Genomic DNA, 55412 nt, shown 5'->3' on the forward strand with positions numbered 1-55412 from the left:
GCCAGACTTGAAGACGAAAATTCCGGCCTTGTCTTCCTCAAGCAGAACCGCAGACTGGTGGTCCCCGGTATCAAGGGCCTTGAGCGCCGTGACCGTTGTCGGAAAGGCGCTTGGCACGGCAGCAAGTGCCAGCGCTGCTGAAGCCGCGGCAGCATCGCGCGCCGCCTCAGCCTGCGCCACGAGCGCCGCGCTGGATTGATCGGAAATCAGCCTGAACGTGTTGTCGTCCGTGCGAATCCGTCCCCAAACCTCTTGGTCCGCCGCCAGCGCAGAAGCGTTTCCGCCCGTCGAAGTCTTGATCGTGAGAAGCGACCCGCCATTAAACGAAACTGTAACTGGAGAAGACGTGGTGGCTTCAAAAAGCGCAAATGCTACCAGAACGTCGTCCGCAACCGGTACGTCCGTGTCGACCTGAATCGCGTTGGCACTGCCGGCGCCGCTATCGGTTCCGATGACGAATTTGAACGGCAACGGAAGTATCTTCGACCACGAGCCGGTGCCAGTCGCACCGTTCTTCCGGTAAATGCCGTTGTATTCAGGATCTGTAGTATCGCCGTAAACGATCGCAGTCGTGTTTACGGGGTGGTCAAGGTTGGCAAACAGCGAGGACCGCTGCGAATAGGCAATCTGGCCAACGCCGTTAAATGTCGCCGTGATTGTTGACTCAATCCACGCCGACCACTGACGCGCGTCGCGCTTGTTCATCTTGTTGGGGCCTGACGACGGGACACCGTCGGTTACGAAGTCGCGCCAAACAACGGCGCCGGTAGGTGCGGGCAAGGGTGCCTCCAAAATGAAAAGGCCCGCCGAAAGGCAGGCCAGGAGGTTGCTGTGTGGGGGGTGTTATGGGCTGGCTCTATTCGTAGCCGGTGCCGTCGCTAAAGAAGCTGCCGTCGTCGTGCGGAATGCCGGAATTAGGATCGATCTTGGCCCCAATGACGTCAGGCCACTCGTGGAGTCGCCGTTGTTCGTAACCGTCGGCGCGGATCACAGTCAGATCGATGTGTGCGCCAACCGAATAGAAAGGCTCACGATCAGGTGCGGCGGGGTTGGTCATCTTCTGGCGCCGCATGCTTTCGAAAAGAAAGACCGCGTCACGCTCCAGGCCACTGGCGATCGACAAGTCGCCGTAGGCTAAAAGCTCCTCGCCTGTCGGGCTCGCGCCTTGGGCGAAGATACGCGGCATTCTGCGAAGCTGAAAAGCCGGACTGCCCTCTTCCTCGAATGTCGAGAAGACATAGCAAACCGGCCCATTCGTTTCCGATATGGCACCGATCGCCATCCGCAGCGCGTTTTCAAACCGTTTCGTGTCAGCTGATAATTGAACGATAAGTCTTTCGAGGTCTTGCGCCATTAGCCAGCCCTCCGCACGCAACGTCGCGCCGCGGCGGTTGCAACGTCGAAATTATCCATCTTGCTTTCCCTTTGGGTCAGATGCTAGGCGTCGCGCTTCCGGGCACACCAAAAGACCAACGATTCCTCACGCGCGCGTTGCGCGCACGCGAGGCAAAATCCTGTATTAGCATACGCGTTGAGGGGCGACACGGGTACGGGGCTTGAGGCGCCCGAACATTTCGGGGGAGGGGTGGGCTATGCCGCCACCCACGCAACCTTGTCGCCCGGCTCCACGAACAGATCGTAGTCCTGGCCGGCTCGGCATAGGGTACGCACCCCGCTGGAGGCGTTAGGGCTGACACCGATCGAGACCCAAGAGTCCGCTGCCGCTTGGATCCGAAAGACAGGTGCGCCCATGGAGTCGTGGTGTCCAGGAGCTGTTAATGTCGTGGTGCCTGCCTCTGTCAGCGTCTGGCTATTGACGATGTTCGATAACAGCGTCGCGTTCTGTGTGCGGCCACGATTGTAGAGCGGCCCGACGTAGCCGGCCGTAACGTGAAGTCCTGTAAATGCCATGTGTGCTATTCCCTTCTAAGTCAGTTGCATTATCGCTTGTTCAAATCGAATTGCTGCGCCGTCCCACAATATCCGCTTCATTTCTGATGCTGTCTTGAGTGAGCAGATTTTCGGGTCCACTAGGTCAACGAAGGCTTCCCGAACGGCGCCATGCTTCACGAGGCTTATTTCCCTAAGATCGGCTTCATGGATAAAGGTCACGGGAACACCATCGACCGTTTTTTGCTCTTGCCGAACCACCAGGTAACCGACAGACATTCCCACCGCATGCCGTTGCTTGACGCCGTTGACGACCGAAGCCGGTGGCCGCACCAGTCGGAAGGCAAGGCCGTCGCTGTCCGTGAGGAGCTCAAGGTTATCGTTAGTGGTTGCCACTTCGGCCGACGCTTTGTGATCGATCCAAAAGCCGATTTTCTGTCTCGAAGCCAAGGATTTGTCGAAGCACCCTTTGACGAATACCTCAATGCGCCCCTTGTACTCGTGTGCGCGATTGAACCTGCACGCATACCCCTGCAGCGCATTTTCCGTAGGATCCGATAATCCTTTCTCCTCGGTTGAGGGGCTGGTCGTCAGCCGTCCACCGACCGACGTGATATAGCCACCTACAGAATAGTGAACTGGCTCAGAGGCTCTTGTCTCATAGTCGCGCATCACCGAAAAACCTCCGGCAAATCCTTCTTATCGAGAAGGCCGTCGCGAACCGCGTGGCGCAGCGAGATACCGACGTCTGAATTTCTCTGCATCGGTGATCCGAACAGATCACGGCCAAAGTCGGAGAGTCCGGCTGGCTCCAGCCCTGCACGCAGGAATTCCCGATGCAGCTCTCCTAGTTTGTTGTGCGCCTCCGCGGCCTTTGCGAGGTGGCCGAAAAACTCGCGCGCCATGGAAGAGTATTCCGGCTTGAAGTCGGCTGCGACGTCGGCGGATACTTTCAGTCGTTCGATGCGTATATCGGACGCTATGTGCTCGATCGCCGAGTCGAGGTCGTACACTTCGCGCGCTAGTGCCGAAACAGTGTCGCGGAGGTCGGCTGGCGGTTCCGCTGTGACGCCCTGCAAAAGGGCACGAATCCGGTCTTCGCGCTGTACTGTCACAGGGCCGGATTCCGCGATCTTCTGGTGTGTTTCTGAAAGCTCGCGCCGCTTCCGTTCCCTCTGTGCCATTAGATCGGCCTGGCGCTTCTCTAGCGCCGCAAAGGCTGCAGATGCATCGCCTGGCAGTGGTACTTTTTTCATATCAAATCCTTAAAGGAGTTCGCACGCAATGCGCCGCAGCGCTGGGAGCTTGATGAGGCACGTGCGCGCCATTCCAGTTTCCACGCGGGCGCGCCGATAGACGCGCGAAAGAGCTGGCCTATCAAAGCGGCGCCCGTATATGGCGAGGAACTGGCCAGGATCAGCGGACAGCAAAATCTCGCCGGAACGAAAGTCAATGTTACCGCCTATATTGCCAGCGGCTTCGTCGAGAAGATCGGCGAGCTCGACTTCGGCATCAGGCGCGCCGTCACCGGAGGTGCGCGGCAGACCACCCAATGCAATCTCAATGTCAGCCGCACGCGACGGAAGAGGAGAGCAGCAGCCGAGGATACAGCGAGCCAGGTCAATTGAAGTTAGGGGCGGCGGCACTGGTCGACCAGCGGCAATTCGATTGCGCTGCTTGAGATGCTTTAACACGCCGTGGACGTGCGCGAGAGGTAGGCCGAGCTCGCGCGCGATCACCTCCTCGCGCTCTGCTGCGCTTGGATTGTTTTTCGGCATTTGGTGCCTTTCGCTTTTTATGGGTGTGATTGTTGCCGGCGCTCGCCCCATCTAAAAACGAGCGCCGGCGTCGCTTCCGGCTGTGAGGTGGACCGGTGGCGAACTGGAAAAAAAGAGCCGCACAGGGCGGCTAGCGGTCTGCGATGACCTTCATGGTTACAGGGTGGCGACTTCGCAGAAACCGACGTTAAGCTGCTATTTTTCTCAGTCTTGACGACAAATTGTCATTGGCGGCCTCTAGTGCCAAACGGCCAGCGCGTTCTGCGAAACTGTCGGATGCGCCAACTGCGTCGCGGCCGATTTCGGCGAGCGACTTGGCTGACATTGCGCACTCAAGGACTCGCACATCAGCCTCAGGTAGTGATTTGACGACCGCATCCCATGCAGTCGCGAAATCCGAAAGCGTCGCGAAGTCCTGCCAGTCTGTAGCACCTGGCTTGCCGGAGGGGTGCTTCACGATACCCATGAAAATTGAGCCAAGGTCTTCCGTCGCCATCGGCATACCGTCCGGTATTTTTTTGACTTCAGGTGCTGGCTTAGCATACGCCTCGGCCAGCAAGCGCCGTGCTTCAGAGCGTGACAGCCTGGCGCCCTTTTTCTTTTTCCGTCCGCCCTTAGGTGGCTCGTGTAGCTCGTCAATCCCGAACAGCGACGCGATCCGCAGATTTGCCCTGATCTGATGTTCACGCGCCACTGCAGCCCGCTTGACGACTGTTTCCTTCTCTGTCGTGAAGCGCATCGCGCCGGCCGCCAAGCGCCAGTCGAAATCCTCTACTCCACCCCCAGGAGCAATGCGCTGTGCTTTCTCGACGTGCGTTCCGTCACTGAAGCACAACCCCGCGAGCCGATGAATAAACCGAGCTCCATTGATTTCGCGGATCTCGAAATCTCCCGCGACAGGCCAGCTAATGACGCCGGCCTCAACGTGGGTGAAGCGTCCATCCGCCAGCCTCGCCTCCCGAACGTGACGAAACGTGACGACAGGCACCTCTCCATCCCTTGCAGGTACGAATACCCGCTCAATTTCTGGAAGTGATGGTGTCACCTCTAAACGGCGCTCAACAAAAAAATCTTCTGGCTTCTGGTTATCGTTGGCCGGCGTCGTTCGCCAGTTCGATTGCACAGGTTCGGAGAGGGGTGGATCGCGATACATCAGCAATAGGCGCATCCGGGCAGCCTTTTCGGCGTGGCGCGGATTCGTCTTTCGAGGCTGTGCGAAAATTTCAGAGTCGTGCTTAGGAGCGGTTTCACGCCACGCGTCGAGTGCGCGGCGGTAATCGGCTGGGGCCCAGCCATCTGTGTTCTGCATGTTGATGGTCTCGCAGGTTCGCCCGCGCGTGCGGGTGAAGTTCAGGCCGTTGTTCGGCTCTTGCTTTTGGGGTGATGCGGGCGAGCTGTATCGCCAAAGCCAGATAGGTAAAACGGGCCGAAACGTCAATGAACCGGGCCGCTTTGATTAAAAAATCAAAACTGGGAAAAACTTTCCGCATGAGTCTGACGTGGGTTTGGCGTCGGCGCCGATCGCCAAAGATGTCTATGGCCCCGGCCCAATTCCGAATTTTGGGGGTGAGAAAAATCGTTTACCGAGCCGGTCCAGTGTCCGAAAGCGCCAAGGAACACGACGGCCCCCGCCTTGACGTGGTTGCTGGTCGTGTCACTGTGCAATCAAAGGGGGAAGAACATGATCAGTCAACGCCTTGTAGCACTACACATTTGGATCGCCATCCTGTCGCTGTCATCGTGCGTTTCCTCCGAGACCGCAAACCGCGACCTGTCGTACGGCACTGGCGTCGTTAAGGTCGCCATTTCAGAAAGCTGCGGTGCGGTCATTTTTGCTCCTTCTCTCTAGTGCTGACAGGATCCAGCCGCCGCACCTCATCTTCAAAAGACAAGTAGCTGGACCCACCGTCGTTCACCTCGACGACGAACACCGGGTCGCCATCGACGTCTCTGGCGATGCCGACGACCAGGCAACGCTGCCAAATCTCACCCGCTGGTGCGTCAGGGTTCTTTCCAAAAACTATGCGCTCGGCGAGGTATGGGGTGACTGCAAACATTTCTCATTTCTCGTTTCTCTCCTCTTGTTGATTGGCATGAAGTGTCCGAAGTGTCCCTTACGCGGGCGAGACGAACATAAAATCAGAGAGAAAAAGCCTCTAATTTGGGTTACATCTCATGCGCGCAAGGGACAGTCTGGACACTTGCGTTTCTAGTATCTATGCAACTTTGAGTGCGTCTCTGATGATTTCTCTGGTTTTTTTGCGCCGCTCTTTCTCTTCTTCTGCGCGTTCCGAGTAGATCTCAAAAACGCGCGTGTCGACGGACCACTCTCTGCTGTCCCTTCGGAGCGAGGGAACTGGGGTGAGCCAGCCGAGGGCATCGAGTTGCACCATGACTGCTTCTGCCTGCGTGACATCCAAGGCCCGCATGATGCTGTCACCGCGCGCCATGTCGCGCAGCGTGATGCGGTGAAGGCCCTTAGCTAGAATGTAGCCAGCGGTGGCGAGAACCGCGTCCTGGCGCTCGGCAAGGCCGACTACGTCGGTGTAGAAGGCGATGGCATGCGGGTAGAGGAACTCATAAAGGAAGTCCCTGACGCGCGTTGCAACATCCTCATTGATGACCGACGCAGGCCGTGCACTCTTGCTTTCGATGCAGTGCCAAACAAGACAAAGGCGGGCGAACATTCCGTTGAACTTGCCGCAATGGGCGGCCAGCTTCACATTCACGGATTCCCACGCCGTCGCTAAGTCGTGGTTCCTCTCAGCAACCTCCTGCCAAACTCGTTGCGCGGCTGGAGAGAAGCGAAGGGGAACCTCTTGCATGCCACCGCGAAGCGGCTTGCGAAGGACGTGAAGTCGATCGACAAGTGCGCCATACTCTCCGACCACGTCAGGCATCGGCACGTCTTTGCCAAGCTTTCCTGCCCGAAGGATGATCGGGAATAGCCGCTGCAGAAGTCCATCGTCCTGCATTTCCTTCGCAATGGCGCGGATGGGTTCTGGCTGAATGCCACCGAGCAGCGAGCATGACAGGTTGGGTATCATGGATGCGCCACGGCCGACACGGTTGATGGTATACGGCCCGCCGTTGAAAGCCTGAAGCCAGAACCCGCGATCTTTTGCAGAACCTCGTCCGCCGCCGCTGTACTTCTCCATTGAGCCGAACCAGCCGGACAGTTCGTCCTGCAACAAGAGGACGCCGTCGGGACTGTCTTTTAGTACCTCCTGAGCGGCTTCGATCGTCGTATCCTCAAGGCGCAATCGCGTATGCCGCGGGACACTTGCAGACTTTTTAGCATCCTTGTCGAGATCGTCGTAAGCTGCCTTTGCCTCGGCGAACTGCTGATACAGAGTCTTGTCCAGCGCCTTCAGCGGTCGCGTAGCGGCATTGATGATGGGGCTCTTCATCGTCGACGGCAGGCCAACAAGAGCAACCCACAATCGCGCCGATTCCCGCCAGGATGGATCGTGCTCTTTCGGCTGAATTTCGATACTGTCGGGAATGGCGGCGGCGCAGGTGGCGAGCGCGGCCATAGCAAGGCCAGCCGGATCCGCACCCATCAAGTCGGCCTGTATGCTGGCAAACTCGCCGATGACTTCAGGCAGGTATTCCACGGTGAGCGGCGGGCATTTGGCTCGTTGCCAAAGGTCGATCGGTGGTGGCCTGTTGTCGTTCGCGTGAGGGTCTGCGGCGCGCTTCGCGAATGTCGCAAGCGGCAAGTCAAAGTCAATGCCGAGATAGAGTGAAAGCTCCTTGGTGTTGTAATTTCCTTCCGTCTTGCTGACGACGATCTCGCCGCCTTCTTTCCCTGTGACGTAAAGATCAGTCAGTTGACCTTTGATCGTCGCGGCCTTCAGCCACAGCCCATCCACTTCGCCGCCATAGCGTGCATGAAGGGTCTCGATCAGGGGGTAATGTTTATGCTGCTTGATGGGCAATGTTGTCATTCTGGGTAATTCCTCCCATAGCCGCGACCGCGGCGCTTGCCATTTCGGCAGCTAGCTCGTGCGAAAATGTAGCGACGTTTCCACCAAATGCAGACGGTGCGAACACTCGCCATCCGGACGGAGATCGCTTTAACGCGATGTTGTAGAAGCGCACGCCGAATTGTGTCTGAACGTCAAAGCGCGCAACAACGTTTCCGCCCCCCGGCGAGGGGCGGATCGATAAAATTTCCATACTTTTTTCCTTTTTCGAGCTACTGCGATGTGCTTGCGATCCACTGCAGCACGATCACGGCGCCAGCACCAAAAGCGACGCAACCAAGCATCGCGGCCAGCACTTCACAGTCGCGCGAGTTACGCGGCATATGCCGCCTCATGTCGAGCAAGAGCGCACAAATGGTACAGCGCTTCGTCGCGCATCGACAGGACTGTCCGTGTCTCCTTTGCAGAACCTTTGCACGCGTTGAGCTTACAGACGTCAAGCGCCAGTAGCGGGCGCAGTTGCTCCGCGAGTTCAATAAATGTTGTGCCGTCTGGTGGAAAGTTCTCGCTTGCGATGGCGTCCATAATCGGCTGGATCGGCGCGAGGATTGCAGAAGCTTCCATTGTCTTGCTCATGCCGCCACCTTCGACCGGCTAGCGATTTTTGACCTGATCCAGTCAAAAACCTCGGCGCGCACGAATGCGACACGTCGATCGCCGAGCTCAACGGCGATTGGAAAACGACCTTCCGAACGGTATCGGTTGATCATGGTCCTGCTCATGCTGGTCAGGCGACAAGCATCTTTCAGAGAGATGAGGGTAGGGGTGTTGTCATTGTCGTGCTGCATGGAATCTCCTCTTCAAGCGTCGGACAGAAGTCTGGCGCATTTGAACACGGTTGGTGTTTGAAGTTGTGCAGTTTGACCGACGCTATGCGCCGCGCCGACACGGACGGCGCTTCTTCCGGCGGCTTGGAGCCGCTAGCTGTCAAACGGGGAGTTCCCGCACAAAAGGATGATTGGATAAATCAACGCGCGCCTTATAAATCAGAATGTTCGAAATGTCAAGTAAAATCTACCCAATGCAGTGCTGCGCCCACGTATCCATTAGTGTCCTTCTGCGGTCCAGTGCATCTGATCTAGCATAAGACCGCTCAACAACATCCCCCACAGCATGAGCCAGCGCCGCTTCTGCTATTTCGCGTGGTGCATGTGCAGCTTCTGTTGCCCAGTCGCGGAATGTCGAACGGAACCCGTGGACAGTAACAGCAGTGCCGCCAGCACTCCGAAGCGCCTTGGCGAGTGATGCGTCGCTAAGCGGTCGCTTGTCCCTCACACCTGGAAATACGTACTCGTTCACAGACTGCTCTTTCATTTCCTTTAGAAGCGCGATGGCGGGAGGAGACAGCGGTACGCGGTGCTGTTTGCCACCCTTCATACGGACTGCCGGAATCGTCCAAACCTTCGACTTGAAGTCTACCTCCGTCCACACCGCGCCGCGTGCTTCGCCGCTGCGCGAACATGTTAGGATTGCGAACTCCAGGGCGCGAGCGCTGACACCGCTGACACCGGACAACTTCTTCATGAACGCTGGCACGTTTGAATAAGGCATTGCTGGGTGATGGTTCTTTCCGACAGCGTTCGGCTTGTGCATCACATGCTCTAGATTGCCTCGCCATGCCGCGGGATTGTCGCCCATCCGCAGCTTCTCGACCTTCGCAGCATCAAGCACACGCTCTATGCACTCTCGCAATTTTTCAGCCGACTCCTGCTTTGTGCCCCAGAGTGGTTTTAAGACGCGCTTGACGTCTTCCAGGTCGACCTCAGCGATAGGCCTGTCTCGTATCGGTGCGGCGTGTTTTTGAATCATGTTCCGCCACCGCGCTTCCGTTTTACCACCCCGCCAGCGGCCTGCGGCGACAGCGGCGTCAATAAAGCTATCCGCATACTCGCCAAACGTCTTTGCCTTCGGCTGCTCGGCAAGTGCCTGGCGCTTTTCGTGGATAGGGTCGACGCCGCACCGAACCATTTCTCGCGCCTTAGCGGCTCGCTCCCTCGCGTCGGCAAGCGTCACGGAATGAAGAGGGCCTATACCCATTTCACGGCGCCGGCCTCCGAAAGTGTAGCTTAGGATCCAGTAGCGCGCTTTTCCCTTTGTCACGAGCCACAGTCCGCCACCATCGCGAAGCTTTGCCGCTTTGCTGCTCGATATGCCCTTTACCGTCAGAACGTTTCTAGTGTGAGCGCCCATAGCTTCCCCTCTTTTTCCCCGCAATTGTACTGCGGCTTTAGATAGGCAAACGGGACAATATGGACAAGCTATGTATCTAAAAAGATTGCGAAAAAGCCAGTCCGGTTTTCGAAATGGTCATAATGTTTGATGTTTTTTATCCGGCCCGGGGAGCCAGATTTATGAAGGCCTGTGCCATTGCGGCGCGGGCCTTTTTTTCTTTTGGCGCACAGTGCTTTGCGGCGTTCAGGTTCCTGTCAGCATCTGCTGCGATCTTCCCGCCAGGATGGGCGCCCGCTTGCGGCACCGTATGCCATGATACCGGACATCATGCCGGCCCTGCCGGCGCTCCTCCCGCATGATCGTGAGGAAGCCTGCTTGTCGTTTCATTTTTCGCCGTTTCGTCGCCCAGCCATCGGCAGCGTGCCGCTCAGCCTGGCAACCGCGACCTACCTGTTATTCGTTCCCAACCGGACGTTTTGGGAGAAGGGGCTGACCTATCTCGGTGATCAGAAGCTCGCCCTTCTGGTGCTCGCCATCGGCCTTGCTGCCGCGTTCGCCGCCCTGTGTGTCGCCGTTTCGGTCAAGTACCTCACAAAGCCGCTCTTCATCGCCATCATTTTGGTCAGCGCAGCAGCCTCATGGTTTACCGACCGCTTCGGCGTCATTATCGACCTCGAAATGATCCGCAACGCCGCCGAGACCACATCGGCCGAAGCCGGAAACCTCATCACGCCGGCCTTCCTGCTGCACATGGTGCTCTATGGCCTCCTGCCATCCCTCCTCATCGTCTGGGTGCGGATCGCGCATCACGACTTTCCGCGCAAGTTCGTCCGCAATGTCGCCGTGATCGTGCCGATGCTGGCGGTCTTCGCGATGGCGGGCCTGTCCCATGCCAGCATCTATGCCTCGGTCACGCGCGAGCACCGTGACTGGTTCGATACGCTGAACCCGATCATTCCGCTGGTCAACGCGGCGCTCTATGTCTCCGCCAGCCAGAACGAGCGCGATATCGTCGCCGCTCCGCTCGGAACCGATGCCCGGGTCGCCGAGACCTCGACCACCTCCCGCAAGCCCAGAGTGACGATCCTCGTTGTGGGCGAAACCGCGCGCGCCGCCAATTTCTCGCTCGGAGGATACGCCCGCGAGACCACGCCGGAACTTCAGGCGCGCGATATCGTCTATTTCTCCGACACGTCGAGCTGCGGCACCGCGACCGCCGTTTCCCTGCCGTGCATGTTCTCGGATCTGACCCGCGCCACCTACAGCCACGCAAAGGGGCTCGCGCGCGAAAATCTGGTAGACGTGCTCGGCCATGCGGGCGTGAAGGTCGAGTGGTGGGACAACGACACCGGCAGCAAGCGAGTCGCGAGCCGGATCGGCGAGCGCAAGTTCTTCGGCCTGAACGATCCCGAGCACTGCGAGGACGGCGAGTGTCGGGACACCGTGATGCTCAACGAACTGGACGGCTGGCTGGACAGTGTGAAAGGCGATTCCGTGCTTGTACTGCATCAGATCGGCAGCCACGGACCGGCGTATTACAAACGATATCCCGAGGCCTATCGCCGCTTCGTGCCAGATTGCCGCAGCGCCGAGTTTTCCCAGTGCAGCCGTGAGGAGATCGTCAATGCCTACGACAACACGATCGCCTACACCGACCATGTCGTCGCGACCGTCATAGACCAGCTCGCCGCCCGCCAGGACCGCATCGATCCGGCGATGATCTATGTGTCCGACCACGGCGAGTCGCTCGGCGAATACGGGCTCTACCTGCACGGCGCGCCTTACATGATCGCGCCCCCGGAGCAGACTCACGTTCCCTTCTTGCTCTGGCTCGGCGACGAGGCCAAGGCGTCGCTCGACCCGGCCTGTCTCGCCGCGGAGGCCGCCCGGCCGCAATCGCACGATAACTTCTTCCACACCGTACTCGGACTGATGCAGGTGGAAACAAAAGAACTGCGATCCGACCTCGATCTCGTCGGCGCCTGCCGCCGCATGGCCGGCGCCTGACGGCCCACGGTCGCACGCCGTTCCCCAAGCCGCTCCCGAAAGCTCCCTCCTATGCGCATGGCCCAAGGCTTGGTAGGTTCGCCGGATGATGCGGATGCGGAGGACGAGGTTCGGGTGCGGGTGCTGTTGATCGAAGACGACGAAGTCCTCGGCGATGCGGTGCGGGACCATGTCACGCATGACGGTCACGCGGTGGACCATGTCCGCACGCTCGCCGAAGCGGCTGCGGCCGTCTCGGCGGTCGATTACGGTCTCGTTCTTCTCGACCTCAGGCTGCCGGACGGGCGGGGAATCGATTTCCTGACGAGCCTGCGCGACTCCGGTGCCGCGGTGCCTGTCATCATTCTGACAGCCCACGACCAGATATCCGACCGCATCGAGGGACTGAACAGCGGCGCCGACGACTACCTCGTGAAGCCCTTCGATCTCGGCGAACTGTCGGCCCGCATCCTGGCGGTGACGCGCCGTCACGCCGGTCGTCCGGCATCCGTGCTCGCGATCGGTCGGCTTCGTGTCGACGGCACCGCCCGGCTGGTGTCGGTCGATGGTGTCGACATCCAGCTCTCCGGACGCGAATGGGCGGTCCTTGACGTCCTGACGTCGCGACCCGACGCGGTGGTGTCGAAGGATCGGATCGAGGATGCGCTCTATGCCTTCGGCACGGAGGTCGAAAGCAATACCGTTGAGGTCTATGTCAGTCGCTTGCGCAAGAAGCTTGGCAAGGATGCCGTGGAGACGGTGCGAGGTGTCGGCTATCGCCTGGGGCGGGCCCCATGAGAACGGGGCCCACGAGAAAGAGTGGCATCGCCCTTCGGCTGATCGGCTGGCTGAGCGCGCTTCTGATCGTCTTCTGGCTCGCTGCGGCCGGGCTGGGACTGATCGTCATGCGCGGCGAGTTCGACGAAATATTCGACAGCGGCCTCCAACAGGCCGCGGCGCGTCTGGCCCCGGTGGTCGCCGCCAATCTCGGCGGCATAAAGATCAGTCCGCCCGCACCGCTTCCAGACGAGGCGGACGACTATCTCGTCTACCAGGTCCGCGATCACGCCGGCGCCGTGCTGATGCAGTCGCATGCGGAGCATTCCGCCGCGTTCGACATTCCGCTTGTGGCGGGTTTCTTCGAGGACCGCGATTACCGTTACTACACGATCGCCATCGGCGACACCTTCGTCCAGGTCGCCGACTCGTTGGCGCACCGGCGCGAGGCCACGCTGGAAAGCGCGGCTACGCTGCTATTGCCGATCGTGCTTCTTCTTCCTCTCGGGATTCTCGTGGTTTTCGGCGTGGTCCGCCGGTCGATGGTACCGGTCGAGATCCTGAGGGCGGAAATATCGGCCAAGGACGGCGGCAATCTCGATCCCGTCGGTGTCAGCGATCTGCCCAGCGAACTGCAGCCGATCGGCGCATCCGTCAACCTGATGCTCTCGCGATTGCGGGCTGCGCTCGATGCCGAGCGGGAATTTACCGCAAACAGCGCGCATGAACTGCGAACGCCTCTGGCCGGAGCGCTGGCGCAGACCCAGCTGTTGCTGCGCGAGCTTCAGGCAACACCGCAGGAGGCAAGGGTCGTCCAGATCCAGCAGTCGCTGACACGTCTCGCAACGCTGACTGAAAAGCTTCTCCAGCTGTCCCGGGCAGAAGCCGGGATCGGCGCGGCAGATAGGGTGACCGACCTCGTTCCCGCGCTTGACATGGTGGTCGGCGATTTCGAGCGCACGGCGCGCTGGCGCGGTTTGGTTCGCTACGAACGCTCTGCCGGGGCTGAGTTGATGCGCGCCGTCGATCCGGACGCCTTTGCGATTGTCATCCGCAACCTGATCGAGAATGCCCTAATCCATGGTGAGCGGGCGGGCGAGGTGGGCGTCGTGCTTGAGCGGGACGCCATACGCATTACCAATGGCGGCCCGGTTGTATCGCGTGACACCCTAGTCGCGGTCAGGCGCCGGTTTGCCCGGGGAAACACCGGCGGCCAGGGCACCGGTCTGGGCCTCGCGATCGTGGACCGTCTTCTCGAACATATGGGCGGCAAGCTAACCCTGTCCTCGCCCGCGCCCGGTCGCGCCGACGGCGTCGAGGCGAGGGTGACCCTTTGACGCTCTGATGCGATGCGAAAAAAGATCGCATTGCCACCGAAGGGGCTTGCACGCTTTTTGGTTTCGTTCTAAACGCCCGTCACCGCTCGCTTTTATGTGACTGGTTGGCCTCGTGGCGGAGTGGTGACGCAGAGGACTGCAAATCCTTGTACCCCGGTTCAATTCCGGGCGAGGCCTCCAACCTTTCAAAAGACATGCAGTAATTCTTGCTTTATTGCAGCTTTGAGAAAGGCTAATAATCTGCTTGGTTTAACGGCGTCCGCCGCATCGGTGCTTTATCTCATGTTTTCGGGTCAGGCGAAGTCGTCAGCACCAACTTTGATAAGTTGCACTTTGTGGCGGAGATCATCTACTAGCTCAGTCTGTCGTTCTTGCAATCAAAGAAGTGTTTACGTGGGGGGGACCCTTATCTGCGCGGTGTTTTGTGTAACAAGCGGCACAGAAGCCGAGATCGATCACCGGCACGAGACTGTCATACATGTCGAGACTACGACGTTATCCAAACGACTTCAGGAAACTTGGTGGAGACGCCGGATTCACGATGAATGACATTCCGTGCCAACCGAACTGATGGTACGGATCTAGCCGGAATTTCTTGCCCGACTTTTTTCGCCATTCATTGAACGCTCGTTGCTCACCGCGTCGGGGATCTGCGTTTTCGCAATACCAGTCGTCGAACGAAAGGACGGTACCGGGTTGCAGGAGCGGCGTGATGAACTCCAGCACAGGCACAGTCGAGCTATAGAGGTCGCAATCGACATGTACGAATGCCGCAGCGTTCAGTCCGTATTCCTCCGGTTTGTGGCCAACGAGTGTCTTGTCAAAAAAACCCTGAACGGTATGGAAGTCGCGTCCCTCTTTGGCGTCATAATGGCCAAGAACCTCCCTGAATTGGTCCACGCTGACCGCCATTGATCCTGTTTTCCACTGTTCATGGTCCGATGAGCTGACCTCGGGGAGGCCGGCGAAGCTATCGAAGGCAAAAAGGCGTCGATTTTCGAACGGCTCTAAGCGAGAGTATTTCAACGCAAAACGGAACGAGCGAATTGTGCTTCCGCATCCAAACTCAAGATAATCGCCTGGCACTCTGTTATATCTAATGAGCGAGAACGCTTTATAGTAAAAATCGTCCATTCGCCGTTGAAGCTCATACTCTCTATGCACTTTGGCATTGTGTGGGTCGTGGGCGTGTAGATCGGTGAACGGGAAATTCTTTTCGCCGATTTTGCGATAGTAAAACATGACCCCTCTCCTCATGCGTTCAGCTATTCCTTCCGATTAGCTGGTTATGTTGCACCAGTCTACAGTCAATCGAATAGTGATGTTCTCAGGATGGGGCTCCGCGCTCTGTTGCATGCCCAAAGTGGGGGGGCCTATTTGCTGGAGGGGGGTAGATCTGTTTTGGCCTACAGTGCCGTCAGCCATTTCTCGGTCTCGCTCAAACCGGTGACTATCACGGGCAGTGCCTTCGGTTGGATAGCCTTAGTGACCGCGTTGACTTCACAGTCAGAAGCCGAACAGCCGGTGCTTTCGCTAGCGGGTTGTTCATTTTGTTGCGAATACCGCGCCAGTCCTCATCGATTGTGGCGAAACGCTGAGTCGCCGACTATCGTCGATTGAAATCTAGAGATTAATCTTCATCCGGTCCGTATCTTCGCGTCGGCGGACCGTGGTCCACGATGCGACACAGCGACCACGCGAGCGGTACTTATGAGGCTGGGCGATGCCACAAATATTCGGGATGGTATCGGGTTTGGTGGATGATGGCGGCTGGATGGCTCATTTCACCTTGGGAAATTAGCGGCCCTCACCTGGGTTGCGCACCTCGTTGCGGGTGCCGAAATTGCCGCGGAGATCGTATATCTCCCGAATGAGAGAGATCGAGTCCGATCGCCGCGGCTGCTGCCTCGCCTTTTTGACATGAAACAGCCTTGCCAAGTTCAATTCCGGGCGAGGCCTCCAACCTTTTCCAAGATAATAGTTCTCGACACGCCGTCTTGTGGCGTCGCCTCCTGACGGCTGCGCTGACCGGATGCCGCCAACATGGTCGGCTCGGCAGCGTGTGAATCAGCCCAGGACAGGCACGCCGGCGGCGCGGGCGGCTTCGACGACGGCAAGACGCGCCTTGGCGGCGGCGAGGCGACCTTCCATCGCGGCGGCACAGGCCGCGAGCGCTGCGCGGAAGCGTTGGCAGCCGACATCGGGCCAGCAATCGGCCAGCAGCCAGGCGGCTTCCCGGACGGAGCGCACGACATGTCGCGCGCCGGCGATGATGATGATGATGGGTGCGTGAAAGTCTCTGTCGAATGGCATGATCTGTTCTCCGGCGGCAAGAACTCCGCAGGAGGCAAGAGGTTCCAGACAGCCGGCATCGAAAATCCTCGCCGACCGCCCCGGTCGGCAGTGCGTCATTCGTAGAGTTCGATGGTGATGTTTCCGAAGATATCGGTGCTCTTCAACGTCCTGATGCCGCCGAGCGTGGTCCGGATGATATCGGTGGGATCGTAGAGGGTCTCGCCGCGATAAACGAGCCAGACCCGGCCGTGACGCGCGGCGACAGCGCGAACCGTCTCGGCATCGGTGGGTTCCAGACGCGGCGCGCCGAGATTGCCGATGAAGACCCTGTTGGCGTCGCGGTAAGGGAACGGTCCCGGCAGATAGGTGACCGTCGTCCCGGCGGGAACGCGGTCCCTGTAGAAGTCGAAGACGGTCAGCAACTCGTTCGGGAAGGCGATCACGACATCGCCGGGCTCTGCGCGTTCGGAGAGCGCGGATGTTGCATCAATCCACGGTTCTTTTTCGGAGGCGTAATAGCGGGGCAGGGCGGCACCCGTCAGGCCGACGGTGACGGCGACGAGCGCCATGCGGAGCAGCCGGTGGGGCACCAGAATGAGGCAGGTCGCGGCCAGCATCAGGCAAGCCGGGGTTATCCACTGCAGGAGCCGCGGCAGGAAGACGGGCCGTGAGAGGAGGCTCAGCAGCACCATGGCCGCCACCGGCACGGCGATCACCACGACGAGATGGACGGCGAAGCTGCGGTAAGGACCAAGCAGAAGCGCGCCCGTTCCGGCCGCCGCCAGGAGAATGGTCGCCATGACCGCATATTTTCCGCCGCCGACCATGATCGCGAGTTCGACGAGGCGCCACCATTCGAAGGTGAGCCAGAACGACATCTTTGACATCGCCGCGCTCTGGGCTGCGAGCGTGGGGATGAATGGCCCCCAGATCGCCAGCGCGCCCACGCCGGTGATCAGCAGGACGACGAAGACGTGGCCGATTTGCCGTCGCATGAACAGCAGTGTGCAGACGAACAGGCTGCCCCAGATCGCGAGCGTGATGAAGACGGAGGTGTTGTGCAGCCAGAGTGTAAGGCCGCCGGACACAGCCATCGCCACAGCCGCCATCCACTCCACCGATCGTGACCGGGCGCCGTAGATCTCCGAGCTCCAGAGGCGGAGCAGAACGAGTGAAGCCATGAGCGTGATACTGGCGGTCAGCGTCTGGATGCCGTAGGGCCGGGCGGTCTGCGACAGGTCGATGTGACCGGCATTGATGGCGAGCAGCAGCCCTCCGACCAGCGACAGCGCATCGCCTTTCGGGCCTAGACGCAAAAGCCTGCCGGAGAAAAGCACGAGGAGAACGGTCAGCACGCCGGCGATGACGGAGGGTGCCCGCAGCGCCCAGTCGCTCGACCCTGCCACCATGCGCCAGAGATGGACGATGGTGTAGTACATCGGCGGATGCGTCTCGTAGGACGGTACATCCCCCCAGAGTTCCCGCAGCGGCAGGGCCGAGAACCACGACGTGTAGGCTTCGTCGAGCCAGAAGGACCGGGAAAGCCCGATTAGCCGAAGCACCAGGGCGACGAGCAGTATGACTGCGGCGGCGGCGAGGAATGTAGATCGCTTGAGGGGCCGCTCGGAAGTCATGGCGTCTTTCCTTTTGTGACAGGGAGCGATCCGCCGACAGCGACGCGCGGTCCGAACGACCAGGCTGCGTTGACGACATAGGTAAAGATCAGGATGGCGAGCGTTGCGACCACCTGCGCCGCAAGATAGCCGACGCCGAGAATGGTGTTCAGCAGATACATCGCCAGCCAGTTCAGCCCCGCGCCGGCCGCCGCAACCGTCAGGAAGCGGAGCGCGACGGACAGGGAGGGCCTGACGCCGAAGGTGACGATCGAATTGAGGATGAAGTTGACGAGCGCTCCGGCCAGAGCGCCAGCCAGCGTCGCGCTGGTCGGGCGGACGCCGAATCCGGACACGAGCAGGATGAGCAAGACGTAGTGCACCGCCGTGCCCATGGCCCCCACCACTGCATAGGTCCCGAACGAAATGAGCTTACGAAAGGGAAGGCGGGGCGTTTTCATATCTTTTTCTCACGATGTACACCGGCCGGTCCTTTGATTCCATGTAAATCCGGCCGATATACTCGCCGAGCACGCCGATCCCGATCAGTTGGACACCGCCGAGCATGAAGACGGCGACGGCGATCGAGGCGTAGCCGGGGACGTCGATGCCGAAGATCAGCGTACGCACCAAAAGCATCACCGCCCAGAGAATGGCGAACAGCGCCAGCAGGCCGCCGAGATAGGTCCATATCCGCAACGGTACGGTGCTGAAGCTCGTCAGCCCCTCGAGCGCGAAGTTCCAGAGCTTCCATCCGGAAAACTTCGTCTGCCCGGCGGCCCTCGGCTCCCGTGTGTAGTCGATCGTGATCGTCCTGTAGCCGACCCAGGCGAACAGACCCTTCATGAAGCGCCGATTCTCCGGCAAGGCCGCGATCGCGTCGGCGACCTCGCGCGAGATAAGCCTGAAATCGCCGACGTTCTCGGGGATTTTCACATCCGAGAGCCGGTTGTGGACCCAGTAGAACATCGAGGCGGTCTTCCGCTTCAGGAACGAGTCGGATGACCGGTCCACCCTGCGGGCCAGCACGACGTCATAGCCTTCCGCGAAATGCCGCAGCATCTCCGCTATCACCGATGGCGGGTCCTGCAGATCGGCATCGAATGGAATAAGGACGTCGCCGCGCGCCTCCTTCAGCCCCGCCGAAAGGGCGGCTTCCTTGCCGAAGTTGCGGCTGAGGTCGACAACCCGGATCCTGTGGTCCTTGCTTGCCGCGAAAACCAGTTTCGGCAGTGTATCGTCGCGGCTTCCGTCATTGACGCAGACGATCTCGAAGCCGGACAGCTGCAGTTTGCTGAGTTCGGCGACGACCGTCGGGAAGAATATGTCGATAACTTCTTCTTCGTTGTAGAACGGAACCACCAGGGAGAGAAACGGGGTCTTTGTTATCACTTCGCTCATAAACGATTCTCTGATCGATACCTGGCCGTCTTTTTTCGGTCCGGATAGTCATCAATATCTGGCAAATATCAATGCTGTGGTCTCTGTCTCGTTGCTTTATGGTTACTTTCGGACCGGCGAATAGCTTGAATGGGGCGCCCTGAAATTCCGGCGGGGGAGAATTGCCACATCAGGGCCGCTGCGACTTGAAACGCCTGCCGCGTCGAACTAAGACACGAACGGATGAAACCGGGCTTCAGGACGGGCGAAGACATGATCGATTACCAGGCAGCACGCATCAAGATGGTGGACAACCAGATCCGGACCACCGATGTCACGGCGCATTCGGTGCTGGAGGCCTTCCTGTCGGTGCCGCGCGAGGCCTTCGTGTCCGACGCGATGAAGCCGCTCGCCTATATCGACGAGGACATGCAGATCGCGCCCGGCCGCTACATCATGGAGCCGTCGCCGCTCGCCAAGCTGCTGCAACTCGCACAGATCGGTGAGCACGATGTGGTTCTGGAGATCGGTTGCGGCGCAGGTTATGCGGCAGCGGTTCTGTCGCAGCTTGCAGGTTCGGTGGTCGCGATCGAAAGCGATGAGGCCCTGGCTGCCGGCGCCACGGAAACCCTGACAAAGCTCGGCTGCGACAATGTCGCCGTCGTCACCGGTCCGCTCGAAGCCGGCTACCCCGCAGAAGCGCCCTATGACATCATCTTCGTCAACGGTGCGGTCGAGATTGTGCCCGAGGCACTGATCTCGCAGCTGCGCGAAGGCGGCCGTCTGGTCGCTGTGGTCGGCTACGGCAATGCCGCCCGCGCGACCGTTCTGGTCCGCGCCGGGGAAAGCTATTCCAAGAGCGAGCACTTCAATACCTCGGTGAAGCCGCTTCCGGGCTTTCGCCGCGCCGCCGAGTTCGTCTTCTGAACGACTGACCTGTTCATTGTGAACTTTGTCGAGGCAGTCCCTTGCGGGCTGCCTTTTGTTTTCCGCTTTGTCCGGGATGTGGCGTTTGCGCAACGTCGTGTTGATTTACACTGGGACAACCTGTTCCCGATGTTGCAGGCGCACCCGCACCGTTTAAGCTAAGGCAATGCGCGAGCTGGGCGAGCTTGCGCGGACAAGGCTGCCCGCTGTCGGTGCCTTGGGGGAGTCCGGGTTTCGGACGCATTGGCTCGTGAATGATGTCGCGAGCGGGAGTTGGAGTTCAGCCTGTGTCGATTCTTCGCCGCACCATGTTCGCTGCCATGGCGTCCTGCATGATCCTTGCGCCCGGATTGGCGTCGGCCGAAACGATCTTCGACGCGATGGCCAAGGCCTATCGGAACAATCCTGATCTCAATTCCGTCCGAGCTCAGCTTCGCGCCACGGACGAGAACGTGACGATCGCCAAGGCGGCCATGCGGCCGCAGATCGGTGCCAGTGCCACTGCCAATTCCGTTGGAGGCTATATCAAGGGTGGCGACGGCTTCGATTACCAGACAGAGAGTATCGGTATCACCATCACCCAGCAGATATTCGACGGCTTTCAAACGCTTTACAACGTGAAGGCGGCCGAATCGGGTGTTGCGTCGAGCCGCGAGCAATTGCGCGCCGAGGAAATCTCCATCCTGCTCGCCGCCGCCCAGGCCTATGCCGACGTCGCGCGCGAACAGCAGATCGTTGCCATCCGCCGCAAGAACCTGAGCTTCCTTCAGGAACAGTTGAATGCCGCCAATGCGCGCCTCCAGGTGGGCGAGGGAACCCGCACCGATGTCAGCCAGGCCCAGGCCCAGCTGGCCGCTGCCCAGGCGCTCCTGACCGGCGCCGTGGCATCGCTCAAGCAGAGCGAAGCCGTCTACGTTCAGGTCGTCGGCACGGCGCCAACGGGCGTCAAGCAGCCTGCGCCGGCCTCCCGCGCGCTGCCGCCGACGCTGGACGTCGCTGTGCAGACCGGCATTCGCGAACATCCGGCCGTGCTTTCAGCTCTCTACGCCGTCGATGCCGCCGGCTATCAGGTCAAGTCGGCCGAAGGCAGCCTGCTGCCCGGCGTCGTCATCCAGGGCAATGTGTCGCGCAACTGGACCAACGAAACGACCAACAACGGCTTCTTCAGCACGCCGAGCCCGGACACCGATGTCGCGACCATCACCGCGCGGTTGAACGTGCCGATCTACCAGGGCGGCGCGGAATACGGCAACATCCGCAAGGCCAAGGAGACGCTGGGCGCCCAGCGCATGCAGGTCGATTCCGTCAGGGCCGCCATCCAGCAGCAGGTCACCGGGGCCTATGCGCAGATGGAAGCGGCCGAGGCCGGCATTCGCGCTGCGCGCCAGCAGATTTCCGCCTCCAACCAGGCGCTTCAGGGCGTGATCGAGGAGCGCAATGTCGGGCAGAAGACGACGCTCGATGTGCTGAACGCGCAGCAGGCTGTTCTCGAGGCCCAGGAAAGCCTGGTCGCCTATCAGCGCAACGCCGTCGTCGCCAGCTACTCGCTTCTCGCCGCTACTGGCAAGTTGACGGTGAAAAGCCAGGATCTGCAGGTGGCCGAGTATCGGGCGGAAGCGCATTACGAGGCCGTCAAGGACATGTGGTTCGGCCTTCGCACCGTCGACGTACCCTGATCATTGGCGGAGAAAACTGTTGATCACGCCCGGGAAAACGTGTGGGCGTGATTTTTTTCGCGGTCGCGGTATCCTACGGTGAACCGATTCGTGAGCCGGTCGTAGCCGGTCGAGTGCCTTCGGACTAGAACGGGGATAGGAATGGCCCAGCCAGGTGTAGCGCGTGAACCGTCGATGGAAGAAATTCTCGCATCGATCCGCAAGATCATCGAGAGCAATGATCCCGGCGCCGAAAAGAGCCTCGGCGTGTCCGTGCCGCCGCTCTACGACGAGCAGTATGACGACGAGATCAGCCTGACCATTGACGAGGACAACGCCCCGGCCGAACTCTATGCCGCCAACGACCGGCCGATAGCCGCGCCGATGCAGGCGCCGGCCGTCGCTGCCGAAACGCCGGCCCGCAGCGTGTCGCTCGCCGATCTCGCCGCGCGCGTCCGCGCCACCGTCGAGCGCGAGGATTATCAGCCGGCCGTGCCCGCATCGCGCCAGCCGCAGCCGCAGGCTCAGCCGCAAATCCAACCGTCCCCTGATGCACAGGCCATGCCGAGCCGGCTTGCAAGCATGCGCACTCCGATGCCGGCGGCCGAGCCCGCGCCGCGCGCTCCGCAGCCGGATTTCTCGATGTCCTCGCAGCCCGCGATGATGCCGTCGGCGTCTGAGCGGTCGGACGCGATCGAAGAGACCGCCCCTGCATCCGGTCTTTTGTCGGCGGAATCGGGCGCGCTCGTCGCCCGCTCGTTCGGCGAGCTTGCCGCCGTCGTCGACGGACAACAGCGGCGTTCGCTCGATGAGATGGCGGAAGAGATGCTGCGCCCGATGCTGCGCGAGTGGCTCGACGACAACCTGCCGACGCTGGTGGAACGCCTGGTGCGCGAAGAGATCGAACGCGTGGCCCGCGGACCGCGCCGCTAAGAAACCGCATTGCCGGGAGACGATCAGCCGCTCCGGTCGCCGGGGCGGCTTTCTTGTTGACTCCGGCTCGCCTGTCCGGCTTTAAAGCCGCAACAATCAAAATCAGAGAGTTGGTCCGAAATGCTCGAAAAGACCTACGATTCCGCCGCGGTCGAACCGAAGATCGCCAAGGCCTGGGATGACGCGGACGCTTTCCGCGCCGGTGCAAACAAGAAGCCGGGCGAGGAGAGCTTCACGATCGTCATCCCGCCGCCGAACGTGACCGGCTCGCTGCACATGGGCCACGCGCTCAACAATACGCTGCAGGACATCATGATCCGCTTCGAGCGCATGCGCGGAAAGGACGTTCTGTGGCAGCCGGGCATGGACCATGCCGGTATCGCCACCCAGATGGTCGTCGAGCGCAAGCTTGCCGAGGTCGGTGAGAACATGAGCCGCCGCGAACTCGGCCGCGAGGCCTTCATCGAGAAAGTCTGGGAGTGGAAGGAAGAGTCCGGCGGGCTGATCTTCAACCAGCTGAAACGGCTGGGCGCTTCCTGTGACTGGTCCCGCGAACGCTTCACCATGGACGAGGGTTTGTCGCAGGCCGTTCTCGAAGTCTTTGTAACGCTTTACAAGCAAGGCCTAATCTATCGCGGCAAGCGGCTGGTCAACTGGGATCCGAAGTTCGAGACGGCGATTTCCGACCTTGAGGTCGAGAACAAGGAAGTCGACGGCCACATGTGGCACTTCAAGTACCCGCTCGCCGGCGGGGAAACCTACACCTATGTCGAGAAGGACGAAGACGGCAACGTCACGTTCCAGGAAGAGCGTAACTATATCTCGATCGCCACGACGCGTCCCGAAACCATGCTCGGCGACGGTGCGGTTGCAGTCCATCCGTCGGACGAGCGCTATGCGCCGATCGTCGGCAAGCTCTGCGAAATCCCGGTCGGCCCCAAGGAGCATCGCCGCCTGATCCCGATCATCACCGACGAATACCCGGATCCGACCTTCGGCTCCGGCGCGGTCAAGATCACCGGCGCGCACGACTTCAACGACTATCAGGTCGCCCGCCGCAACAATATCCCGCTCTACCGCCTGATGGATACCCGCGCAAAAATGCGCGACGACGGCGAGCCCTATGCCGTTTATGCCGCCCAGGCGCTGGACATCGCGAAGTCCGGCCATGTCCCCGGCGAAGCGGAAGTCGACGGCATCAACCTCGTTCCGGACGAGTATCGCGGCCTTGATCGATACGAGGCCCGCAAGCGCATCGTCGATGCCATCAACGCCGAAGGCCTGGCGGTCACGACAAAGGACGCGGAAGGCAACGACATTCCCTATGTCGAATCCAAGAAGATCATGCAGCCGTTCGGCGACCGATCGGCCGTCGTCATCGAGCCGATGCTGACCGACCAGTGGTTCGCCGACGCCAAGACGCTCGCGGAGCCGGCAATCGCCTCGATCCGCGAAGGCCGCACCAACTTCGTCCCGAAGAACTGGGAAAAGACCTATTTCGAATGGATGGAAAACATCGAGCCGTGGTGCATCTCGCGCCAGCTCTGGTGGGGTCACCAGATCCCGGCCTGGTACGGTCCGGACGGGCAGGTCTTCGTCGAGAAGACCGAGGAGGAGGCGCTGCACGCCGCCATCCAGCACTACATCGCCCATGAGGGTCCGTGGAAGGCCTGGGTCGAGGAGAAGCTGGAGAACTTCCAGCCCGGCGAGATCCTGACGCGTGACGAGGATGTTCTCGACACCTGGTTCTCCTCCGCGCTCTGGCCGTTCTCGACGCTCGGCTGGCCGGAAAAGACGCCGGAACTGGCGCGCTACTACCCGACCAGCGTTCTCGTCACCGGCTTCGACATCATCTTCTTCTGGGTCGCCCGCATGATGATGATGGGCCTGCATTTCATGAAGGACGAGGCCGGCAACCCGGTCGAGCCGTTCCATACGGTCTATGTCCATGCGCTCGTTCGCGACAAGAACGGCCAGAAGATGTCGAAGTCGAAGGGCAACGTCATCGACCCGCTCGAACTGATCGACGAGTACGGCGCCGACGCACTGCGGTTCACGCTGGCGATCATGGCGGCCCAGGGCCGCGACGTGAAGCTCGATCCGGCCCGCATCGCCGGCTATCGCAACTTCGGCACCAAGCTCTGGAACGCCACGCGCTTCGCCGAGATGAACGGCGTCAAGGCGGATCCGACGTTCCTGCCGGAAACGACGACGCTCGCCACAAGCCGCTGGATCCTGACCGAGCTTGCGCGGACGCGCAACGAGGTCACCGAGGCGATCGAGAACTACCGCTTCAACGACGCTGCCGGCAGCCTCTACCGCTTCGTCTGGAACCAGTTCTGCGACTGGTATCTGGAACTGCTGAAGCCGGTCTTCATGGGCGACGACGAACACGCCAAGGCCGAGGCACAAGGCTGCGCCGCCTTCGTACTGGAGGAGATCTACAAGCTTCTGCACCCGTTCATGCCGTTCATCACGGAGGAACTCTGGCAGCATACGGCAGGTGAGGGGACCGAACGCGACACGCTGCTCTGCCACGCCGCTTGGCCGCGTGCGGTCTTCATGGACGAGGTTGCGGCCGCCGATGTCAACTGGCTGATCGACCTCGTCTCGGGCATTCGCTCTGCGCGGGCCGAGATGAACGTTCCACCCGGCGCCACCGCGCCGCTGATCGTCGTCGGCGCCAATGGCACGACCGAGGAGCGTCTTGCCCGCCACGATGCCGCGATCAAGCGTCTCGCCCGCGTCGATGCCATCACGCTCGCCGCTGATGCGCCGAAGGGGGCCGCCCAGGTCGTTGTCGGCGAGGCGACCGCCTGCCTGCCGCTCGGCAATCTCATCGACCTCTCGGCCGAAACCGCGCGTCTCGAAAAGGCGATTGCCAAGGTAGATCAGGAGATGGGCCGAATCGCCGGCAAGCTCTCCAACGAGAAGTTCGTCGCCAATGCCAATCCGGAGGTAGTCGCCGCCGAGCGCGAACGGCACGCCGAACTGGAGCAGCAGCGCGCCACGCTGGAAAAGGCCCTGTCGCGCGTCCGCGACGCCTCCTGACCGGCCATCGAGACAGGAACCGCCGGTGGATCATTCCACCGGCGGTTTCTTGAGAGCGGCACGTACGACGCTAAAATTTCCGAGGGATCAGCACGTTGCGCTGCACCATGCGAATTCCCGCACTGTCGCATTTCTGCGACACATGGCTAAACCGGCGGCAATTTGTTTCAAATTTAGGCGTGTTCGCTGTCGTGGATAAAAAAATATTCTATATCGAATGATTTCTTACGTGCCCGTCAAACATGTTACGTAAATATTTAATTCTCCAACCCAAAATATGGGGTGGACGCGGATTGTTGTCTCTCGTTTCCGCATGGCTACAATGCAAAAATCGAATGCCTGGAGTGGGGAGACTTATGGCCATGAACATCATCAAGAAAACTGCGGTATGCCTGCTCGGCACCTGTGCGCTGGTATCCGCAGCCAATGCCGGCGGCTTCACGCGCGGCGAAGCCGACACGGATCTTCTCTATGAAGACGGCACGTTCGTCGTGCGCGGCGGGGCGACCTACGTATCGCCGCACCGGGACTACGATACGATCGGCGGCGTAAGCGCGACGGACGACCGCTACACGGAGGACTATGTTATCCCGTCCTTCGCCGCGAAGTGGCGGATGAGCGACAACTTCTCGTGCGTGGTGAGCTACACCCAGCCCTTCGGCGCGAAGTCGGAATATGGCGACGAGGCACAGGCTGCTGACAGAAACGCGGATATTGCCGCATTCGCCGCTGCGGATCCGGCGGACCCTGGCTATGCCGGTCTTCAACTCACGGCGGCGTTGGGTGGTAACGCCGTCATTACTTCGGAGTTCAAGACCAACGAATTCGGCGGCACTTGCGCCGCCAACTTTGCCGCGGGGCCGGGCGACTTTTACGCCATGGGCGGCGTCTTCTTGCAGTCGTTCGACTATACGGAATCCAAGGACTTCGGAACCCTGAATCTCAAGGACGACAGCGCGTTCGGTTATCGAATCGGTGCTGCCTATGAGATTAAGGAATATGCCTTTCGTGCCGAACTGATGTACCGCTCGGAAGTCGAGCACAAGGCATCGGGGAAATTTACAGTCGAAAACGCCGGTCTAGCCGGTTACTTCGGGGTTCCGGTCGGTACCCAGTTCGATTCCACCGGCGGCGGCTCGCTTCCGCAGTCGCTCGAACTGAACCTGCAGAGCGGCATCGCGCCGGGCTGGCTGGCCTATGGTTCGGTCAAGTGGACCGATTGGAGCGTGCTGCAGACGCTGAACTACGACATCGATAACATCGGCCCCCAGGAGAAGAACTTCTTCTGGAAGGATGGCTGGACCATTACCGCAGGTGTCGGCCACAGCTTCACCGAAAACGTCTCGGGCGCGCTGCAGCTGACGTGGGACCAGGGTGTCGGCACTGGCGCCGACATCATGTCCGATACCTGGACCCTCGGCGCGGGGACCCAGATCAAGGCTGGTCCCGGCGTGCTCCGTCTCGGCGCGGCCGTCACCTACCTGACGTCCGGAAGCCAGTCGACCGCCGACGGTGCCGACTTCGACGCCACCGCCAATGGTGACTGGGCCTACGCGATCAATGGCTCTTACAAGATCGCGTTCTGAGAAACGCGCCAGTCCGATACACATCGAAGAGCCCGGCATGTCCGGGCTTTTCTTTTGCGTGGCGTTCGGTGAGGTCTCCGCCATTGTTACAGTTTTGCAACGCTGCGACGAACATTGTCGAGCGGCAGGGGCTACGGGAAAAATGTCCATTTCCCGCCACAAACAAAGCGCAGCAGAATGAGCAACGAAGTCGAAAAAGGGATTGGCAGGTCGGCCGCTTGGGCTCGCGGTATTTGCCGGTAGGGACGAAAAACCCGAAAAATCTGTAAGTTGCCGCGGATCGGCACCTTCCACGATTGCCGGAACATCGAGAGCCATCGAGGGGCCGCAGTCTCGCCCGAAAAGAGCGCTAGCCTCGGCTCGCGATCGGATCGGATGAGGCTGCCGGTGGCGATCTCGCGGGCCGCGTGAACGGGTTGTTCATCGACTTGCGCGACTATTGGTACGGGACGTGGAAGACCGATGGGCAACGGTGTCTTCCAATCGCCGTCAGTGGACGAAAGATATACGGAACTATGGTAAATACGGGGTTAATACGGCCGGTGCGTTCGTTTACGGCTCTGGTACTGTGTCTGTTGTCGGCGACAGGCGCGTTCGCTTTCGACATCAACGCCGGCGTCACCAAGGAATCGGGCCCATTTGATCTCTTCAAGTTCGGCTTCAAGGCCTACCAGAACGGCCAGAAGAAGGACGCTGTCGAGGCCTATCGCTACGCGGCCGAACAGGGCCATACGGCCTCCCAATACGCGCTCGCGGAGATGTATGCCGACGGCGACGGCGTGGTGAAGAACGATTTCGAGGCCTTCAAGATCTATTCGCGGATCGCCAGCCGCGGCGTCGAGCCGGGCTCCAACGATACCGGTTTCTTCATTTATTCGCTGATGTCGCTTGCCCAGTATTTCCGCCAGGGCATTCCCGGCTCGCCCGTTGGCGTCGATCTCGCCCAGGCGCGGCAAATCTATTTCCAGGTCGCGTCCACCTTCGGCGTGCCCGAGGCGCAGTTCCAGCTCGGCCAGATGCTTCTCGTCGGCGAGGGCGGCAAGGCAAGCGTGAAGCAGGCCAAGAAATGGCTGAACGTCGCCCGTAAGAATGGCCACGGCGGCGCCATGGCCGTGTTCGGCAATCTGATCTTCCAGGAGGGGCAGACCGCCCAGGGCCTCGCCTTCATGACCGCTGCGCTCGACAAGTGCGAGCCGAAGGATTGCGGTTGGGTGCAGGAACTGCAGGAACAGGCCTTCTCGGTCGCCACAGAGGACGACCGTCGGGTGGCCGTGGCGCTGGCGCCGCGGGTCGACGGCGCCGAATGATCCGAGTCGTTAGGCGCTGGCGCCCGTCGCTGGCCAGCTGAGATAGGCGTAGGTCTCGCCGATCGTGCCGAAATAGGCGCTCTCGCCGCTAACCTTGTCGACATAGGCACCGTTCGGCCCGATCAGATAGGTGGCATTGCTGCCACGGGTCAGCCGGTCTCGCAGAAAGTCGGACCATCCGCTTGCGTCCGTTTCCTCGGTCGGCTTGCTGGTCGTCCCGGCCTCGCTATCCGCCGATACATCCCAGGCCTTTATCGTTTCCCCCGCCGCGGCATCGGTGACTGTCAGCGTTCCGGCCTCGAGCGCTGCAAGCATCTCCTCGGCCTTCACCTTGCCGTCAGGCGTGGCCTTGAGCTCTTCCAGCCGCGCTTTGAGAGCCGTCATGAAGGATTTCGATCCGATGCCGGAGGTGCTCTCTGCCTCCACCTGGCTCTGCGCCTCGGTCACGGAGGCCTGCAGCGCCTCGAACCGGCCGTAGAAGATGTCTTCCTCGGTCTCGTCAGCCGTTCCGGCGCCAAAGGATTGCAGCAGGTAGGACGAGGACAACGGGCTGTTGGTCGATCCGTCCCGGCTCGATCGCGAATCGGCGTTCGTATCCTTCAGGACCCTCAGCATTGTCTGCGCGGAACTCATGCGTATCGACGTGATGTCGGTCATGCCAGCCTCCTTCGTTTGCCGATCCCGCCGGCCGCGCAAGCGGGTGCGGCGATAGGGATCGCAATTGATAAGTAGTCTAGCCAACGAACATGGATTGGAACTTGCGTTGCGTCAGTCAGCCTGTCGACGCACGCCGGGGGTGACGATGCGCCTCAGCCGAAATCGAAGAAACCAACGACGGGAACGTGGTCGGACGGCTTTTCCCAGCTGCGCACGTGTTTCTCGATCGCCGTCGCCTTCAGGCGGTCGGTCGCTTCCGGCGAAAGAAGCAGGTGATCGATGCGGATACCGTTGTTCTTCTGCCAGGCACCGGCCTGATAGTCCCAGAACGTATAAACGCCGGCTTCATCGGTGGAGGCACGCACGGCATCGACGAGGCCGAGATATTCGAGCTCGCGGAAAGCATTGCGCGTCTTCGGCAGGAACAGGGCATCGCCCGCCCAGACCATCGGGTCGTGGCAGTCGTACGGCTCCGGAATGACATTGTAGTCGCCGGCCAGAATCAGCGGCTCCTCAAGCGCCATGCGGTCTTGAGCGAATGCCTTGAGCCGCGCCATCCAGGCAAGCTTGTAGGGATATTTGACCGGATCGTCGGCCGGATTGCCGTTTGGCAGGTAGAGCGAGCATACCCGGATCACGCCGCCCGGAACGGAAAACACGCCCTCGATGAAGCGGGCCTGTTCGTCAGTCTCGTCGCCGGGAAGGCCGCGATTGACCTCGTCCGGCTTGCTCTTCGACAAGAGCGCGACGCCGTTGAAGCCCTTTTGGCCGTGGGTCTCGACATGATAGCCGAGCGTCTCGATCTCGAGGCGCGGAAAGCCTTCGTCGACCGACTTGATCTCCTGCAGGCAGACGATGTCGGGCGAGGACTGTTCCAGCCACTGGCAGAGGTTCGCGATGCGCGCCTTGACGCCGTTGATGTTCCAGGTGGCGATCTTCATACGGCGAAGCTCGTGCCGCAGCCGCAGCTCGCCACCGCATTCGGATTCTTGATCTGGAAGGACTGGCCCATCAGGTTGTCGACGAAATCGATCTCGGAACCGGCCATGTAGATCAGCGACACCGGATCGATCAGCACCGTCGCTCCGTCGCGGCTGACGACGATGTCGTCGTCGGCGCGGTCCGATTCGAGGTCGAACTTGTAGGAAAAGCCGGAACAGCCGCCGCCTTCGACGGAGACGCGCAACGCGCTTTTGCCGGCTTCGCTGCCGACGACCGCGGCGATGCGCTTCGCGGCGGCTTCGGAGAGGGTTACGTTTTGCTCGGTCATCTTACCTCCGACGGGGTCAAGGCCCGCAGAAACGGGATGGGGGCTTGTCTGTCAAGTTCACGACAAGGACAGACATGATACTATGACTTGCCCTGCTTCGTCCGGCATGTTTCACCGGATGAGGCTATAGGTATGAAGGCGCAGGCAAGGCGTCAATGGCGAACCGCAAGGACTGGAAATGACGATCGACACCAAGGCACTCGGATTTGGCTTCGGGGAGAGGGCGCTTTACGCCTCGGACCCGTGGGGCTCGCGCGGTCGCCTGTTTGCCGAGCCGTCGAGCCCGACCCGGTCGGAGTTCCAGCGCGACCGCGACCGCATCGTCCACACCACCGCCTTCCGCCGCCTGAAACACAAGACGCAGGTCTTCATCGGACCCGACGGCGACCATTACCGGACCCGTCTGACCCATACGATCGAGGTCGCCCAGATCGCCCGCGCGCTCGCCCGCGCCTTGAAGATCGACGAGGATTTGGCGGAAGGCGTGGCGCTGGTCCACGATTTCGGCCACACCCCCTTCGGCCATACCGGCGAGGACGCGCTCGACGAGGCGCTGAAACCCTATGGCGGCTTCGACCACAACGCCCAGTCGCTCCGCATCGTCACAAAGCTGGAGCGCCGCTACGCCGAGTTCGACGGGCTGAACCTCACTTGGGAATCGCTCGAGGGTCTCGTGAAGCACAACGGCCCCTTGCGGACGAAGGACGGGCAGGGGACACGCGGCCCCGTACCCCAGCCGATCCTCGACTACACGGAGCTTCACGACCTTGAAATCGAGAGCTATGCCAGCCTCGAAGCCCAGGTCGCGGCGATTTCCGACGACATCGCCTACAACACTCATGACATCGACGATGGCCTGCGCTCCGGCTACCTGACCTTCGAGATGCTGGAGGACGTGCCTTTTCTTGCCGGGCTGATGCGCGAGGTCCGCGACCGCTATCCGCACCTCGATCCCGACCGGTTCGCCCACGAGATCATGCGCCGGCAGATCACCCGCATGGTCGAGGATGTGATTGGCGTGGCGCAGGAACGGCTAGGGCAGGTAAAGCCGCGATCCGCACAGGACGTGCGCGATGCTGACCGCACCATCGCGACCTTCTCCGAAGCGATGACCGAGACGGACCGGCAGATCAAGAAACTCCTGTTCTCCCGGATCTACCGCCACCCGGACATCATGCGCATCCGCGCCGGTGCGGCGCAGATCGTGTCTGACCTGTTCAATGCCTACATGGCGGATCCCGCGCTGATGAAGAGCCACTACTGGGTGAACCAGCTGCCGGGTCTCAATCATCCGCAGCGCGCCCGACATGTCGGCGACTATCTGGCCGGCATGACCGATACGTTCGCGGTGCGCGCGCACCGGGAGCTGTTTGACCATACCCCTGAATTGCGGTAGAGCCCGCCGCATTCCCACTCCATTGCAGATGGCCGCAACGCCGCGCAGGACAGACGACATGAACCTTTTTGCCGATTTCGAAGCCAGGATCAAAACCGCCCTCGACGAGATGGACATCGTCAAGGCGAAGCGAGGCGAGCTCGATTTCGGCCGTATCGTCGTCGAACCGCCACGCGACCCGAGCCACGGAGATGCCGCGACCAACGCCGCCATGGTGCTGTCCAAGCCGCTCGGCACCAATCCGCGTGCTCTGGCCGACCTGATCGCCGAGAAGCTGAAGGAAGACGCCGACATCGCCGAGATCACGGTGGCCGGTCCCGGCTTCATCAATCTCCGCCTGTCGACCGCATACTGGCAGCGCCTTCTGTCCGACCTGATCGCGAACGGCACAGATTTCGGCCGCTCGACCGTCGGCAAGGGCCGCAAGGTCAATGTCGAATATGTCTCCGCCAACCCGACCGGTCCCATGCATGTCGGCCATTGCCGCGGCGCCGTCGTCGGTGACGCGCTCGCCAACCTGCTCGCCTTCGCCGGTTACGAGGTGACCAAGGAATACTACATCAACGACGCGGGCTCGCAGATCGACGTGCTCGCCCGCTCCGCCTTCCTGCGTTATCGCGAGGCGCTGGGCGAGACCATCGGCGAGATACCGGCCGGCCTTTATCCGGGCGACTATCTCGTCCCGGTCGGCCAGACGCTGGCAGATGAATACGGCCAGAAGCTGCTCGCAATGCCCGAGGAAAAGTGGCTGCCGATCGTCAAGGACAAGGCGATCGACATGATGATGGCGATGATCCGCGACGATCTCGCGACCCTCAACGTCCACCACGACGTGTTCTACTCCGAGCGCACGCTGCATGCCGGCAACGGCGCCGCGATCCTGTCGGCCATCAACGACCTGACCTTCAAGGGGCATGTCTATCGCGGCAAGCTGCCGCCGCCGAAGGGGCAGTTGCCGGAGGACTGGGAAGACCGCGAACAAACGCTGTTCCGCTCCACCGATGTCGGCGACGATATCGACCGTCCGCTGATGAAGTCGGACGGCTCGTTCACCTACTTCGCCGCCGACGTGGCCTACTTTAAGGACAAGTTCGATCGCGGCTACGACGAGATGATCTACGTCCTCGGCGCCGACCATGGTGGCTACGTGAAGCGGCTGGAAGCCGTGGCGCGCGCCGTGTCCGGCGGCAAATCGAAGCTGACAGTGCTGCTCTGCCAGTTGGTCAAGCTCTTCCGCAACGGCGAGCCGGTTAAGATGTCGAAGCGCTCGGGTGATTTCGTTACGCTGCGTGAAGTCGTCGACGAGGTCGGTCGCGATCCCGTCCGCTTCATGATGCTCTATCGGAAGAGTTCCGAGCCGCTCGACTTCGACTTCGCCAAGGTGACGGAACAGTCGAAGGACAATCCGGTCTTCTACGTCCAATACGCCCACGCCCGCTGCATGTCTGTCTTCCGTCAGGCGCGGGAAGCCTTTCCCGACCTTGATTCGGACAACCTGGATCTTGCCGGCGCGGTGCTGCAGTCGGGTCTCGATCCGGCGGAAGTGCAACTGGTCGGCAAGCTCGCAGAATATCCACGAGTAATCGAGGCCGCGGCCCAGTCTCAGGAGCCGCATCGCCTTGCATTTTACCTTTATGATCTGGCAAGTTCGTTCCATGCACATTGGAACAAAGGCAAGGATCAACCCGAATTACGCTTTGTTAACGATAAAAACCGACAATTGAGTATTGCCAGACTTGGGCTGGTGCATGCTGTCGCCTCCGTTTTGAAGTCGGGCCTTGCCATAACTGGCACCGACGCACCGAACGAGATGCGGTAGTCTGTCACCATTTCCCCACAATGCGCTGGCAAGCGTTTTGTCGCGTAAAGAGTGGAAATGGGTATGGTAAAACATCAGGCGGCCCTCCAGGGTGGATTTGGCGGCGACTCCTTCGCGGATGACGACCCGTTGGCGGAGCTTGCCCGGATCGTCGGTTTCGAGCCTGCATCCCAGCCATCCGTCGCGCCGAAGGTCGAGCCGGCCTTCGATCTTGAAGAAGAACTTCTGCGGGAATTCGAGACCTTCGAGGAGCCGGCCCCTGCGCCTGAGGTGGCTGTGGCCGAGGAGCGTCCGGCCTATGAGCCAGTCGAGCCGGGTTTTGACGAGCCCGTCGAACCCGAGCCTCCGTTCCAGACGCCCCTGACAGCCGAGCCTGATTACCGGTCATTGGCCTGGGAAACCGTCGACACCGGCACTGTCGCGCTTGAGCCGGAAGTGGTGCCTCGCGACGAGGACGTGCCGGCGACCTATGCTTTCGAAGACCGCTTTGCGCCGCAGGACGATCTCGCGACCGAACTCGAATGGGCGATTGCCGAACCGCAGGAGGAGCCGACGCCCGTCTCGCCCGTCTCCTTCGATCAGGTGGCTATCGAGCCGGAGCCGCCGGTGGCGCCCGCGCCGCGCCTCAACCTGCCGATCGCCAATTTCGCAGCAAAGCCCAGTCCGCGCGAGCCGGTTTTCGAGGATGCGCCGGTCTCAGCGCCTGCCGCGCCGTCTCTCTCTCTGGAAGATGAGCTCGCGGCCGCATTCGGCTGGGCCACCCCGCAACCGGCTGCATCACGCGCCGAGCCTGCGCCGGAGGTTTATCCCGCGGTCGAAGATCACCGTGTCGAGCCTTCGGTCGAGCCCGACTGGGCCCAGCCTCGGTTCGCCGAACCCGAAGTGGCCGCTACCGTCGCAAACGAGCCGGCTCCCGCCGATACACTCGCGGACTTCTCCGCGTTCGACATGCCCTTCGAGGCCGATGCGCCGGAAGAACCCGCCGCGCCGCGCCGCGAGCCGGATTTCGATATGAGCTTCGCACAGGCCCCGGAGACTGAGGTCGTTGCCGAGGTCGAGGCCCGTCCGTTCGTTTCCCGGTCTGCTCCTGACCAGACGCCGCCGTCGCTCGAGGCCGAGATCGTTGCCGGTTGGCAGCAGGCGCCCCAGGCCGTACCGGCGGCCGAGCCCGTCATTGACCCGCTTCATGATGGCGAGTTCGAACTGGATCTGGAGGATCTGGAGCTCGACCTCTCGGACTTTTCACTGGACGACGAGGCGGAGATTGCAGCCGCAACACCGGCGAACGCCGGTTCCTCGGCGGCTGCCATCAGCGCCTCTTTCGCGCCGGTTGCCGCTGCCGCCGTCACCACTCCGGCCCGCGCCTTTACCCCACCGCCGCCCGCCGTCACACCTGTTGCCCCGCAGTCGGCGCCGCAGCCCGTGAGCCGCGCGAACCCCGTGGCCTCCACGCCTGTCACTGCGCGGTCCGAACCGGCGGTAACGGCCGCCGCCCCCTTGCCGGTTCGTCCGGCGGTCGAGACGAGGGGCCCCGCCAGCCTGGTGGACGAGCCGTTGCCCTTCGACCCGCGCGAGATTTCCGAGCAGGACGACTTGCCGTCGGCGATCCCCGCCCTCGATGTGCCGGAAATCCCGGCGCCTGAGCCGGTCGAGCCGCCGGTCTACAGGACGGAATACGATATCGATCTCGATTCCGAGCTGGCGACGCTCTTTGCCGATACCGCTGTCGCCGAGCCGCAACAGCCGGTTCAGGCGGCAGTCGCGCCGGCCCCGGCAGCGTCGCGCCCTGCGACCGCATCCGGCCCGGTCGAGAATTTCGACGAGTTCGAGAAAGCGCTCGAGGAGGATTTCCGCGAGACCCTCGGTCAGGCGCACGCCAACCCGGCACGTCAGGCGACCCGTGTCGTCATCGAACGGGAAGAAGAGCCCGCCGGCCGCTCCGGCGGCCGCCGACTGCTGCTTGCGGCTTCCGTCGCGCTGATCGCGGTCCTCGCCGCCGGCGGTGGATATGTCTGGCTGACGGGAACGGGCAGCGGCGTCATCGCATCGGGCGAGCCGCCGGTGATCCTGGCCGACAAGGATCCGGTGAAGATCGTTCCCGAAAATCCCGGCGGCACGGCCGTGCCCAACCAGGACAAGGCCGTCTACGATCGTGTCGAGGGCGCTGTCGAGGACCCGAAGCAGGAGAGCCTGATCTCCGGCAGCGAGGAACCGGTCGACGTCGTCCAGAAGACGCTGCTGCCGGAAACGCTGCCGCTTGAGGGCGAAAATGACTCCCTTCTGGCACAAACGCCGGTTGGCGAGACCGAGGATCCTCGCCTCCTGCCGGGCAGCCAGCCGGAAGAGCCGGCAGCCGCCTCGACGGAACCGGAAGCTGTCGCCATCGCGCCCCGCAAGGTCCGCACCATGATCGTCCGTGCCGACGGCACCCTGGTCGCGCAGGACATCGACGAGCCCGCCCCGCAAGCAACGTCGCCGACCGCGCCGGCTCTCGCACAGCCGTCCGCGACGCAAACGGTAGCCGCACCGGTTGAGGCCGCGCCAGCTGTCGAGGCGCCCGCCGCAACCCCTGCTGCGACCGAGACCGTCACGGCCGCCGCGACTGCTCCGGAGACGACCGCGCCGGCACAAACCCCGCAGACCGATTCCGCTCCGGCAGAGGTTGCGACCTCCGCACCGGTCCCGGTCACACGGCCTGCCCAGCAACCGGTTGACGTCGTCAGCACAGTGACCGATCAGGGCAATGTCCGGCCGGCTCCGGCCACCGAGACGCAGACGCCCGCATCGACCTCCACCGAAGCGGCGCAACCTGCCGCGCCGGCGGCAGCCGCGTCGGAATTCTACGTCCAGATCGCATCGCTCCCCTCGGAGGCCGAGGCGCAGAGATCTTACCAGAGCCTGTCCTCGCGCTACGCCGGCGTCATCGGCGGCAAGGGTGTCGACATTAAGCGGGCCGACATCGAAGGCAAGGGAACCTATTATCGCGTGCGCATTCCCGGTGGTTCGCGCGCAGAGGCGATCTCGCTCTGCGAGCGCTACAAGGCCGCCGGAGGTTCCTGCCTCGTCGCACGGTGACGAAAACGACAGGTCTCAACGGATAAAAAGGGCGGAAACGGCGACGTTTCCGCCCTTTTTCCTGTGAATGGTGATTCGCCCGCCTTCGGCTTTTCACGTCAAGCCCCTATGCTGACGGCCATGAGCGAATCAAAAGCAATGATCCTGGGCGTCGCCGGTCCTGCGCTGACACCGAATGAAAAGGCCTTCTTCGAAGCCGAGCAGCCCTGGGGCTTCATCGTCTTCGCCCGCAATCTTGTCGAGCGGCAGCAGATCACCGATCTGGTGGCATCGCTGCGCGAGACCGTGGGTGGACGGAATGCGCCTGTCCTGATCGACCAGGAAGGTGGCCGCGTCCAGCGTATTCGCGAGCCGATCGCGCCGCGCTATCCCTCGGCGGCGGCGCTGGGCGACATCTACCGGCAGGACCGGGAGAGGGGGCTTCGCGCCGCCTGGCTCATGTCGCGCCTGCATGCCTTCGATTTACAGAAGCTCGGCATCAACGTCGATTGCCTGCCGGTGCTGGATGTGCCGGTCGAGGGTGCCAGCAACGTCATCGGCGACCGCGCCTACGGTACCGACCCCGAGACGGTCGCGGCCATGGGTGCGGCGGCCGCGCAAGGGCTTTTGTCAGGCGGTGTGCTGCCGGTGATGAAGCACGTGCCGGGCCACGGTCGCGGCATGGCCGATTCCCATCATGAACTGCCTGTGGTGACGGCGTCGCTGGAAGACCTGGAAGCGCATGACTTCGTGCCCTTCCGCCGAATGGCGGACGCCCTGATGGCGATGAGCGCCCACATCGTCTTTACCGCGATCGATCCCGAGCGCCCGGCGACGACGTCGCCCAAGGTCATACAGGAGATCATCCGCGGTTCGATCGGCTTCAACGGCCTGCTGATGTCCGATGACGTGTCGATGAATGCGCTGAAGGGCACCATCGGCGAACGTGCCCGCGCCATCGTCACCGGCGGCTGCGATGTGGTGCTCCACTGCAATGGCGTGATGGAGGAGATGAGGGCGGTTGCCGCGGAGGTCGGACCGCTTGCCGGCGCCTCGCTTGAACGCGCCCGGGCCGTCGAAGCCGCGCTGGAGCGGAGCGAGCCCGCCGACGAGGCCGTGATCCGCGCCGAGTTCGACGAGATGGGAGCCGCCGCCTGATGGCCCAGCAACCCGGAACGCCCTCGACCGGCAACCGCGCCACCCAGTTGACGCCGATGGACCGGCTGTGGAGCGACGCGGAGGTCGATCGCGCCGCCGGCGAACCGGCGCTCCTGATCGACGTCGCCGGCTTTGAAGGCCCGCTGGACCTGCTCTTGCATCTTGCCCGGACCCAGAAGGTCGACCTGTCGCGCATCTCGGTCCTGGCGCTCGCCGAGCAGTACCTCCAGTTCGTCGAGAGCGCGCGGCGCATCCGCATCGAGCTCGCCGCCGATTATCTCGTCATGGCCGCCTGGCTCGCCTACCTCAAATCGCGCCTGCTGATCCCGCAGCAGTCGAAGGACGATGGTCCCTCGGGCGAGGAAATGGCCGCGACGCTGGCCTTCCGCCTGAAGCGGCTGGAAGCCATGCGCGAGGCGGCAAGCCGTCTGATCAATCGCAATCGTCTTGGCCGCGACGTCTTCCAGCGTGGTCAGCCGGAGCACATGCCGGACCGTGTCCAGTCCGCCTTCGATGCCTCGCTCTACGATCTGCTCAGCGCCTATGCCGCGCTGCGCCAGCGCCAGGCGATCACGCAGGTAACGATCGAGCGCCGCCAGGTCTGGTCGCTGTCGGATGCCCGCGAGCTTCTGTCGCGCATGATCGGCGAGATCGGTGACTGGACCGTGCTCGAGAGTTATCTGCTGCGCTACCTGACACGACCCGAGGAGCGTGTCACGGCGATCGCCTCTGCCTTCGCTGCCTCGCTGGAGCTGGTGCGCGAGGGACGCCTGCAGATCAGGCAGGAATCGGCCTTTGAGCCGATTTTCCTGCGATCCAACCCGCAGCCGGCTCCCGTCGCCGGCCCGCCCCTCTGAGGACGGCCATTGACCGACGTTGACGACGACCGCGACTCTTTGCCGCCCGAGGAAATGGAGCCTGTTTCGATCGACGAGCGAACGCTGCGCGAGGCGCTGCGCATCGCCGAAGCCCTGGTCTTCGCCTCGGCCGAACCGGTGTCGGAGGGTTTTCTCGCCGAGCGCCTGCCCAGAGGCATCGAGGTCCGGCCGCTGATGGAGCAGTTGAAGACGGAGTATGCGAGCCGTGGCGTCAATCTCGTTCAGGTCTCCGACCATTGGGCGTTCCGCACCGCCGCCGACCTATCCTTTGCCATCCGCAAGGAAGACAACGAGGTTCGCAGGCTCTCGCGCGCCGCGCTGGAAGTGCTTGCAATCATTGCCTATCACCAGCCGGTGACACGGGCCGAGATCGAGGAGATCCGCGGCGTGCAGACGTCTAAGGGCACGCTGGACGTGCTGATGGAAGCCGGCTGGGTGCGATTCCGCGGCCGCCGCCGCTCGCCCGGGCGCCCGGTCACGCTTGGCACCACCCGTGACTTCCTCGATCATTTCGGCCTCGAGGAGCTCCGCGACCTGCCCGGCATGGAGGAATTGAAGTCCGCCGGACTGCTCTCCGGCCGTATCCCGCCGGGCTTCAACATGCCGCTCCCGAACCTCGGCGACGAACTCACCGAGGACGAGGATCCGATCACCCCGCTCGACTTGGAGGAACTCGGCCTCTTGACTCCCGGCGGAGAACCGGACGAATAGGGTCATCTTTCGTACGGACGACCGGCCGGGCGCAACAACAGCGCTGACGGCCGTGGCAGGCAGAATGAACAGTATCCAAAGTCCAGCGACGATGCGCCCGGCCGCATCCTCAGAGACCGGCGGCACCGGGCGGCGCGCTGCTGTCACCTTCGCCGCGCGGCTCGGCTTTGAGGATGTCCGCCACGCCTATCACGGCAAGCCGACGATAAGGGGCGTAACCCTGACCGCAGAACCCGGCGAGGTGCTCTGCCTGCTCGGTCCCTCCGGTTCGGGCAAGACGACCCTCCTGCGGATCGCCGCCGGCATCGAGGCGCAGTCCCAAGGCCGTGTCGTGATCAACGATCGCGAGGTTGCCGGTCCCGATGTCTTCCTGCCGCCTGAAAAGCGCGGCATCGGTCTGATGTTCCAGGACTTCGCGCTCTTTCCGCACATGACCATCCTGAAGAACGTGCAGTTCGGCCTGACCGCGCTTCCCGCCCGCGAGGCGGCTGCGGAGGCGATGGTGGCACTGGAGCGCGTCGGCCTGTCGCGCTACGCCCAGTCCTATCCGCACGTGCTGTCCGGCGGCGAGCAGCAGCGCGTGGCCCTTGCCCGTGCGCTGGCGCCGCGTCCGGGCGTTCTCCTGATGGACGAGCCGTTCTCGGGCCTCGACTCCCGTCTCAAGGACACCATTCGCGCCGACACGCTGGCGATCCTGCGGGAAAGCCGCGCCACGGCCATCGTCGTCACCCACGATGCCGAGGAGGCCATGCGCATGGCCGACCGCATTGCGCTTCTGCGGGAGGGCCGGCTTGTGCAGGTTGGCACAGCGGACGAGCTTTATCGTCGTCCAGCCGATCTCTTCGCGGCCGGTTTCTTCTCCGAGATCAACGAGTTTTCCGGCCGCGTCCGGGCCGGCATGGTCGAGACGCCGCTCGGCGCGGTGCCGGCCGGTGGCCTTGCGGAGGAAGCCGCCTGCTCGGCGGCGGTCCGCCTGTCGGCCGTGGATGTCCGCGAAACCGGTGGCGCGATCCCCGCGCGCATCCTGTCGCGCCGCTTCCTCGGCGTGGTGGAAATGCTGGAACTTGCCGTGCCGGGCTCGGACCAGCCGGTGCGCGCGCGTATCCGCGCCGACCTCCTGCCGACAGGCGTCAGGGAGGTCACTGTGAATGTGAAGCCTCACGACATTTTGGTGTTTGAAAAAGAGCGTTAAACCCCTTACATCGGTGTGACGCAAAAACAAGGAGTTGCAGTAATGGGTTCTTTCAGCGTGTGGCACTGGCTGATCGTTCTGGCGATCGTCCTGCTTCTCTTCGGCCGCGGCAAGATTCCGGAGCTCATGGGCGACTTGGCCAAGGGGATCAAGAGCTTCAAGAAGGGCATGTCCGACGACGACGCTGCGGACAACCATCCGAAGAACGTCGAGCACAAGGCCGACGAAACCAAGTAACGCATCGGCGTAACGGCGGCGCGTCCTGTTGCCGCCGGTTCAGGAGCCTTCCTAATGCTCGATATTGGCTGGAGCGAACTGCTCGTCGTCGCGGTGATCCTGATCGTCGTGGTGGGGCCGAAGGACTTGCCGCCCATGCTGAGGGCCTTCGGCAAGATGATGACGAAGCTGCGTCGCACCGCCGGCGAGTTCCGTTCGCAGTTCGACGAGGCGCTGCGCGAAGCGGACCTCGAGGATGTCGGTCGCAGCATCTCGGACGTTAGGAAGTTTAATCCCGCATCGGTGGTTCGCGACGCAATCAGCCCGCTTCGTGAGGCCGGCGACAGCATTCGCTCCGATATCGGCAAGGCAACGACCGCCGCTGCTGGAACGGCGGCCGCCACGTCCGAGGCGAAGTCCGCCCCTTTGCCGGAAATGCCGTCTCCGCTTCCACCCGTCACATCCGATCTGGTGAAGCAGGCCGATCCGGCGCCCGCAGCACCGGCAGGCGAGCAGGCGAAGGCCAAGCCGGCCAAATCGAGCAAGACGGCCAAGACCCCTGCGGCCAAGCCCGTCACGAAGCACGCGAAGGCTGCGGCTCCAGCAGTTGCCGTTCCTACGGACAACGCGAAGGCTCCGGCCCGCAAGCCCAAGGCCGCCAAGCCTGCTGCTGAACCGAAGCCGGCTGAACCTGCGAAACCCGCGCCCGCCCGCAAGGCGCCGGCTCGCCGCAAGACCGCAACGACCACGAAGGACAAGGCATGAGCGGGGATATCGAAGACAAGCCGCAGCCGCTCCTCGAACATCTGATCGAGCTCCGCACCCGGTTGATCTGGTCGCTTGGCGCGTTTTTCATCGCCTTCATCGTCTGCTTCTTCTTCGCCAAGGACCTCTTCAACCTGCTGGTCGTGCCCTACAAATGGGCGGTGACCTGGGCGGGTCTCGACGTCAACAAGGCGGAACTCATCTACACAGCGCCACAGGAATTCTTCTTCACCCAGATCAAGGTGGCGATGTTCGGCGCGCTGGTGATCGCTTTCCCGATCATCGCCTCGCAGATCTACAAGTTCGTGGCACCCGGCCTCTACAAGAACGAGCGGGCGGCATTCCTGCCGTTTCTGATTGCGTCGCCACTGCTCTTTCTGCTCGGCGGCGCGCTGGTCTACTTCTTCTTCACCCCCATGGTCATGTGGTTCTTCCTGGCGATGCAGCAGGCGCCGGCCGATGGCGAGGTGGCGATCTCGCTGATGCCGAAGGTGTCTGAGTATCTGAGCCTGATCATGACGCTGGTGATCTCCTTCGGACTGGTCTTCCAGCTGCCCGTCGTGACCACGCTGCTTGCCCGCGTCGGCCTGCTGCAAAGCAGCTGGCTTGCCGACAAGCGCAAGTATTTCATCGTCGTCGCCTTCGTCGTCGCAGCCGTCCTGACACCGCCCGATCCGATCTCCCAGATCGGTCTTGCACTGCCCACCATCCTTCTCTACGAGATAGCCATCTATGCGGCGCGACTCGTGGAGCGCAACCGGGCGAAGACCGAGGTCGCTGCTCCGGACGAGGTGGACGAGCCCTAACCGGTTCTCTCCAGTGGCCGCGCCCGCATGGCGCCGATGCCGGCCCCGCATCGTCGTGCGGGGTTCATCTCTTTTTCTGACGAACCCTGGTAAGCCCAATGCTTGACATCAAATGGATCCGCGACAATCCCGAGGCTCTCGACGCCGCGCTCGCCAAGCGTGGCGCACAACCGCTGGCCGCCGGCCTGATCTCGCTCGACGAGAAGCGCCGCGCCGTCGTCCATTCGATGCAGGAAATGCAGTCCCGCCGCAACGCCGCCTCCAAGGAGATCGGCGCGGCCATGGCGCAGAAGAACACCGAGCTCGCCGAAAAGCTGAAGGCCGAGGTCGCCACCCTGAAGGACACGCTGCCTTCGGCCGAAGAGGAGGAGCGCAAGCTCACCGCCGAACTGACCGACGCCCTGTCGCGCATCCCCAATATCCCGCTCGACGACGTGCCTGTCGGTAAGGACGAACACGACAATGTCGTCAAGCGCACCGTCGGCCAGAAACCCGGCTGGAACCATGCCGCGAAGGAGCACTACGAAATCGGCGAAGCCCTCGGCTACATGGATTTCGACCGCGCGGCCAAGCTCTCCGGCGCCCGCTTCACGGTGCTCACGTCGCAGCTCGCAAAGCTGGAACGGGCGCTCGGCCAGTTCATGCTCGACCTGCACACCACCGAGCACGGCTATACGGAAGTCTCGTCGCCGCTGATGGTGCGCGATGAGGCCATGTACGGCACGGGTCAGCTTCCGAAATTCGCCGAGGACCTGTTCAAGACCACCGACGGCCGCTGGCTGATTCCGACGGCGGAGGTCACGCTGACCAATCTCGTCTCCGGGGAAATCCTCGAGCAGGACAAGCTGCCGCTGCGTTTCACCGCGCTGACACCGTCCTTCCGTTCGGAAGCCGGCTCCGCCGGCCGCGACACCCGCGGCATGCTGCGCCAGCACCAGTTCTGGAAGTGCGAGCTCGTCTCGATCACCGACGCCGAAAGCTCGATCGCCGAACACGAGCGCATGACCGAATGCGCCGAAACCGTGCTGAAGCGGCTCGGCCTGCATTTCCGCACGATGACGCTTTGCACCGGCGACATGGGCTTCGGCGCGCGCAAGACCTACGACATCGAGGTCTGGCTGCCCGGACAGGACACCTACCGCGAAATTTCGTCGTGCTCCGTCTGCGGCGATTTCCAGGGGCGGCGCATGAACGCCCGCTATCGCGGCAAGGATGACAAGGGCACGACCTTCGTCCATACGCTGAACGGCTCCGGCGTTGCCGTCGGCCGCTGCCTGATCGCGGTCATGGAAAACTACCTGAACGAGGATGGGTCGATCACTGTTCCCGACGTGCTGCTGCCCTACATGGGCGGTATCACCAGGATCGAAAAGGCAGCGTGAGGAAAAAGACGATGCGGATATTGCTGACCAATGACGACGGCATCCATGCCGAGGGTCTGGCGGCTCTCGAACGCATCGCCCGGACGTTGACCGACGACGTCTGGGTCGTCGCGCCCGAGACCGATCAGAGCGGTCTCGCCCACTCGCTGACGATTTCCGAACCCTTGCGCCTGCGCCGCATCGACGACAAGCGCTTCGCGCTGCGCGGCACCCCGACCGATTGCGTGATCATGGCGATCCGCGAACTGATGGACGAAAAGCCCGATCTGGTTCTTTCTGGCGTCAATGCCGGCGGCAACCTCGCCGACGACGTCACCTATTCCGGCACGGTCGCCGGCGCCATCGAGGGCACGCTGCAGGGCGTTCGCTCCATCGCGCTCAGCCAGCTTTACGACTACACCAACGGAGGCCGCGTCATACCGTGGGAGGTCGCGGAGACGCTGGGTCCGAAACTGATCGAGCAACTGCTCAAGGCCGATCTACCGGCCGGCACCTTCCTGAATGTCAACTTCCCGCGCTGCGCGCCGTCGGAAGTGCAGGGCATCGAGGTGACCTCGCAGGGCAAGCTCGACTTCGGCCTGGAGGTCGAGGAGCGCGCCGATGGCCGTGGCTTCCCGTATTACTGGCTGCGCTTCGGCAATCGCGGCGACCGCTTCCGCGAAGGTACCGATATCAAGGCGATCCAGGACAACAAGATCTCCGTGTCGCCGCTGAAGATCGATACGACGGACTATTCCGCTCAGGACGCTGTCGGCCGGGCGCTTGGCTTCGGGGTCGGCCGTTGAAGACAGGGATGATCGAAAAGGAAGGCTTCGCGGCGCTGGTCTTGCGTCTGAGGGCCGAGGGCATTTCCGATCTCGATCTCCTGACCGCCGTCGAACAAACCCAGCGCTCGCGCTTCGTGCCGGCCCAGTTCGTCGATCAGGCCTATTCCAGCCGCACCATCCCGATCGATTGCGGTTCCTTCATGGAGGGCGCCGATCTGGCTGTCCGCATCCTCCACAAGTTGAACGTCAAGCCCGGCCACCGGGTGCTGGAGATCGGCACCGGCAGTGGCTTCATGACGACGGTGCTTGGCCGCCTGGCCGAGCGGGTTCTCTCGCTCGACAGGTTCAGTACCCTGATCGCCGCCGCCCAGCGCCGTCTCGACGAGCACGGGCTCCGCAACGTTGTCCTGCGCCAGGCCGACGGCTCCTCGGGCGTGCCGGGCGAAGGTACGTTCGACCGGATCGTGGCCACCGCCGGCTTTTCCCAGATGCCGCGCTTTCTCGCCGAGCAGATGGTCTCCGGCGGTGTCGCGGTTGTTCCCGTCGCCGTGGAGGAGGGGCGCTACGTAATGGTCCGCCTCACCAAGACGGGCAGCCGTTTCGAGCGCGAGGACTTCTTCGAGACACCCTATCTGCCGCTCGAGTCGAGGGTCGCGCAGAGCCTGTGAGGCAAGGGCAGGAGCATAAATCGGGGAAGCCCGATATGTTCGACAGATCGAAATTATTCATAACGATTCGTGTCGGTTAACCCGCCAGTAACACTAACGCGCTTTAATAAAACCGTCTCGAGTTGCGTATGAGTGGAACGAGTTATGCGTATGAGTGTATCGCTGAAATCCGGCAAGTCCGTCGCCCGCGCCGTCGCCGCCGTGCTTCTTGCCGGTGCTGCCGCCGGCTGCAGCTCCGACGCGTCGCGGTTCAGCGGCATCTTCTCCCAGGATACCCTGACCACCGCCTCCATCCGGCGCGGTGATGCCGGCCTCAATGGCCAGGCGCCGGTTCCGTCCGCCGATGTCGCCGGATCGTCGATGCCGGCCGCGCAACAGCCCGACTATTCCAATCGCCAGCAGGCGCTGTCGCAGCCGTATCCGGCCCAGCCGTCCTACGGCACGATCGGCACCTCGTCGCCGGCTCGTGCATCGATTCAGCGCTCCGAACTGGCGTCGCCCGGCGTCGCCTCCGCGGCACCGGCCTCCACCGCCCGCCAGGAAGCGCTCGCTCAGCCGTTCCCCGCCGCACCCGCTGCCTCGCAGACGGCCAGCGCAAACCGGCCGATCGTGCCGCCGGAAGATTCCATCACCACCGGTTCAAACCCGACACCGGCGCCTCAGGCTGTCGCAGCACGTTCCGCGGCCGAACCGGCTTCGTTGCCGACTGCGCCAAAACCCATGCCGAAGCCGGCAGAGGAGCAGAAGGTCGCCGTCCTGCCGACGACGCCGTCCAGCCGCGACAAGCAGCAGTCGGGCTCGGCCGATCCGGCAAAGACGGTCGCTTCCAACGGTGCGTCGGGCGGCAACACCTACACCGTGAAGCCGGGTGATTCGCTTGCGAAGATCTCGAAGGAAACCGGCACCCCGATCGACGCGCTGAAGTCGGCCAACGGCCTGACCACCGCGACCATCCGCGTCGGACAGACGCTGAAGCTTCCGGCCGGCGCCGCGTCGAAGACCGACGACGTCAAAACCGCCTCCGTTCCGGCAAAGGCCGATGCCAAGCCGGCACCCGCCGCCTACCAGCCGCCGAAGGAAAGCGTTTCCGAAGTCGCCTCCATCGACACCAAGGAAACCGCGCCGGCCGCGACCGGCATCGGCAAGTACCGCTGGCCGGTCACCGGCGCCGTGGTTGCCCGTTACGGCCAGAACGTCGATGGCAAGCGCAATGACGGTATCGACATCTCGGTGCCAGCCGGCACCGCCGTCAAGGCCGCGGAAAACGGTGTCGTCATCTATGCCGGCAATGGTCTGAAGGAACTCGGCAACACGGTTCTCGTCCGCCACGACGATGGTACCGTCACCGTCTACGGTCACGCCGACAATCTCTCGGTCCAGCGCGGCCAGAAGGTCCAGCGCGGCCAGCAGATCGCCACGTCTGGTATGAGCGGCAGCGCCACCCGCCCGATGTTGCACTTCGAGGTGCGCAAGGATGCGACACCCGTCGACCCCATGACATTCCTGGAATAGTAGTGCGTACCAGGAAGATCGAGGAAGGCCCGGTTCTGCCGGGCCTTTCTTGCGTTTGGGGTACTAGTCGCGATCCGTCTGCACGCGCAGTCGCCCTGCGAGATCCTGGATGTACTGCCAGGCCACGCGGCCCGATCGTCCGCCACGCGTGGTCGCCCATTCCAGCGCCTCGCGGTGCAGTTGCTCGCGCTCCAGCGGCAGGCTGAAATGCTCGGCGTAGCCATCGATCATCGTCAGGTAGTCGTCCTGGCTGCACTTGTGGAAGCCGAGCCAGAGGCCGAAGCGGTCAGACAGCGAGACCTTTTCCTCGACCGCTTCCGACGGATTGATCGCCGTCGACTGCTCGTTCTCGATCATGTTGCGCGGCAGGAGATGGCGCCGGTTGGAGGTCGCATAGAACAGCACATTGTCCGGGCGCCCCTCGATGCCGCCGTCGAGCGCCGCCTTCAGCGACTTGTAGGCGGTATCGTCATGGTCGAACGACAGGTCGTCGCAGAACACGATGACCCGGTACTGCGTCGCCTTGATCAGGTCGAGAAGTTCCGGCAGGCTCGATATGTCCTCGCGATGCACCTCGACAAGTTTCAGCAGGTTGAAGCCGTCAGCGCGGATATCGGCGTGAACGGCCTTCACCAGCGAGGACTTGCCCATGCCGCGCGCGCCCCACAGCAGCACGTTGTTGGCGGGAAAGCCCTCGGCGAAGCGCGCCGTGTTCTCGTGCAGGATGTCGCGCACCCGGTCGACGCCGCGGATCAGCGTCAGCGCCACGCGGTTCGGACGCGGCACCGGCTGGAGATGGCGCCGCTGCGGCGCCCAGACGAAGCAGTCGGCTGCCTCCCAGTCGTTGTCCGCCGGCGCCGGTCCGGCCAGCCGCTCCATTGCGTCAGCCAGGCGACGAACTTCCGAGATCAGGTCCTTGATGCGTTCCGACATGGATAACCTCCCGTTCAATTCTCCGGCATTGCCGGGGCATGTCCGCTTTTTCCGGCGCCTAGCATGGCAATTTGACGGTCGAAAGGGTAAGAGGCTGAAAAACGGTACGCCAGCCGGCTGTTTCGGTTGCATTCGCCCCGCTCGCCACTATATTCCGGCGGCCTGACGCGGGACGGAGAGACCCGTGCATTCACGAATAAGATGAGGGAGTTTCCTATGTTCATTACCCCGGCATTTGCCCAGGATGCGGCTGCCACACCCGCGGCGTTCGGCTCCGGTCTGGAGATGCTGTTCCTGTTCGCGCCGCTGATGGTGGTGTGGTACTTCTTCCTGATCCGTCCGCAGCGCCAGCAGATGAAGAAGCGTCAGGAAACGCTTTCGGCCATCCGTCGTGGCGACCAGGTCGTTCTGGGCGGCGGCATTTCCGGCAAGGTGACGAAGGTCATCGACGACAACGACCTCGAGGTCGAGATCGCCGAGGGCGTCAAGATCCGCGCCGTGCGCGCCTACATCGCCGAAGTGCGCGTCAAGGGCGAACCGGTCAAGACCGAAACGGCCGCCTGACGGGCGGGCCATAGCGGCCCGCACCGACCCCATACCTTCCCAGATATCGAGACCCATATGCTTCACTATTCCCGCTGGAAGACAATGTTCATTTGGCTGACCGTGCTGGTCGGCATTATCGTGGCCATGCCGAACATGTTCAGCGACGAGCAGCTGGAGCGGTTTCCGTCCTTCCTGCCGACCAGCAAGGTAACCCTGGGTCTCGACCTTCAGGGCGGCTCGCACATCATGCTGAAGCTCGAGCGCGACGATATCGTCAAGGAGCGGCTCGAGACCACCGTCGGCGACATCCGCGCCGCGCTGCGCGAGGCCGGTATCCGCTACACCGGTCTGTCCGGTGTCGGCCAGCAGGTCCAGGTCCGGATTGTCGATGCCAGCCAGGTTGATGCCGCCCGCGAAGCGCTGCGCGACATCACCACGCCGGTCAACGCCGGCGGCCTGACGGGCGGCACGGTCCAGGAAGTGGTGATCGAGGACGGCGAGGACGGGCTTCTGCGCCTGCGCCTCACCGACGAGGGCATCAATTACCGTGTGAGCTCCGCGCTCACCCAGTCGATCGAGGTCGTGCGCCGCCGCGTCGACGAACTCGGGACCACTGAACCTCTGATCCAGCGCCAGGGCGACGACCGCATCATCGTCCAGGTGCCGGGCCTCCAGGATCCGCAGCGCCTGAAGGCCCTGCTCAACCAGACCGCCAAGCTCTCCTTCCGCATGGTCGACACCACCATGCCGGTCGAGGAAGCGATCAACGGCCGTCCGCCGGCGTCGTCCGAGGTTCTCTATTCGGCCGACGATCCTGCCGTGCCGTATCTTGTCGAGAAGCAGGTGCTTGTCTCGGGCGAAAACCTCGTCGACGCCCAGGCGAGCTTCGCCCAGCAGACCAACGAGCCCGTCGTCACCTTCCGTTTCGACAGTCGCGGCGCCCAGCGTTTCGCCCAGGCGACGCAGCAGAATGTCGGTCGCCCGTTCGCGATCATTCTTGACGATCAGGTCATCTCCGCGCCGGTCATCCGCGAACCGATCGTCGGCGGCTCCGGCCAGATTTCCGGTAATTTCACGGTCGAGGGCGCCAATGACCTCGCGGTCCTGCTGCGCGCCGGCGCACTGCCGGCGACGCTCACCGTCGTCGAGGAACGCACCGTCGGCCCCGGCCTCGGCCAGGACTCGATCAATGCCGGCATCACCGCCAGTATCATCGGCGCCATCGCCGTCGTCGTCTTCATGCTTGGCTTCTACGGCTCGTTCGGCCTGATGGCCAATATCGCGCTGACCTTCAACGTCGTGATGATCCTGGCACTGCTCAGCCTGATCGGCTCGACGCTGACGCTGCCCGGCATCGCCGGCATCGTGCTCACCATGGGCATGGCGGTGGACTCCAACGTTCTGGTCTACGAACGTATCCGCGAGGAGGCAAAGGCGGGTCGATCCCTTGTGCAGGCGATCGAGACCGGCTTTACCAAGGCCTTCGCCACCATCGTCGACGCCAACCTGACGACGCTGATCGCCGCCGTCGTGCTGTTCTTCCTCGGCTCCGGCCCCGTGCGCGGCTTCGCCGTGACGCTCGCCATCGGTATCGTGACCACCGTCTTCACCGCCTTCACGCTGACCCGCTGGCTGGTCGCCACCTGGTATCGCTGGCAGCGCCCGAAGCATCTGCCGAAGGGCATCCGCACCGGCATCTTCGACACGCAGAACATCCCGTTCATGTCGATCCGCCGGTTTACCTTCGCCATCGCCGGCGCCCTGTCGATCGCCTCGCTCGTCGGCTTCACCACGCTCGGCCTCAATCTTGGCATCGACTTCACCGGCGGCTCGATCATCGAGGTCAAGGCCCGCCAGGGCAATGCCGACATCGCCGACCTGCGCTCGCGCCTCAACGAATTGAACCTCGGCGAAATCCAGGCCCAGGGTTTCGGCGATCCATCGAGCGTCCTGATCCGTGTCCAGGCCCAGGAGGGCGGCGAAAATGCCGAGCAGTCGGCGCTGTCTGCCATTCGCGGGGAGATCGAGGACCAGTACGAGTTCCGTCGTGTCGAGGTGGTTGGCCCCTCCGTGTCGAGCGAGCTGACCGAGACCGCCACCCTTGGCGTCGCCGCGGCGCTGTTCGCAATCCTCATCTATATCTGGTTCCGCTTCGAGTGGCAGTTCGCCGTTGGTGCCATCATCGCGACGCTGCACGATGTCATCCTGACCATCGGCCTCTTCGTCTTCCTCGGTATCGAGTTCAACTTGACGAGTATCGCCGCGATCCTGACGATCATCGGCTATTCGCTGAACGACACCGTCGTCGTCTACGACCGAATGCGCGAGAACCTCAGGCGCTACAAGAAGATGCCGCTCGACGTCGTGATCGACAGCTCGATCAACCAGACCCTGTCGCGTACGGTCCTGACCGGCACGACGACCATGCTGGCGCTCGCGGCCCTCTACTTCTTCGGCGGCGAGGTCATTGCCTCCTTCACGCTCGCCATGCTGTTCGGCGTGCTGGTCGGTACCTTCTCGTCGGTCTACATCGCGGCCCCCGTGCTTATCGCCTTCAAGCTGCGTCCGGAGACCTTCCAGGGGGAAGGCAAGGACGAGCTTGCCGGTGGCAAGGCGCGGGCCTGACGCAATGGTGCTTGGCCCGACCAAGGGGATCGTCATCCGTGAGGCGCATTTTCCGGGCCGCGCGCCGATCGATGCCTATGGCAATGGCGGTTTCCGCTTCGCCGACATGTCGCATCGCGGTTCGCTTCTGCTGCTGCCGTCTGGCATTCACGGCTGGCAGATGACGGAAGACGAACCGCTGACCGTCGAAAGCCTTGCCAAGGTGATCGCCGACGCTGACGGCATAGAGGTTCTGCTGGTCGGCACGGGATCGCGGCTTCGCCCGATTCCGGCCCCGGTGAAGGAAGCGCTGCGTGCCGCCGGCATTTCCAGCGACCCGATGGGAACCGGCGCCGCCGTGCGCACGTATAACATCATGCTGGCCGAACAGCGCGCCGTCGCCGCGGCCCTGATCGCGGTCTGAGCCCGAACGACAGACAAGAGAAAGTTGACGCTGTGACGCAGGAAGCGAGCGACAACGGGGCGATCTGCCTCGACCTGCTGCGCGAGATTGATCGCGACCGTTATCTCGCCTGCCTTCTGTCACCTGCGGACAAGCGTCCGGCGATCGCTGCCCTTTATGCCTTCAGCGCCGAGCTCGCCCGCATCCGCGATCTCGTGCGCGAACCGCTGCCGGGCGAAATTCGCCTGCAATACTGGCGCGATTTGCTCGACGGCAAGGGCCACGGCTCGACCGAAGCAAACCCCGTCGCCGCCGGCCTGCTTGCCGCCATCGAACGTTACCGCCTGCCGCTTGCGCCCCTTCAGGCCATGGTCGAGGCCCGGCTGTTCGATCTCTACGACGACCCGATCGAGACGCGCGGAATGCTGGAAGGCTATGCCGGCGAGACCGCGTCGGCGCTGATCCAACTGACCGGCCTCGTGCTCGATCCGGCGGACGCCGCGCGCCACGCCGAGACCGCAGGTCATGCGGGGATCGCCCAGACGACTGCCGGGCTCATCCTTCTGATGCCGCTCCATCGCCGCCGCGGCCAGCTTTACCTGCCGCTCCAGCTGCTCTCCGCCGTCGGTCTTGACCGCGAGGCCTTTCTCGCTGGCGAGGACCGGCAAAGGATCGGCGCGGCCATTGAGGCCTTCGCGGGCCTCGGGCGCGAACATCTGGAAAAGGCAAGGCGGGCAGGGCGCCCGTCGCCGTCTCTCGCGCCCGCTTTCCTGACGGCGACCCTTGCAGCACCCGTGCTCGATCGCGCGGCGCGCGCCGGAGCCGATGGTCTGGATCGCGATCTGCGGCCGTCGCAGCTCCGCCGCCAGTGGCGCATGCTGCGGTTCCTGATGCTGCGCCGCCTCTGACTGAGGGCCGGAGGCCGGTCACACTTCGCGCAAGCCTCGGCTGTTATCTCTCACGGGAAGTTGATGGCCGTTTGCCGTGGAGACAGGTTTTGAGCTATTTCGTCTGGGCCGTAATCCTCGTCATTGTTCTCCTGCTCGCCTGGTTTTCGACGCGCATGTCGAAACAGGAGGAGGATGACGACCTGCACGACACGGGTCTTGCGATTCTCGAATTCGGCCGCGCTTTTCCGAACGAGGCGATCCGCGCGCTGCACGCGACTGCCAACGGTCAGGCCGTCTTCGTACGCCTGCACGACAACAAGGCCGGCTTCATGCGCCATATGCGCAACCATTACGCCTGCCACCTGATCGAGCCCGGGACGGTGCGCGTCAGGCCGCTCGCGAAGGATACCGACTTTGCGGTCGAATTCCTCGACGCGCCGTTCCACAACGGCGAGTTCACCTTCGCCACGCCGCAGCAGGCGGCCGAAGTCTCTCTTTGGCTTCTGGGAAATTACGTCGCGCCGTCGGACATCGAGGTGGCGGAGACGCAGGGCAAGGCGACGAGCTGAGCCGTCGCCCTCAGAGGTCTTCCGACAGCCAGCCCTTGCAGTCGGTGAGCGCGCGCTCGGCCATCAGCTGCTTCTTCATGATCGACTTGTCCTTGCCGCGGAAGCGCTTGACGCCATCAGGCTTGACGATCGATCCGGGTTCGAGTTCCGGAAACAGCCCGAAATTCACGTTCATCGGCTGGAATGACCGCTTACCCGGCTCCTCGTCGCTGACGAGGTGACCGCCGGTAATGTGGTTGAGCAGCGAGCCGAGCGCCGTCGTCGCCGGCGGCAGGCGCACCATCTCGCCCTTGCGGTCGGCGGCCGCGAACCGGCCGGCCAATAGCCCGATCGATGCGCTCTCGACATAGCCTTCGCAGCCTGTGATCTGCCCGGCAAAGCGCAGGCCGGTCCGGCTCTTCAACTGCAGCGACGGGTCGAGCAGGACAGGCGAGTTGATGTAGGTGTTGCGATGCAGGCCGCCGAGCCGTGCGAACTCGGCGTTCTGCAGTCCGGGAATCATCCGGAAGATGTCGGCCTGCGCGCCGTATTTGAGCTTCGTCTGGAAGCCGACCATGTTGTAAAGCGTGCCGAGCGCATTGTCCTGGCGAAGCTGCACCACCGCATAGGGCTTCACAGCCGGGTTATGCGCATTGGTGAGGCCCATTGGCTTCATCGGCCCGTGCCGCAGCGTCTCGCGGCCGCGCTCCGCCATGATCTCGATCGGGAGGCAGCCGTCGAAATAGGGCGTACCCTCCCATTCCTTGAAGCCGACGGTATCGGCCGCGATCAGCGCGTCGATGAAGGCATTGTACTGCGCCTCGTCCATCGGGCAGTTGATGTAGTCCTTGCCGGTGCCGCCGGGTCCCACCTTGTCGTAGCGCGACTGGTACCAGCAGATGTCCATGTCGATGCTGTCGCGATGCACGATCGGCGCGATGGCGTCGAAGAAGGCCAGCGCGTCCTCGCCGGTTTCCGCACGGATCGCGTCGGCGAGCGCCGGAGAGGTGAGCGGACCCGTGGCGATGATCGCCAGATCCCAATCCTTTGGCGGCAGGCCGGTCACTTCCTCGCGGGTGACGGTGACAAGCGGATGGCCGTGGATCGCGGCGGTCACCGCGTCCGAAAAGCCATCGCGATCGACTGCAAGCGCTCCGCCGGCCGGTACCTGGTGCTTGTCGGCGCAGGCCATGATCAGCGAACCGGCAAGCCGCATTTCCGCATGGATCACGCCGACGGCATTCGCCGTCGCGTCGTCGGAGCGGAAGGAATTGGAGCAGACCAGTTCGGCAAGCCCGTCGGTCTTGTGGGCATCGGTGCCGCGCACGCCGCGCATTTCATGCAGGATGACCGGAACGCCGGCCTCGGCGATCTGCCAGGCGGCCTCGGAGCCGGCGAGACCGCCGCCGATGACGTGGATGGGGGCAGGGGAAGTGTCTTTTGTCATGGCGGCTGATTATCACGGCGGTTCGGCCACGCCAATCGTCGATTGATGGTCACGGCCCGTTTGGCTGGACGCCGAATCAAAAACGGCACCTTCCGGTGCCGTTTCGAATACCCTCGCTGGCGCGATCCGATTAACGGAAGGAGCGGGAAGCGATGTTGCGGATGTCGTAGCGGGTGATGCCGATATCCGACAGGGCCTGGTTCGACAGGTTGCCCAGCTCGGACATGGTACGACGGTAGCTGATCCAGTTCTTTGCGATGCGAATCGGGTTCATGGTGTGTTTCCTCGGATTGAATTCTTTTGCGCCGGTGCTGCGGGTTATTCCGCATCAGCGATTGAGTGTTTTATACACGCGTTTAATAACGTTGTGCAGTGCAATTTATGTGCTCCTGCTATGCATTTGTGCAGGGTGGTGAACAAAGAGTAGGCGGAGATGAAAAAATGAGCCTGCCGTTGGGCTCTCATCATCCGGCCCCGATGGCGTTTTCTCTGTTACCCGCTTCGCCGTTTCGGAGCGGATTTTTTCCTGTTCATTCAGATATTTCATGGCCACATTCGCGGGATGCGATGGATCGTCACGCAGAGCGGCGCTAGCTTCGCGCAGTGGGTGTTCCATTGCGATATCGAGGTTTTCCATGCCGCTTCTGCATGCCGGCGCCATTCACCCGATCACATTGCCCGATGGCACCGTCTATCGTGATACGGTTTATCTCCGGAATGTCATCGACCACCCGCGCATCGAGGTCGGGGACTACAGCTACTACACCCACTCGGGAGCGCCGGAGGATACCGCGCACATCTTGGCCCCGTATCTGGGGCCGGGCTGTCGAGAGCGCCTGACGATCGGCAAGTTCGTGCAGATTGCGCGGGGAAGCTGTTTCATCACCAGTTCCGCCAACCACCCGATGACGGGCTTCACCACCTATCCCTTCCGGATCTTCAAGCCGGAGACTTTTGGTTACAAGGACTTGCCGGTAAGGGATACGATCGTGTGTCACGATGTCTGGATCGGTCACGACGCCACCATCATGCCCGGCGTGCGCATTGGTGCGGGCGCGATTGTCGGGGCGGCTTCGGTCGTCACGCGCGATGTTCCCGCCTACGCCGTGGTCGG

Annotated in this window: 54 protein-coding genes and 1 tRNA gene (2 of these 55 running past the window's edge); 30 read left to right on the plus strand and 25 right to left on the minus strand. The window is 62.4% G+C overall.

The genetic code is table 11. The features are described from left to right. From J5J09_RS09710 to J5J09_RS09770, 13 genes are all read right to left on the minus strand, one after another. Positions 1-780 carry the beginning of a hypothetical protein gene (locus tag J5J09_RS09710; protein ID WP_208549605.1) on the minus strand. The gene continues 1881 nt to the left of window position 1, outside the view, so only the first 780 of its 2661 coding nucleotides appear in the window; the start codon lies at positions 778-780; the stop codon falls past the left edge of the window. A 76-nt stretch (positions 781-856) separates the two neighbouring features. Further along, complete coding sequence (locus J5J09_RS09715) at positions 857-1354, minus strand: hypothetical protein (protein ID WP_208549608.1); 498 nt, start codon at positions 1352-1354, stop codon at positions 857-859. 236 nt (positions 1355-1590) lie between these two features. Continuing rightward, the gene (locus tag J5J09_RS09720; RefSeq protein ID WP_208549610.1) at positions 1591-1911 is read right to left on the minus strand and encodes a hypothetical protein; all 321 of its coding nucleotides are present in this window, start codon (positions 1909-1911) and stop codon (positions 1591-1593) included. A gap of 15 nt (positions 1912-1926) precedes the next feature. After that, positions 1927-2562 (minus strand): HK97 family phage prohead protease, encoded by a 636-nt coding sequence (locus tag J5J09_RS09725; protein WP_208549612.1) that lies wholly within the window; start codon positions 2560-2562, stop codon positions 1927-1929. After that, on the minus strand, positions 2562-3146 hold the full coding sequence (locus J5J09_RS09730) for a hypothetical protein (RefSeq protein ID WP_208549613.1): 585 nt from the start codon (positions 3144-3146) through the stop codon (positions 2562-2564). Before J5J09_RS09730 ends, J5J09_RS09725 begins: the two co-directional genes overlap by 1 nt. Positions 3147-3155: 9 nt before the next feature. After that, positions 3156-3668: a hypothetical protein gene (locus tag J5J09_RS09735; RefSeq protein ID WP_208549614.1), complete on the minus strand. Its 513-nt coding sequence runs from the start codon at positions 3666-3668 to the stop codon at positions 3156-3158. Between the two features lie 187 nt (positions 3669-3855). Continuing rightward, positions 3856-4977 carry a hypothetical protein gene (locus J5J09_RS09740; RefSeq protein WP_208549615.1) on the minus strand — a complete coding sequence of 374 codons (1122 nt, stop codon included), beginning with the start codon at positions 4975-4977 and terminating at the stop codon, positions 3856-3858. A 517-nt stretch (positions 4978-5494) separates the two neighbouring features. Beyond that, a complete protein-coding gene (locus tag J5J09_RS09745) occupies positions 5495-5725 on the minus strand; it encodes a hypothetical protein (RefSeq protein WP_208549619.1) in 231 nt (76 codons plus the stop codon). A 159-nt stretch (positions 5726-5884) separates the two neighbouring features. Beyond that, the gene (locus J5J09_RS09750; protein ID WP_208549627.1) at positions 5885-7618 is read right to left on the minus strand and encodes a DUF3987 domain-containing protein; all 1734 of its coding nucleotides are present in this window, start codon (positions 7616-7618) and stop codon (positions 5885-5887) included. Continuing rightward, on the minus strand, positions 7590-7850 hold the full coding sequence (locus J5J09_RS09755; RefSeq protein ID WP_208549628.1) for a hypothetical protein: 261 nt from the start codon (positions 7848-7850) through the stop codon (positions 7590-7592). Before J5J09_RS09755 ends, J5J09_RS09750 begins: the two co-directional genes overlap by 29 nt. A gap of 119 nt (positions 7851-7969) precedes the next feature. Then, positions 7970-8233, minus strand: a complete 264-nt coding sequence (locus J5J09_RS09760) for a hypothetical protein (protein WP_208549629.1) — start codon at positions 8231-8233, stop codon at positions 7970-7972. Next, the gene (locus J5J09_RS09765; RefSeq protein ID WP_208549633.1) at positions 8230-8445 is read right to left on the minus strand and encodes an AlpA family phage regulatory protein; all 216 of its coding nucleotides are present in this window, start codon (positions 8443-8445) and stop codon (positions 8230-8232) included. Before J5J09_RS09765 ends, J5J09_RS09760 begins: the two co-directional genes overlap by 4 nt. A 226-nt stretch (positions 8446-8671) precedes the next feature. After that, positions 8672-9847 (minus strand): site-specific integrase, encoded by a 1176-nt coding sequence (locus J5J09_RS09770; RefSeq protein WP_208549635.1) that lies wholly within the window; start codon positions 9845-9847, stop codon positions 8672-8674. A gap of 357 nt (positions 9848-10204) precedes the next feature. Between J5J09_RS09770 and J5J09_RS09775 the strand changes: the two genes are divergently transcribed. The 4 genes from J5J09_RS09775 (at position 10205) to J5J09_RS09790 (ending at position 14109) form a co-directional block, all read left to right on the plus strand. Then, positions 10205-11836, plus strand: coding sequence for a phosphoethanolamine--lipid A transferase (locus tag J5J09_RS09775; protein WP_246745819.1), 1632 nt, complete (start codon positions 10205-10207; stop codon positions 11834-11836). Positions 11837-11950: 114 nt separating this feature from the next. Further along, a complete protein-coding gene (locus tag J5J09_RS09780) occupies positions 11951-12613 on the plus strand; it encodes a response regulator (protein ID WP_208553467.1) in 663 nt (220 codons plus the stop codon). Beyond that, positions 12610-13929, plus strand: coding sequence for a HAMP domain-containing sensor histidine kinase (locus J5J09_RS09785; protein WP_208549638.1), 1320 nt, complete (start codon positions 12610-12612; stop codon positions 13927-13929). Before J5J09_RS09780 ends, J5J09_RS09785 begins: the two co-directional genes overlap by 4 nt. Positions 13930-14035: 106 nt before the next feature. Beyond that, positions 14036-14109, plus strand: a tRNA-Cys gene (locus J5J09_RS09790). A 315-nt stretch (positions 14110-14424) separates the two neighbouring features. Here the strand turns inward: J5J09_RS09790 and J5J09_RS09795 are convergent. The 5 genes from J5J09_RS09795 to J5J09_RS09815 all read right to left on the minus strand — a co-directional run bounded on the left by J5J09_RS09795 (position 14425) and on the right by J5J09_RS09815 (position 19238). Continuing rightward, the gene (locus tag J5J09_RS09795) at positions 14425-15171 is read right to left on the minus strand and encodes a TylF/MycF/NovP-related O-methyltransferase (RefSeq protein ID WP_208549640.1); all 747 of its coding nucleotides are present in this window, start codon (positions 15169-15171) and stop codon (positions 14425-14427) included. A gap of 825 nt (positions 15172-15996) precedes the next feature. After that, positions 15997-16242 carry a DUF982 domain-containing protein gene (locus J5J09_RS09800; RefSeq protein ID WP_208549647.1) on the minus strand — a complete coding sequence of 82 codons (246 nt, stop codon included), beginning with the start codon at positions 16240-16242 and terminating at the stop codon, positions 15997-15999. A gap of 95 nt (positions 16243-16337) precedes the next feature. Further along, a complete protein-coding gene (locus tag J5J09_RS09805) occupies positions 16338-17858 on the minus strand; it encodes a glycosyltransferase family 39 protein (protein ID WP_208549649.1) in 1521 nt (506 codons plus the stop codon). Continuing rightward, a complete protein-coding gene (locus J5J09_RS09810) occupies positions 17855-18298 on the minus strand; it encodes a GtrA family protein (RefSeq protein WP_208549651.1) in 444 nt (147 codons plus the stop codon). Before J5J09_RS09810 ends, J5J09_RS09805 begins: the two co-directional genes overlap by 4 nt. After that, complete coding sequence (locus J5J09_RS09815) at positions 18270-19238, minus strand: glycosyltransferase family 2 protein (RefSeq protein ID WP_208549652.1); 969 nt, start codon at positions 19236-19238, stop codon at positions 18270-18272. Before J5J09_RS09815 ends, J5J09_RS09810 begins: the two co-directional genes overlap by 29 nt. Positions 19239-19490: 252 nt before the next feature. Between J5J09_RS09815 and J5J09_RS09820 the strand changes: the two genes are divergently transcribed. The 6 genes from J5J09_RS09820 to exoR all read left to right on the plus strand — a co-directional run bounded on the left by J5J09_RS09820 (position 19491) and on the right by exoR (position 28676). Then, positions 19491-20144, plus strand: a complete 654-nt coding sequence (locus J5J09_RS09820) for a protein-L-isoaspartate O-methyltransferase (protein WP_208549653.1) — start codon at positions 19491-19493, stop codon at positions 20142-20144. A 287-nt stretch (positions 20145-20431) separates the two neighbouring features. Continuing rightward, positions 20432-21820 carry a TolC family outer membrane protein gene (locus tag J5J09_RS09825; RefSeq protein ID WP_348646436.1) on the plus strand — a complete coding sequence of 463 codons (1389 nt, stop codon included), beginning with the start codon at positions 20432-20434 and terminating at the stop codon, positions 21818-21820. A gap of 141 nt (positions 21821-21961) precedes the next feature. Beyond that, complete coding sequence (locus J5J09_RS09830; RefSeq protein ID WP_208549655.1) at positions 21962-22732, plus strand: PopZ family protein; 771 nt, start codon at positions 21962-21964, stop codon at positions 22730-22732. Between the two features lie 120 nt (positions 22733-22852). After that, the gene (locus J5J09_RS09835; protein WP_208549659.1) at positions 22853-25783 is read left to right on the plus strand and encodes a valine--tRNA ligase; all 2931 of its coding nucleotides are present in this window, start codon (positions 22853-22855) and stop codon (positions 25781-25783) included. Between the two features lie 362 nt (positions 25784-26145). Continuing rightward, entirely contained in the window at positions 26146-27369 is a 1224-nt protein-coding gene (locus J5J09_RS09840; protein ID WP_246745820.1) for an outer membrane protein transport protein, read from the plus strand. Between the two features lie 515 nt (positions 27370-27884). Next, a complete protein-coding gene (exoR, locus tag J5J09_RS09845) occupies positions 27885-28676 on the plus strand; it encodes an exopolysaccharide production regulator ExoR (protein ID WP_208549666.1) in 792 nt (263 codons plus the stop codon). A 9-nt stretch (positions 28677-28685) separates the two neighbouring features. Here the strand turns inward: exoR and J5J09_RS09850 are convergent, their stop codons facing one another. The 3 genes from J5J09_RS09850 to erpA form a co-directional block, all read right to left on the minus strand. Further along, complete coding sequence (locus tag J5J09_RS09850; RefSeq protein WP_208549667.1) at positions 28686-29333, minus strand: hypothetical protein; 648 nt, start codon at positions 29331-29333, stop codon at positions 28686-28688. A gap of 152 nt (positions 29334-29485) precedes the next feature. Continuing rightward, entirely contained in the window at positions 29486-30274 is a 789-nt protein-coding gene (xth, locus tag J5J09_RS09855) for an exodeoxyribonuclease III (protein WP_208549669.1), read from the minus strand. Then, a complete protein-coding gene (gene erpA / locus J5J09_RS09860) occupies positions 30271-30603 on the minus strand; it encodes an iron-sulfur cluster insertion protein ErpA (protein WP_208549670.1) in 333 nt (110 codons plus the stop codon). The genes xth and erpA overlap by 4 nt, the downstream gene beginning before the upstream one ends. 178 nt (positions 30604-30781) lie before the next feature. Here erpA and J5J09_RS09865 point away from each other — a divergent pair, with 178 nt between their 5' ends. From J5J09_RS09865 to J5J09_RS09930, 14 genes are all read left to right on the plus strand, one after another. Further along, positions 30782-31999 (plus strand): deoxyguanosinetriphosphate triphosphohydrolase, encoded by a 1218-nt coding sequence (locus J5J09_RS09865; RefSeq protein ID WP_208549671.1) that lies wholly within the window; start codon positions 30782-30784, stop codon positions 31997-31999. A gap of 58 nt (positions 32000-32057) precedes the next feature. Further along, positions 32058-33818: an arginine--tRNA ligase gene (gene argS / locus J5J09_RS09870; protein ID WP_208549673.1), complete on the plus strand. Its 1761-nt coding sequence runs from the start codon at positions 32058-32060 to the stop codon at positions 33816-33818. Positions 33819-33881: 63 nt separating this feature from the next. Next, positions 33882-36893 (plus strand): SPOR domain-containing protein, encoded by a 3012-nt coding sequence (locus J5J09_RS09875; RefSeq protein WP_208549678.1) that lies wholly within the window; start codon positions 33882-33884, stop codon positions 36891-36893. A 120-nt stretch (positions 36894-37013) separates the two neighbouring features. Next, a complete protein-coding gene (nagZ, locus tag J5J09_RS09880; protein ID WP_208549681.1) occupies positions 37014-38030 on the plus strand; it encodes a beta-N-acetylhexosaminidase in 1017 nt (338 codons plus the stop codon). Continuing rightward, a complete protein-coding gene (locus J5J09_RS09885) occupies positions 38030-38887 on the plus strand; it encodes a ScpA family protein (protein WP_246745821.1) in 858 nt (285 codons plus the stop codon). The genes nagZ and J5J09_RS09885 overlap by 1 nt, the downstream gene beginning before the upstream one ends. A 54-nt stretch (positions 38888-38941) precedes the next feature. Then, complete coding sequence (gene scpB / locus J5J09_RS09890) at positions 38942-39619, plus strand: SMC-Scp complex subunit ScpB (RefSeq protein WP_208553498.1); 678 nt, start codon at positions 38942-38944, stop codon at positions 39617-39619. Between the two features lie 91 nt (positions 39620-39710). Next, on the plus strand, positions 39711-40811 hold the full coding sequence (locus tag J5J09_RS09895; protein WP_208553505.1) for an ABC transporter ATP-binding protein: 1101 nt from the start codon (positions 39711-39713) through the stop codon (positions 40809-40811). 42 nt (positions 40812-40853) lie between these two features. Beyond that, positions 40854-41048 carry a twin-arginine translocase TatA/TatE family subunit gene (locus J5J09_RS09900; RefSeq protein ID WP_208549682.1) on the plus strand — a complete coding sequence of 65 codons (195 nt, stop codon included), beginning with the start codon at positions 40854-40856 and terminating at the stop codon, positions 41046-41048. Positions 41049-41102: 54 nt separating this feature from the next. Continuing rightward, the gene (gene tatB / locus J5J09_RS09905; protein ID WP_208549684.1) at positions 41103-41792 is read left to right on the plus strand and encodes a Sec-independent protein translocase protein TatB; all 690 of its coding nucleotides are present in this window, start codon (positions 41103-41105) and stop codon (positions 41790-41792) included. Beyond that, entirely contained in the window at positions 41789-42598 is an 810-nt protein-coding gene (gene tatC / locus J5J09_RS09910; protein WP_208549687.1) for a twin-arginine translocase subunit TatC, read from the plus strand. Before tatB ends, tatC begins: the two co-directional genes overlap by 4 nt. 98 nt (positions 42599-42696) lie before the next feature. Continuing rightward, a complete protein-coding gene (gene serS, locus J5J09_RS09915) occupies positions 42697-43980 on the plus strand; it encodes a serine--tRNA ligase (protein ID WP_208549689.1) in 1284 nt (427 codons plus the stop codon). Between the two features lie 11 nt (positions 43981-43991). After that, positions 43992-44765, plus strand: a complete 774-nt coding sequence (gene surE / locus J5J09_RS09920) for a 5'/3'-nucleotidase SurE (protein ID WP_208549692.1) — start codon at positions 43992-43994, stop codon at positions 44763-44765. Positions 44766-44773: 8 nt separating this feature from the next. Then, positions 44774-45415, plus strand: coding sequence for a protein-L-isoaspartate(D-aspartate) O-methyltransferase (locus tag J5J09_RS09925; RefSeq protein ID WP_208549695.1), 642 nt, complete (start codon positions 44774-44776; stop codon positions 45413-45415). Between the two features lie 144 nt (positions 45416-45559). Beyond that, on the plus strand, positions 45560-46927 hold the full coding sequence (locus J5J09_RS09930) for a peptidoglycan DD-metalloendopeptidase family protein (protein WP_208549699.1): 1368 nt from the start codon (positions 45560-45562) through the stop codon (positions 46925-46927). Positions 46928-46990: 63 nt separating this feature from the next. Here J5J09_RS09930 and J5J09_RS09935 read toward each other — a convergent pair whose 3' ends face one another. Then, complete coding sequence (locus J5J09_RS09935) at positions 46991-47860, minus strand: ATP-binding protein (RefSeq protein WP_208549700.1); 870 nt, start codon at positions 47858-47860, stop codon at positions 46991-46993. Between the two features lie 216 nt (positions 47861-48076). On the opposite strand from J5J09_RS09935, the gene yajC reads away from it, so the two are divergent. The 5 genes from yajC to J5J09_RS09960 all read left to right on the plus strand — a co-directional run bounded on the left by yajC (position 48077) and on the right by J5J09_RS09960 (position 52872). Then, complete coding sequence (yajC, locus tag J5J09_RS09940) at positions 48077-48424, plus strand: preprotein translocase subunit YajC (protein ID WP_208549708.1); 348 nt, start codon at positions 48077-48079, stop codon at positions 48422-48424. A 57-nt stretch (positions 48425-48481) separates the two neighbouring features. After that, positions 48482-51031, plus strand: coding sequence for a protein translocase subunit SecDF (secDF, locus tag J5J09_RS09945; protein WP_208549710.1), 2550 nt, complete (start codon positions 48482-48484; stop codon positions 51029-51031). Positions 51032-51035: 4 nt separating this feature from the next. Then, positions 51036-51434 (plus strand): Mth938-like domain-containing protein, encoded by a 399-nt coding sequence (locus J5J09_RS09950; protein ID WP_208553508.1) that lies wholly within the window; start codon positions 51036-51038, stop codon positions 51432-51434. A gap of 32 nt (positions 51435-51466) precedes the next feature. Then, positions 51467-52321, plus strand: a complete 855-nt coding sequence (locus J5J09_RS09955; protein ID WP_208549713.1) for a squalene/phytoene synthase family protein — start codon at positions 51467-51469, stop codon at positions 52319-52321. Between the two features lie 89 nt (positions 52322-52410). Further along, positions 52411-52872 (plus strand): hypothetical protein, encoded by a 462-nt coding sequence (locus tag J5J09_RS09960; protein ID WP_208549714.1) that lies wholly within the window; start codon positions 52411-52413, stop codon positions 52870-52872. 10 nt (positions 52873-52882) lie between these two features. Here J5J09_RS09960 and trmFO read toward each other — a convergent pair whose 3' ends face one another. The 3 genes from trmFO to J5J09_RS09975 form a co-directional block, all read right to left on the minus strand. Then, positions 52883-54298 (minus strand): methylenetetrahydrofolate--tRNA-(uracil(54)-C(5))-methyltransferase (FADH(2)-oxidizing) TrmFO, encoded by a 1416-nt coding sequence (gene trmFO / locus J5J09_RS09965; protein ID WP_208549717.1) that lies wholly within the window; start codon positions 54296-54298, stop codon positions 52883-52885. A gap of 130 nt (positions 54299-54428) precedes the next feature. Continuing rightward, a complete protein-coding gene (locus J5J09_RS23015; protein ID WP_208549721.1) occupies positions 54429-54572 on the minus strand; it encodes a DUF1127 domain-containing protein in 144 nt (47 codons plus the stop codon). A 105-nt stretch (positions 54573-54677) separates the two neighbouring features. Then, positions 54678-54935, minus strand: coding sequence for a hypothetical protein (locus J5J09_RS09975; RefSeq protein ID WP_208549725.1), 258 nt, complete (start codon positions 54933-54935; stop codon positions 54678-54680). On the opposite strand from J5J09_RS09975, the gene J5J09_RS09980 reads away from it, so the two are divergent. After that, positions 54934-55412: the 5' portion of a CatB-related O-acetyltransferase gene (locus tag J5J09_RS09980; RefSeq protein ID WP_208549728.1), read on the plus strand. 154 nt of this gene lie beyond the right edge of the window; only the first 479 of its 633 coding nucleotides appear in the window; its start codon is at positions 54934-54936; its stop codon lies off the right edge, out of view. The genes J5J09_RS09975 and J5J09_RS09980 overlap by 2 nt on opposite strands.

This window comes from Ciceribacter sp. L1K22, assembly GCF_017599385.1.
Lineage (GTDB): Bacteria > Pseudomonadota > Alphaproteobacteria > Rhizobiales > Rhizobiaceae > Allorhizobium.

What these genes read in the sequence shown, in the direction of transcription:
- J5J09_RS09875 (WP_208549678.1), top strand. Translation starts at nt 33,882, where the DNA reads ATGGTAAAACATCAGGCGGCCCTCCAGGGTGGATTTGGCGGCGACTCC.
- J5J09_RS09770 (WP_208549635.1), bottom strand. Translation starts at nt 9,847, where the DNA reads ATGGGCGCTCACACTAGAAACGTTCTGACGGTAAAGGGCATATCGAGC.
- J5J09_RS09805 (WP_208549649.1), bottom strand. Translation starts at nt 17,858, where the DNA reads ATGACTTCCGAGCGGCCCCTCAAGCGATCTACATTCCTCGCCGCCGCC.
- J5J09_RS09760 (WP_208549629.1), bottom strand. Translation starts at nt 8,233, where the DNA reads ATGAGCAAGACAATGGAAGCTTCTGCAATCCTCGCGCCGATCCAGCCG.
- J5J09_RS09850 (WP_208549667.1), bottom strand. Translation starts at nt 29,333, where the DNA reads ATGACCGACATCACGTCGATACGCATGAGTTCCGCGCAGACAATGCTG.
- tatC (WP_208549687.1), top strand. Translation starts at nt 41,789, where the DNA reads ATGAGCGGGGATATCGAAGACAAGCCGCAGCCGCTCCTCGAACATCTG.
- tatB (WP_208549684.1), top strand. Translation starts at nt 41,103, where the DNA reads ATGCTCGATATTGGCTGGAGCGAACTGCTCGTCGTCGCGGTGATCCTG.
- J5J09_RS09840 (WP_246745820.1), top strand. Translation starts at nt 26,146, where the DNA reads ATGAACATCATCAAGAAAACTGCGGTATGCCTGCTCGGCACCTGTGCG.
- J5J09_RS09885 (WP_246745821.1), top strand. Translation starts at nt 38,030, where the DNA reads ATGGCCCAGCAACCCGGAACGCCCTCGACCGGCAACCGCGCCACCCAG.
- secDF (WP_208549710.1), top strand. Translation starts at nt 48,482, where the DNA reads ATGCTTCACTATTCCCGCTGGAAGACAATGTTCATTTGGCTGACCGTG.
- J5J09_RS09800 (WP_208549647.1), bottom strand. Translation starts at nt 16,242, where the DNA reads ATGCCATTCGACAGAGACTTTCACGCACCCATCATCATCATCATCGCC.
- J5J09_RS23015 (WP_208549721.1), bottom strand. Translation starts at nt 54,572, where the DNA reads ATGAACCCGATTCGCATCGCAAAGAACTGGATCAGCTACCGTCGTACC.
- J5J09_RS09820 (WP_208549653.1), top strand. Translation starts at nt 19,491, where the DNA reads ATGATCGATTACCAGGCAGCACGCATCAAGATGGTGGACAACCAGATC.
- J5J09_RS09740 (WP_208549615.1), bottom strand. Translation starts at nt 4,977, where the DNA reads ATGCAGAACACAGATGGCTGGGCCCCAGCCGATTACCGCCGCGCACTC.
- J5J09_RS09950 (WP_208553508.1), top strand. Translation starts at nt 51,036, where the DNA reads ATGGTGCTTGGCCCGACCAAGGGGATCGTCATCCGTGAGGCGCATTTT.
- J5J09_RS09725 (WP_208549612.1), bottom strand. Translation starts at nt 2,562, where the DNA reads ATGCGCGACTATGAGACAAGAGCCTCTGAGCCAGTTCACTATTCTGTA.
- J5J09_RS09755 (WP_208549628.1), bottom strand. Translation starts at nt 7,850, where the DNA reads ATGGAAATTTTATCGATCCGCCCCTCGCCGGGGGGCGGAAACGTTGTT.
- J5J09_RS09730 (WP_208549613.1), bottom strand. Translation starts at nt 3,146, where the DNA reads ATGAAAAAAGTACCACTGCCAGGCGATGCATCTGCAGCCTTTGCGGCG.
- erpA (WP_208549670.1), bottom strand. Translation starts at nt 30,603, where the DNA reads ATGACCGAGCAAAACGTAACCCTCTCCGAAGCCGCCGCGAAGCGCATC.
- trmFO (WP_208549717.1), bottom strand. Translation starts at nt 54,298, where the DNA reads ATGACAAAAGACACTTCCCCTGCCCCCATCCACGTCATCGGCGGCGGT.
- nagZ (WP_208549681.1), top strand. Translation starts at nt 37,014, where the DNA reads ATGAGCGAATCAAAAGCAATGATCCTGGGCGTCGCCGGTCCTGCGCTG.
- J5J09_RS09975 (WP_208549725.1), bottom strand. Translation starts at nt 54,935, where the DNA reads ATGGAAAACCTCGATATCGCAATGGAACACCCACTGCGCGAAGCTAGC.
- surE (WP_208549692.1), top strand. Translation starts at nt 43,992, where the DNA reads ATGCGGATATTGCTGACCAATGACGACGGCATCCATGCCGAGGGTCTG.
- exoR (WP_208549666.1), top strand. Translation starts at nt 27,885, where the DNA reads ATGGTAAATACGGGGTTAATACGGCCGGTGCGTTCGTTTACGGCTCTG.
- J5J09_RS09785 (WP_208549638.1), top strand. Translation starts at nt 12,610, where the DNA reads ATGAGAACGGGGCCCACGAGAAAGAGTGGCATCGCCCTTCGGCTGATC.
- J5J09_RS09830 (WP_208549655.1), top strand. Translation starts at nt 21,962, where the DNA reads ATGGCCCAGCCAGGTGTAGCGCGTGAACCGTCGATGGAAGAAATTCTC.
- xth (WP_208549669.1), bottom strand. Translation starts at nt 30,274, where the DNA reads ATGAAGATCGCCACCTGGAACATCAACGGCGTCAAGGCGCGCATCGCG.
- J5J09_RS09935 (WP_208549700.1), bottom strand. Translation starts at nt 47,860, where the DNA reads ATGTCGGAACGCATCAAGGACCTGATCTCGGAAGTTCGTCGCCTGGCT.
- argS (WP_208549673.1), top strand. Translation starts at nt 32,058, where the DNA reads ATGAACCTTTTTGCCGATTTCGAAGCCAGGATCAAAACCGCCCTCGAC.
- J5J09_RS09810 (WP_208549651.1), bottom strand. Translation starts at nt 18,298, where the DNA reads ATGAAAACGCCCCGCCTTCCCTTTCGTAAGCTCATTTCGTTCGGGACC.
- J5J09_RS09750 (WP_208549627.1), bottom strand. Translation starts at nt 7,618, where the DNA reads ATGACAACATTGCCCATCAAGCAGCATAAACATTACCCCCTGATCGAG.
- J5J09_RS09900 (WP_208549682.1), top strand. Translation starts at nt 40,854, where the DNA reads ATGGGTTCTTTCAGCGTGTGGCACTGGCTGATCGTTCTGGCGATCGTC.
- J5J09_RS09765 (WP_208549633.1), bottom strand. Translation starts at nt 8,445, where the DNA reads ATGCAGCACGACAATGACAACACCCCTACCCTCATCTCTCTGAAAGAT.
- J5J09_RS09835 (WP_208549659.1), top strand. Translation starts at nt 22,853, where the DNA reads ATGCTCGAAAAGACCTACGATTCCGCCGCGGTCGAACCGAAGATCGCC.
- J5J09_RS09715 (WP_208549608.1), bottom strand. Translation starts at nt 1,354, where the DNA reads ATGGCGCAAGACCTCGAAAGACTTATCGTTCAATTATCAGCTGACACG.
- J5J09_RS09795 (WP_208549640.1), bottom strand. Translation starts at nt 15,171, where the DNA reads ATGTTTTACTATCGCAAAATCGGCGAAAAGAATTTCCCGTTCACCGAT.
- J5J09_RS09745 (WP_208549619.1), bottom strand. Translation starts at nt 5,725, where the DNA reads ATGTTTGCAGTCACCCCATACCTCGCCGAGCGCATAGTTTTTGGAAAG.
- serS (WP_208549689.1), top strand. Translation starts at nt 42,697, where the DNA reads ATGCTTGACATCAAATGGATCCGCGACAATCCCGAGGCTCTCGACGCC.
- J5J09_RS09720 (WP_208549610.1), bottom strand. Translation starts at nt 1,911, where the DNA reads ATGGCATTTACAGGACTTCACGTTACGGCCGGCTACGTCGGGCCGCTC.
- J5J09_RS09895 (WP_208553505.1), top strand. Translation starts at nt 39,711, where the DNA reads ATGCGCCCGGCCGCATCCTCAGAGACCGGCGGCACCGGGCGGCGCGCT.
- J5J09_RS09735 (WP_208549614.1), bottom strand. Translation starts at nt 3,668, where the DNA reads ATGCCGAAAAACAATCCAAGCGCAGCAGAGCGCGAGGAGGTGATCGCG.
- J5J09_RS09815 (WP_208549652.1), bottom strand. Translation starts at nt 19,238, where the DNA reads ATGAGCGAAGTGATAACAAAGACCCCGTTTCTCTCCCTGGTGGTTCCG.
- scpB (WP_208553498.1), top strand. Translation starts at nt 38,942, where the DNA reads ATGGAGCCTGTTTCGATCGACGAGCGAACGCTGCGCGAGGCGCTGCGC.
- J5J09_RS09930 (WP_208549699.1), top strand. Translation starts at nt 45,560, where the DNA reads ATGCGTATGAGTGTATCGCTGAAATCCGGCAAGTCCGTCGCCCGCGCC.
- J5J09_RS09865 (WP_208549671.1), top strand. Translation starts at nt 30,782, where the DNA reads ATGACGATCGACACCAAGGCACTCGGATTTGGCTTCGGGGAGAGGGCG.
- J5J09_RS09925 (WP_208549695.1), top strand. Translation starts at nt 44,774, where the DNA reads ATGATCGAAAAGGAAGGCTTCGCGGCGCTGGTCTTGCGTCTGAGGGCC.
- yajC (WP_208549708.1), top strand. Translation starts at nt 48,077, where the DNA reads ATGTTCATTACCCCGGCATTTGCCCAGGATGCGGCTGCCACACCCGCG.